The following is a 57,009-nucleotide window of genomic DNA, read 5'->3' as shown; positions in this document are numbered from 1 at the left end:
AATCATTGGTGTATTGAATATGTCAGGACCGTATGAAAAAGTGCACTCTCATACGCTAGGAATGGTTGTATCGGCCGTAAAAGCGATTGAATATCAACTAAAATTACATGAGAATGCGGAAAAAAACGTGATGATGCAACGGTTTTTGGAAGCGACAACGAACAATATGAAAGAAGGCATTTTAATCATCGATCGCGATGGGAAGATCGTAAAGGCGAACAACCAGTTAAAAAAGCTGTTCCGTATACCACAACTGCAACTAGAAGAGAAAAAGCTCGACGATCTTTTCAATGATTCCACTATCTGTTCGAACCACCCGCTTCATTTGCAAAATCAAGAGCTGCATCTAAGCGTCAAGCCTTCAAACGCGGTGCACCATGTGTTAGTTGACAAGATTCCAATTTACGAGAAAAAAGAACGAATCGGATCGATGATCATTGTAAAAGAAATTGAAAAGGTACGCCAGTTTGTCAACCACCTATCGGGAAACCAAGCGAAAATCACGTTTGCGGATATGATCGGGCAACACCCGTGTTTCATTGAGAAAATGAACGAAGCGAGGCTCGCCGCAGCGACAGATTCCAACGTGTTAATATTAGGGGAAAGCGGAACAGGAAAAGAGATGGTGGCTCAGGCGATTCATAATGAGAGCAAGCGGAGAAACAAACCGTTTATTGCCATTAACTGTGGAGGCATACCGCGTGATCTCCTTGGCAGTGAGTTGTTCGGATATGTGGACGGGGCATTCACAGGAGCGAAAAAAGGGGGAAGCGCCGGAAAGTTTGAGCTTGCCAATGGGGGAACGCTTTTTTTGGATGAGATTGGCGAAATGTCCTTGGAAATGCAAGTGTTGCTTTTGCGCGTTATTCAAGAAAAGGAAGTGATGAGAATTGGCGGGCACAAAGTGATCCCTGTTGATGTAAGAATCATCGCAGCGACCAACAAAGACCTTCGCCAGGAAGTGCAAAAAGGCAGCTTTCGCGAAGACTTGTTTTTCCGGTTGAATGTTATGCCGATTGTTCTCCCGCCGCTTCGGAAAAGAAAAGAAGATATTCCGCTTCTCGTCCGTCATTTTATTGAAAAACTGGCTCACAAACGAAATAAACCGTTTCCTGAGATACGGTCCGATTTCTTAGAGGCGCTTATGCAATACGATTGGCCAGGAAATATTCGCGAGTTGCAAAATATGATCGAGCGGGTGCTGAATCAGTGCACAAAACCGGTATTGACAGCGGCTGATTTGCCGGAAGAAATCTTTCAGCCGTCCTGCTCGTCTCAAGTTGAGGAGAACATAGCCATCTCCCGGAATGAGATGAAAAGGCAATCCATCATCGAGGCGTTAAAGCAGTGCAACGGCAACATTTCCAAAGCTGCCCGTTATTTAGGCATATCGAGAAGCACATTTTACCGGCAAATGGATAAATGGAATATTAGGTATTGACTGTCCCATTTTGTATCAAAGTGTAGCGACAAAGTGAAACAAAATGAAACACTTTGTCGCTGTTTTTGTTTAGGTTGGATCAAAAAGACGGCTTTGGATAAACAATTTGGCGGACGAAGAAAAGGAAACAAGCGTTGGAACGATTTTTGCTTTATAGAAATGATGAAAGCGGTACCAATCAAGTGAAGGAGGAGAGGAAGTTGGCCATTTCCAAGGATCATCTTCTTTGGATGTACGAAACGATGTACAAAATTCGCTGCTATGAAGACAAAATGGCGGAGGCGTATGCCGAAGGGAAATCTCCTGTGTTTAATATCGGCGCGGGGCCGGTGCCAGGGGAAATGCATTTGGCCACTGGACAAGAACCGGCTGCAGCTGGGATGTGTGTTCACTTGAAAAAGGAAGATACGGTGACTGCCCCTCACCGTCCGCATCACCATGCGATTGCCAAAGGGGTGGATTTGAACCGGATGACAGCAGAGATTTTCGGAAAAGCCACTGGACTAGGAAAAGGAAAGGGCGGCCATATGCATTTGTTTGATCCTGACGTCAAATTTTCCTGCGGAGGGATCGTTGGGGCTGGGATTCCTCATGCCCTTGGCGCGGCGCTGGCGGCCAAGAAAAGGGGGACGGATTGGGTGGCGGTTGCGTTTATCGGCGAAGGAGCCGCCAATCAAGGGGCATTTCATGAATCGTTAAATATGGCGGCATTATGGAAACTGCCATTAATTGTTGTCATTGAAAACAATCAATATGGAATTTCTGTGCCGAAAACGGCGTCTACAGCGGTTCCCTCGAATGATGTACGGGCAGCCGCCTATGGCATTAAAGGATACTATGTCAAAGACAACGACCCGATTGATATGTACAACGTATCGAAAGAAGCGGTTGAACGTGCACGAACTGGACAAGGGCCGTCGATTATTGAGATTGAAACATACCGTTATTTAGGACATTTCCAAGGCGATCCGGAAGTATACCGGGATAAAAATGAAGTGACGTTGCTTCGCCAAAAAGACCCCATTATTCGCCTTCGCAACTATTTGTTGAATGAATGTGGGGTAACAGAGGAGACGATTGCACAGTTGGAAAACAAAGCGACATTTGAGGTCGATCAGGCGTACGCGTTTGCGAGAGAAAGCGATTATCCCAAGCCGGAAGAGGCATTGGAAGATGTGTTTGTCTAATTTCATAGGAGAAAGGAGTTTTGCCATATGCAACAAACAAAACAGCGGCTGTTAACGGGAAATAAGGCGCTGGCTGAAGCGATTCGCCTTGAGATGGAGAGAGATCCGAACGTCTTTGTGATGGGAGAAGATGTCGGAGTATACGGTGGGATTTTTGGAGCGACAGAGGGATTGTTCCAAAAGTTTGGACCGGAACGGGTCATCGATACGCCGATTTCTGAGACCGCGTTCATCGGTGCTGCCATCGGCGCCGCTGCGGAAGGAATGCGGCCGATCGTGGAGCTGATGTTTGTCGACTTTTTTGGGGTTTGTATGGATCAAATTTACAACCATATGGCGAAAATTCCGTACATGTCCGGCGGCAGGGTGAAACTGCCAATGGTATTGATGACGGCGGTGGGAGGCGGTTACAGTGATGCCGCCCAGCACTCGCAAACGTTGTACGCCACCTTTGCCCATCTTCCCGGGATGAAAGTCGTCGCTCCGTCGACGCCATATGATTTAAAAGGGATGATGATTTCCGCTATTCGCGATGATAACCCTGTTGTCTTTATGTTCCATAAAACCTTGCAAGGGCTCGGTTGGATGGATCAGCTTGATGCTTCGATCGGGCATGTACCGGAAGAGGCGTATACTGTGCCGCTTGGGAAAGCAAATATTGTTCGCGAGGGAACGGATATCACCATTGTCGGTATTCAAATGACGGTGCATCAGGCGCTCGAAGCGGCCAAAAGACTTGAGCAACAAGGCATTCAAGCGGAAGTGATCGATTTGCGCTCTCTTGTCCCGTTGGACAAAGAGACGATCATTCAATCGGTTAAAAAGACACACCGCTTGCTTGTTGTTGATGAAGACTATCTGTCGTACGGGATGACGGCGGAAATTGCCGCGATTGCCGCTGAACATTGTTTGTATGATTTGGAGGCGCCGGTGAAACGGATTGCTGTTCCGGATGTGCCAATTCCTTATAGCCGTCCGCTTGAACAATTTGTATTGCCAAATGCCGATAAAATTTTCCGTGAGGCGATCCAACTCGTCAATGAATAAGGAAAAGTTCGTTCCAAGGGAGGCAGCTTATGGTTGTCGAAGTGACATTGCCCAAACTATCCGATTCCCACGATGAAAGTTTCATTACGTTTTGGCACGTTTCCGAAGGAGATGCGGTGGAAAAAGGAGCCACGCTAGTGGAAGTGCAAACAGAAAAGGCCGTTTCAGAAATTCATGCTCCCGAGTCGGGAACAGTAAAAGAGATCAAAAAGAAACGAGGGGATACGGCCAAGGTCGGCGAAGTACTGGCCGTCATTGCCGTCGAAACGTTTGCTCCGGACGGCGGAGATCCGCAGACAGAGATCAAGATCACCCCACGCGTAAAAAAAACTGGCCAAGGAGCTTGGCGTCGATTGGAGTACGGTCACACCGACGGGGGCGAACGGCAAAATCACGGAAGAGGATATTCGTCGTGCGGCGAGCGCGGGAAAACAAAGGACTCCTCAAAAAACATTCGTGGCTGCCCCGTCAGTGCGAAAGTTTGCCCGCGAGCAGAACGTGTCTTTAGAGGAAATCACTCCAAGCGGAAAGAACGGAAGAATATTGAAAAGCGATATTGAAGCAGCATTGTCGGTTCGGCAGCAAAAAGCAACAGATGAGGCTGCTGCCAGTGTTGAGATTGTCAAGAAGCAGGAAAGCCGGGAAAAAGTGCGCCGAGTGCCGCTGACAGGCATCCGCAAGGCTATCGCCCAAGCGATGGTGCGGTCAATGCGGACCATTCCGCAAGTCACCCATTTTGGCGAGGCCGATGCGACCCGTCTTGTTCAACATCGCCGACGGATCCAACCGCTAGCCGAGCAACAAGGGGTGAAACTGACCTATTTAGCCTATGTGGTAAAAGCGCTGGCGGCGGTGTTGAAAAAGTATCCAATGCTCAACGCCTCGCTTGATGAGGAACGAGAAGAAATCGTCATTCACGAATTCATTCACATTGGGTTTGCGGTTGACACTGACCGTGGATTGCTCGTCCCGGTGATTCGTGATGCGGATCAAAAATCGTTGTTCCAAATTGCGAAAGAAATTGAAGAATTGACGGCGAAGGCGAGAGCGGGAACGATTCAAGCGGTGGAGATGAGCGGAGGGACATGCACGGTTTCGAACATCGGCTCGGCCAATGGTTCGTGGTTCACGCCGATTATTCATTATCCACAGTCTTGTCTTTTAGGAATCGGGAAAGTTGAGAAAAAACCGGTGGTCGTCGATGATTCGATTGAGATTGCTTCTGTGATGCCGCTGTCCCTTACTTACGATCACCGTCTTATTGATGGGGTGATGGCTCAACACGCCTTAAATGAATGTCAAACGTACTTGTCTGAACCGGATTGGCTGCTTGTTATGTGACAAAAAACCCCGCCCCATTTCGGGGGGGGGTGAGAGAAGAGGGGCACCTTGTAAAGAAGTAGAGGAACATCGTAGCTTTATCGTACTCGTTTTTTTACAATCACGCCATATTTTTGTGAGAAAAGGTAACGTGATTTTGTTAAAAAGGTTTGGCGCCAGCGGCTGCCGCGGTCAATCGCTGATGAACTTGCCGCCATTTACATGAAGCATTTGCCCGGTCATGTACGACGATTCGTCGCTCGCCAAAAAGACGTAGCACGGGGCGACTTCGCTCGGCTGGCCGGGCCGTTTCATCGGGGTGTTGGCGCCGAACGCGGCGACTTGCTCGCTTTGAAAGGTGGATGGGATGAGCGGCGTCCAAATCGGGCCCGGGGCGACGCCGTTGACACGGATGCCTTGGCCGACGAGCGCTTTGGCGAGCGAGCGGGTGAGGGCGACGATCGCGCCTTTTGTCGCCGAGTAGTCGATGAGTTGCTCGTTTCCTTCGTAGGCGGTGATCGAAGCGGTGTTGATAATGGCGCTTCCGTTTTTTAAGTGCGGGAGCGCCGCTTTCGTTAGGAAAAAGTAGCCGAATACGTTCGTGCGAAACGTTTTTTCCAGCTGCGCTGCGGTAATGTTGAGAAAGTTCGGCTGCGGATGCTGCTCGGCGGCGTTGTTGACGACGATATCGAGCTTGCCGAACGCTTCGATTGTCTGTTTCACCGCCTCTTTGCAAAACGCTTCGTCCCCAATGTCTCCCGCAATCGCCAGACACCGTTTTCCTTCCTGTTCGACAAGCCGTTTTGTTTCCTTTGCGTCCTCATGTTCGTTCAAATACAAAATGGCGACATCGGCCCCTTCTTTGGCGAAATGGACGGCGACCGCCCGGCCGATGCCGCTGTCGCCGCCGCTGATGATGGCGACTCTGTTTTCGAGCTTGCCGCTCCCTTTATAGGTGTCTTTGATGGTGACCGGCTGCGGGTTCATCTCCGTTTGCAGGCCCGGCTGGCGCGTCTGGTGTTGCGGCGGCAGCGTCGTTTGTTGCTTCGTGACCATATTTGCTCCTCCTTGGGCATGTATTGTCATCATTAGTATGGGACGGAGGAGGGGAAATATGTGTCAAGTGGACATCTATGATGAAAAATATGGTGAGCCAAGAGGAGGACTTAGTTTCCTTATTAATCCATTATCAATACAGTAAAAATCAACAAAAAGAGGATGTGCACATGAGTTAAAGGGATTTGAACTCACGATGGCGAATAAAGAGGCAGAAGATTTTACCGTCTATTTAGCTCAAGATCGCAAATTTCGTGGGAATGACGGGCTTCAGCACCTTGTCAGTGAACTGAAACATTATGTTTTCCCTAAGTATGAAGGAGGGGATGATGAATGATCAAAAAGGAAGATCAGTTGATTTCGTTATTTGGGAGTATGCCTCCCAAAGGAGACCATTCTCCGATGGATTGGAAGAGTATTCGTAGACAAGCGAAAGAAGAATGGCTGAAAAAGTTGGAGAATCGTGAACAAATAAAAACAAAAAAGTGACTGTATATCGTTCGGGTGGAGCATTCAACGAAAAACGACAAACGAGCCGGCCTATTCGCCAGCTCGTTTCCTGCTTATAACACATTGAAATACCTCGCTTCCGGATGGGCGAAGACGATCGCCGAAACCGATGCTTCGGGCTCCATCATGTAGCCGTCGGTGAGGCGGATGCCGACATCTTCCGGATGAAGCAGGCGAAACAGCTTCTCTTGGTCTTCCAAGTTCGGACAGGCCGGGTAGCCGAACGAATAGCGCTGGCCTTGGTATTTGGCGGCGAAGCGCTCTTCCATCGTGAAATCCGGGTCGTCCGGGAAGCCCCAACGGTCGCGCATAATTTGGTGGATTCGTTCGGCGAATCCTTCGGCAATCTCGAGCGCCAACGCTTGGATGGCATGGCTTTTCAAAAATTCGCCTTCTTCCTTCCAGCGCTGGGCGAGTTCGCGGACGCCATGCCCGGCGGTGACGGCGAACAAGCCGACGTAATCCATTTCGCCGCTTTCTTTCGATTTCAAATAATCGGCGAGGCAAAGATACGGCGCCCGCGGTTGGCGCGGGAAGTCGAACGTCTCGAGCACTGTTTTGCCGTCAGTCGGATCGTAAATGTAAACCCGGTTGCCGTCGCTTTGCGCCGGGAAGAAGCGGTAGACGCCGGCGGGCTGAATCCAGCGGTGCTCTTTCGCTTCGGCGAGCAGTTCGTCGACGACCGCTTTTAACGCCAACGCTTTTTCGTCTTTCTCTTCAAGCAGCCGTTTCACTTTTCCTTTCAAGCCGAGGTGGTGGCCGAGCACCATTTGCCAGTTGACGTACGGCAAAATGTGGTCAAGCGGCACATTTCGCAGCACGTGGCGCTCGAGATCGGCCGGGATGTAGACCGGCACATCGGTCGAGACGGTCGATTTGACCGCTGTGACCACAGTCGTTTGCCGCGTTGGCTCGCTTTCGGCCGTTTCTTTTTTCTTGTAGTCAATCTCGCCCTGCTGGATTTGGTTGGCAAGGGCGAGCCCGTCCATGGCGTCTTTCGCGTACAGAACCACGCCGTCATATTCAGGCGCGATTTTGTTTTCAGTAAATTTGCGCGTCAAGGCGGCGCCGCCGACTAAAATCGGGGTCGAGATGCCGGCTTGGCGCAAGTCTTGGGCGGTGACGACCATCTGTTGGGCCGATTTCACAAGCAAGCCCGACAACCCGATGATGTCCGGCTGATGTTCGCGCACCGCTTCAATAAGTTGCTGCGGAGCGACTTTAATGCCAAGGTCGATTACCTCGTAGCCGTTGTTGCTTAAAATGATGTCGACCAAGTTTTTGCCGATGTCATGCACATCGCCTTTGACGGTGGCGAGAATGACTTTTCCTTTTGTGCTTCCTTCTTTCTTTTCCATATACGGCTCTAAAAAGGCGACCGCTGCTTTCATCACTTCCGCGCTTTGCAATACTTCAGCGACGATGAGCTGGTTGTTGTTGAACAGCCGCCCGACTTCATCCATGCCGGCCATGAGCGGGCCGTTGATGATGGACAGCGGATCGGAGTAGGTCTCAAGCGCCTTTTCCAAATCGGGAATGAGCCCGTCCTTCGACCCTTCAATGACGTAGCGGGCGAGCCGCTCTTCCAAGCTCAAGTTCGTCTGCGCCGGTTTGGCGGCGGTGATTTTGCTTCGGTAAAATTCGATAAAGGCGTTTAATGTTTCGTCGTTTGTGTCAAAAAGAAGCGCCTCAGCCATTCGCACTTCCTCTTCCGGAATCGAGGCGAACCGCTCCAATTTCTCGGTGTTGACGATGGCGTAATCGAGCCCGGCTTGCGTGCAATGGTACAAAAAGACGGAGTTGAGCACCTCGCGTCCGGCCGGCGGCAAGCCGAACGAGACGTTGCTGATTCCAAGCATCGTCAAGCAATGAGGCAGCCGCTCTTTAATGAGGCGGATGCCCTCAATGGTTTCTTTCGCCGCGCCGATGTATTGCTCATCGCCGGTGCCGACCGGGAAGACGAGCGGGTCGAAAATGATGTCGCGCTCGGGGACGCCGTAGCGGTTCACCAGCAAGTCATACGAACGCAAGGCGATCTCAAGTTTCCGCTCCGCGGTGACGGCCATCCCTTGTTCATCGATCGTGCCGACGACGACGGCGGCGCCGTATTTGTGCAAGAGAGGAACGACTTTCGCAAACCGCTCCTCGCCGTCTTCCAAGTTGATCGAGTTAATGATCGCTTTTCCTTGCGAATAGGTGAGGGCGCGTTCAATGACGCGCTCGTCGGTCGAGTCGATGACGAGCGGCACTTTCACTTTTTTCACGACTTCGCGGACGAACTGTTCCATGTCATAGAGTTCGTCGCGGTCCGGGTCGGCCAAGCAAATGTCGATGACATGGGCGCCGTTTTTCACTTGGGCGCGGGCGATTTCCGTCGCTTCTTCGTACTTGCCTTCGGCGATGAGGCGCTTGAATTTGCGCGAACCGATGACGTTTGTCCGCTCGCCGACAAAGAGCGGGCGCATCGTTTCATCATAAATGAGCGCATCGATGCCCGAGACGGCGTGCACATCAAACGAAGACGGGATTGCCCGCGGTGGAAGATCACGCACCGCTTCGGCAATGGCGCGAATATGGTCGGGCGTCGTGCCGCAGCACCCGCCGACGATGTTGATCCATCCCTTTTCGGCAAAGCGGCGGATTTTCTCCGCCAGCATATTCGGCGTTTCATGATAGTGACCTTCCTCATCCGGCAGCCCGGCGTTCGGGTAGCAGCTGACCGCCGTGTCAGCGAGCGAGGCGAGCGTGCGCAAATGGTCGGTCATAAACTCCGGGCCGGTTGCGCAGTTTAAGCCGACGGCGATCGGCTTCATATGGCGCACAGAGATGAAAAACGCATCGATCGCCTGCCCGGCAAGCGTCGTGCCCATCGGTTCGATCGTGCCGGAAATCATGAGCGGCACGCGGCGGCCGACCGCTTCAAACGCCTTAGAAATGCCGAGAAAACCGGCTTTGACATTCAACGTATCTTGGCACGTCTCGAGCAGGAGAAGGTCGACGCCTCCTAAGAGCAGTCCGCGCGCTTGTTCTTCGTAGGCGGCGACGAGTTCATCAAACGTTGCACCGCCTGTAACCGACAACGTTTTCGTCGTCGGGCCCATCGAACCGGCGACAAAGCGCGGCCAGTCCGGGGTGGAGAACGACTCAGCCGCTTGTTTGGCGAGCTTGGCCGCTTCGATGTTCAGTTCAAGCGCCAAATGACCGAGGCCATATTCGTCAAGCACGATGCGTGTCGCCCCGAACGTGTTCGTTTCAATGATATCAGCGCCGGCGTCCAAGTACGCTTCATGAATGCGGTGGATGACATGCGGGGCGGTCAATGTCAAATATTCGTTGCACCCTTCATACGCCTCGCCGCCAAAGTCGGCGGCCGATAAGTCGGCGCTTTGGATCATCGTGCCCATCGCGCCGTCGATGACAAGAATTTTTTTCTTCAGCTGCTGTTCTAAGGTGACCTTAGCCATGAACAACCTTCCTTTCTTTCGCGGCCGCTTCTTTTTCGTGAATGTAGCGGACAAGCTCGACCGTCATGTCATAGCGCAAAAACGGCGTGATCAAATAAATGCCGTTAAACAAATCGAACGCAGCGTCAATGAGCGATTTGGCGATGGCGATCCCTTCGCGCGCTGCTTGCACCGGGTCGTCGCCGCAGGCGGCCATGCGGGCGCGAATCTCATCGGAAAGGGTGATCCCCGGCACTTCATGATGCAAAAACTCGGCGTTGCGCGCGCTCACAAGCGGCATAATGCCGATGTAAATCGGCGTGTCAAGATGCTTTGTCGCTTCGTACACTTCAACGATTTTCTCTTCCGAGTAAATCGGCTGGGTCAAGAAATAATGGGCGCCGCATTGGATTTTTTTCTCCATCCGCTCGACCGCTTTATCCAAATGGCGGACGTTCGGGTTGAACGCTGCGCCGATCGAGAAGTTCGTTTTTTGCCCAAGCGGTTTGCCCGAGTACGACAGCCCTTCGTTAAACTGGCGGATCAAGCGGATCAAATCGAACGATGATAAATCATACACCGACGTCGCCCCTGGGAAGTCGCCGATTTTCGACGGGTCGCCGGTAATGGCGAGCACGTCGGTGATGCCGAGCGTATGCAAGCCCATCAAATGCGACTGCAAGCCGATCAAATTGCGATCGCGGCATGTAATATGCACAAGCGGGCGGATGCCGAGCCGCTCCTTGATGATCGTGGCGACAGCGGCGTTGCTGATGCGCGGCGTGGCGAGCGAGTTGTCGGCCAACGTCAGCGCATCGATGCCGGCGTCATGGAGCGCTTTCGCCCCGGCAAGAAACTTGTCAATCCCCAATTTTTTCGGCGGATCCAGCTCCACAATGACCGAGCGGCGCGTGCGGGCAAGCTCGGGAAGGGGAGATGGGGCGGGCCGCTCCGCTTGCACTGATACAGACACCGCGCGCCGTTTCACCGTTTTTTCCGTCACCGGCGTTCGGTCGGAGAGCGCTTTTGCCATCGCTTCGATATGTTTCGGCGTCGTGCCGCAGCACCCGCCGATCAAGCGCACCCCTTGGTCGCGGAACGCTTTGGCCGTTTCCTCGAAATATTCAGCGTTCGTCTCATAGACAAGCCGCCCATCGCGGTAATCCGGAAGGCTGGCGTTCGGATACGCCGACAAAAAGGCGCGTTCCGGCAATGGCACTTCCTCGAGCGACCGAAGCATATGATACGGACCGAGACGACAGTTCAGTCCGACGACATCGGCCCCGAGCGCCTCTAGGCGGGCAAGGGCGTCCGCGAGCGGCGTGCCATCTTGCAAGACGCCGACTTCATGGAGCGAGACGTGAGCGATAAGCGGCAAGTCGGTCTCTTTGCGGGCGATGGCAAGCACCGTCTCCAACTCTTCCAAATCGTAATACGTCTCCAGCAGCACGCCGTCGACCCCTTCAGCCAGCAGGACAAACAGCTGCTCGCGAAACGTCCGCTTCACTTCTTCGAGCGTGACGACGCTTTTGTTTAACGTGCGCAGCCCTCCGATCGTCCCGAGCACGTATGCCCGTCCGTTTGCCGCTTGCCTGGCGAGCCGCACCGCCGCGCGGTTGATGGCCGGCACCTCATCTTCAAGGCCGTAGCGGGCGAGTTTGACGTAGTTGGCGCCGTATGTATTCGTCTGAATGACGTCGGCGCCTGCGGCGATATACGCCTCGTGAATATGAACGATTTCATCTGGATTGGATAGATTCAATTCTTCAAAACAACGGTCAATGCCGTGCGAATATAGAAGCGTCCCCATCGCTCCGTCAGCGATGAGAATGCGTTCTTTCAACTCATCCAGCAATCCCACGTTCGATTCCCCCGTTTCTCCGTAGTAAAAGAAAAAAGCCTTCTAAGAAGAAGACTTTTCATTCGCTTCTTCTTATCTTCCAGGCTTCCGCCTGTCTGGATTTAGCACCTTGGCCGCGGGCCAGGTTGCTGAGGGTTCACCGGGCCAGTCCCTCCCCCTCTCTTGATAAGAATATCCGTATGCAATTGTGCGGTAGCGTTTTGATGATTACTATATAATTTAATGTATTTTTCGAAATTATTCAATACGGTGAAGCAAGGAAATTTCAAAAAAGAATTTCTCGGATCAAGGGAGAAGCGCTTTCCCACATCGGGGGCAAAATTGGAAATTGTGCTGCACATGCCCGCCGCAATGAGGGCAATGCTTGTTTGGCTGTTTATGGCTTCCAAATCGGACGTTCAGCGGGTCGGGCTCTTCCTCGCTGTCGACAATGTCCAATAAGGACATGCGTTGTTTTCCCGTCGCATTTTTGTAATGGTAAAACGCTTGAAATACGCCGATGGCGATGACGACAAGGCCGAAAAACGGAAAAAAGTGGGCGGCGGGAAACGGCGAGTCCGCGGTGATGGAGAATGCCATCACCATCCAAAAGATGCCGAACAACACAGCGGCGATGCTGCCGAAGAGTCCTTGCATCGACGGGCCGCGGCCGGGTTTAATGCTTTTCAATTTCATTCCTCCCTAACAGAATTCATAGATATATTATAATAGAAAAAATTGGTTTTTGCCATGTTCAATAGAAACGTTTGAGCAGATAGAGGCCAAAATATTAGACTTTTCATTGGATTCATTTTCCGCTCCCTTGATTATGTCTGACAGACAAGCTTCTGTAAGAGAGGAAAACGGGCGGTATGTTGCCTTATCAATTGCATCGTCGACCATTTTTCGCTTCTTAAGCATTGGCATGGGTGGGAAGACCGTTCAACGATCGTTTTGTCATTGCACTTTCATTGTCTCTATGTTCTAATTAGGAATGATGGAGATGAAGAAGACGGGGGGCTGGAAGTGAACGGGGAAGAGATCATCCGCTTCGAGCGAGTGACAAAGGAATACGACGGCATGGTGGTATTGGATGATGTGAGTTTTGCGATGGAGCGCGGGAAGTTTTATACGCTGCTTGGCCCGTCAGGGTGCGGGAAGACGACGATTTTGCGGCTGATTGCGGGGTTTATCGAACCGACGCAAGGAACGATTTATTTCCATGGAAAGCCGATTCATCACGTCCCGCCGAACAAGCGGCAAGTCAATACCGTTTTTCAAGATTACGCCTTGTTCCCGCATTTGGACGTATTTGAAAATGTCGCCTTTGGCTTGCGCATTAAAAAAATGAAAGAAGCGGACATCCGCCAAAAAGTGAGCGAAGCGCTCCGGTTTGTCAACTTGGAAGGCTATGAGCGCCGCCGCATTCAAGAGATGTCCGGCGGTCAGCGCCAGCGCGTCGCGATTGCGCGGGCGATTGTGAATGAGCCAGAAGTTTTGCTCTTGGATGAGCCGCTATCGGCCTTGGATTTGAAGCTGCGCACGGAAATGCAGTACGAATTGCGTGAGCTCCAACGCCGATTGGGCATTACGTTTATTTTTGTCACGCATGATCAAGAAGAAGCGCTGGCGATGTCCGATTACATTTTTGTTCTGAATAAAGGTAAAATTCAGCAATTTGGGACACCAAAAGAGATTTACGATGAACCAATCAACCGGTTTGTCGCCGATTTTATCGGTGAATCGAACATTTTATCGGGGCGCATGATCGAAGATTTTCTGGTCGAGTTCACGGGCAAGCGGTTTGAGTGTGTCGACCGCGGTTTTGCGCCTAACGAACCGGTCGACGTCGTCATCCGCCCGGAAGATTTGGAACTCGTGGCGCCGGGAGACGGCCAGATTGTCATTCGTGTTGATTCGCTCTTATTCCGAGGCGTCCATTACGAAATTTGCGGCTACGATGAAAACGGCAACGAATGGCTTGTCCATTCGACGAAAAAGGCGGAAGTCGGGGAAACGGTCGGCCTTCGTTTTGAACCGGAAGCGATTCACGTCATGCGAGTCGAAAGGGAGGATGAGGGCGCATGACGGAACGGGCGTGGCGGAACTGGTATTTAGTCCCTTATGGCATTTGGTTGGTGTTGTTTGTCATCGCTCCGATCGTCTTTTTATTATATGAATCGTTTTTGGATATAGACGGACATTGGACGGTGGCGAATTATGAAAAAGTGTTGACGCCCATTTATTTGAAAATGATGGCGTATTCGTTTTGGTACGCGTTTTTGATTACCCTTGTGTCGCTGTTGATTGGCTATCCAACCGCCTATTGGCTGACAAAGACGAGGCACAAGCAGTTATGGCTGTTGTTGCTTATTTTGCCGATGTGGGTGAATTTGCTGCTGAAGGTGTATGCGTTTTTAGGGCTGTTCGGCACGTACGGGTTGGCCAACGCTCTGTTGCAGACGCTCGGCGTCGGGCCGCGGCAGCTGTTGTTTACCGATTTCAGCTTTGTGTTTGTATCGGTGTACATTTTTATTCCGTTTATGGTGCTGCCGATTTTTAATGCTCTTGAAGAATTGCCGCCGTCACTCATTGATGCCGCCCGCGATTTGGGCGCTTCGGCTTGGACGACGTTCCGCCGCGTCGTCTTCCCGCTCACGCTTGGCGGGGTGAAGGCCGGCTGCCAAGCGGTGTTCATCCCGGCGCTGTCATTGTTTATGATTACGCGCCTTGTCGCAGGCAACCGCGTCATTACGCTTGGCACCGCTATTGAGCAGCACTTCCTTGTCACGCAAGATTGGGGGATGGGGGCGACGATCGCGGTTGTTTTAATGGCGGCGATGGCCGTCATTGTCGTCCTGACAGGAACCGGAAGGAAAGAGGGAAGCCGATGAAACGGACGCATTGGTGGGGGCGCGTGTATCTTTTGATTGTGTTTGCCGTGATGTATACGCCGATTGTGTATTTGATGTATTATTCGTTCAACAGCGGCGGAGCGATGCACGATTTTCAATCGTTCACCTTGGAATGGTACCGCGATGTATTGTCGGACGATCGATTGTTGATGATCGTGCTGAATACGCTTGTCATCGCCTTATTGTCCGCGGCGATCGCGACGATTTTAGGCGTCATTGGGGCATTGGCCATTTACTATGTCAAGCGGCAGCGGACGAAAAACGCCCTTCTTGCCCTCAACAACGTGCTGATCGTCAGCCCGGATGTCATCATCGGCGCTTCGTTTTTGCTGCTGTTTACGGTGGCCGGCATCAAGCTTGGGTTTACGTCCGTGCTGTTGTCTCATATTGCTTTTAGCGTGCCGATTGTCGTGTTGATGGTGCTGCCGAAACTCGAGGAAATGAGCCCGACGCTGATTGATGCGGCTAGAGATTTAGGAGCAGGGCCTTGGCAAGTGCTGTCAAGCGTCGTGCTGCCGTTTTTGGCGCCAAGCATATGGGCGGGCTTTTTCATGGCGCTTACGTATTCGCTCGATGACTTTGCCGTGACGTTTTTTGTCACGGGAAATGGTTTCTCGACTCTATCGGTGGAAATTTATTCGCGGGCGCGCCAGGGCATTTCCTTATCGATCAATGCGCTGTCGACGCTGCTATTTTTATTTACGATGCTGCTTGTCATCGGTTATTATGTGCTCAGCCAAAAAGGCGGCCGAATGTACGGGATAGGGGGGCGAAAGTAGGTGAAACGGCTTGTCCAAGGGTTTGCGGCCGTGTTCATCGCGGCGTTCGTCCTCATGTTCATCACCCACCGGTTGAACGAAGCGGAAGGGTACGGCGGAGGCAAAACGGTGACCGTTTACAACTGGGGCGATTACATCGACCCTGCGCTCATTCGAGAGTTTGAAAAAGAGACAGGGTGGAAAGTGATTTACCAAACGTTCGATTCCAACGAGGCGATGATGGCGAAAATCGCCCAAGGCGGGGCGACGTTTGATGTCGCCGTTCCATCGGACTACGCCATCAGCAAAATGATCGAGGAAAACCTGCTGTTGCCGCTCGATCACGACAAGCTGCCGAATTTACAATATATCGAACCGCGGTTCCTCAACTTGCCGTTTGACCCGCACAACCGGTATTCAGTGCCGTATTTTTGGGGAACGGTCGGCATCGTCTACAACCGCGAGATGCTTGGCGGCAAGACAATCACAAGCTGGAACGACTTATGGGATCCGGACTTGCGCAATCAAATTTTGCTTGTCGATGGGGCGCGGGAAGTGATGGGGATGGCGTTAAACAGCCTCGGCTATTCGCTTAACGATACGAACAAAGCCCATTTGCAAGAAGCAAAGCGGAAACTCGATCGACTCATGCCGAATGTGAAGGCGATTGTCGGCGATGAAATCAAGCTGCTTCTCGCTAATGAAGAGGCGGCCATTGGCGTCGTTTGGTCGGGTGATGCGGCGGAAATTATTTCCGAAAACGACAAGCTCGACTATGTCGTGCCGAAAGAAGGATCCAACCTATGGTTTGACAACATGGTCATTCCGAAAACAGCGAAAAACATCGAAGGAGCGCACGCGTTTATCAATTTTATGCTCGACCCGAAACACGCGGCGCAAAACGCCGAGTATGTCGGCTATTCGACGCCGAATAAAAAGGCGCTTGCCTATTTGCCAAAAGACATCGCGGGCGATCGGCGCTTTTACCCCGATTTGGATTCAGCAGGGCATCTCGAAGTGTACGAAAACTTAGGAAAGCGAATGCTCGCCTACTACAACGAGCTGTTTTTGGAGTTTAAGATGCAGCAAAAATAAACAAACGAAGCAGCGTTCTATCGGCGAAGCGAGCGTACGCCTTCATTCACGAGGGTTGGCGCTCGCTTTCTCATTTCTCCTTCTCCTGCAGAAAATCAGGAGGATTTCTCATCCGGGATGTCGAATGAGTGCTTAAAACATAAGGTTGTTGAGCAATAAAATGCAGATGGCCAATAAGGGGGCACGAGGATGAACATTCATAAGTTCGTGATGCCCGAAGTGATTTTTGGTAACGGTTCCATTCATCAAGTAGGGGAAAGTTGTCTAAGGCTTGGTGCGACAAATGTGTTGATTGTCAGCGATCCAGGTGTTACGGAAGCTGGTTGGCTCGATGTTGTCATTAAGAGTTGCAGGCAAGTAGGATTAAAATACACGACATTTTGTGATGTAACAATAAATCCAAAGGACGAAGAAGTAAAAAAAGGCTGTGAAGCATATCTTGAGAATGAATGCGATGCTATCATTGGAATCGGTGGAGGCAGTTCTATTGATGCCGCAAAGGCTGTCGCCATTCTTGCTACAAACGGGGGACAAATTCATGAATATGAGGGAGTGGATAAAATTCAATTGCCCCTTCCTCCTCAAGTGATGGTTCCAACAACAGCAGGGTCAGGATCAGAAGTATCCCAATTTTCTGTTATTGTTAATACAAAAGAGAAAAAAAAGATGACGATCATTTCCCGATCTCTTATTCCTGATATTGCAATTATTGATCCAGAAACATTGTCGACAAAAAGCGCTCATTTAACTGCCTCAACAGGATTAGATGTTTTAACGCATGGCATTGAGGCGTATGTAAGTCTAGCAGCTACACCGCTTACAGACGTTCAAGCTCAAAACGCTATTTCTTTAGTAGGAAAATATTTGCGCCCTTCTGTCGCCTCTAAAATCAACCAAGAGGCAAAAACCAATATGGCAATGGCGAGTTTGCAGGCAGGATTGGCTTTTTCTAACGCGATTTTAGGCGCTGTTCATGCAATGTCCCATGCTGTCGGGGGAAGGTATCCTCTTCTTCATGGGGATATAAACTCTATATTGCTTCCGCATGTGATGGAGTTCAATCTGTTGGCGAATCCGAAAAAATTTGCTGATATTGCTTGTTTTCTCGGAATGGATACTCGTGGCATGTCTTATATGGAAGCGGGAAGAAAAACAATTGAATATGTAAAACAATTGGCAGAGGATATTGGGGTGCCACAGCGATTATCTGATATAGGAGTGAAACAAGAAGAAATACGGAAAATGAGTTTGGTTGCCTTTCATGACGCATGTATGATCACCAACCCTCGTGATATCACTGTAGAAGAAATTGAAGGAATATTCAGAAAGGCGTGGTAAACAAAATGAATGACCGGCAACAGCTCATTAGCCTTTTAACAGGAGTTCAATCTTCGAAAAAAAGTTATTACACAGAATTAAAAAAGATGGTGATAGAGTTAAAAAAGAAAAATATGCAGTTGGAGATTATTAATGATATTACCAAAAGTTTTAATATTGATATGTCAATGGATGAAATGTTAAAAAATAGTATAGATAAATTGAAAACAATTTTTCCAGTGGAACGAATCAGCTTATCGTTATGTGAAAATCATAAATTAGTGTTAACAAATGTATATCCCGCTCACTCTTTGTATTTTCCTATTGGTTTTGTTTTGCCAAAAGAGCGATCGCTCTATTGGCAAGTCATACAATCGCTCGAAAAAATTTTTTATCAAATAGAAGAAGACGAAGATTTGTATGTCGAAGTAGCTGTATATAACGCCTTGGGAATTCGCAGCGTGTTATTGATCCCCCTTATTAGCAAAGGGAAGGTGATCGGGGTACTGAGTATAGGAAGCAAGGAAAAAGTGGTGTATGATGAAGATGATCTGTCCTTTTTTCAGCAATTTTGCGACCAACTGGCAGTTTGCATTGAAAATGCCCGTCTTTATAATGAAGTACTTACCAGTAAAAAAGAATGGGAAGAAACGTTCCGTGCTGTTTCAGAAATGATATTCCTCATCGACCTAGAAGGGAATGTTTTGCGATATAACGATGCAGCTAACGAATTTTTTCAAGGTGACTTGTATAAAAAGGATATATGTAAATTGTTATCAATCAATCCGAAGGAAAGCCCGATCGTGGAAATTTTAGAAACAAAAAAACCTGTTCATCGGCGTATTCACATCCAACAGCGGGTATGTGAATTGCGTTCTTATCCCGTCTTAAATGAAAAACAAAATATGTACGCTGTTATTATGTATCTCAATGACATTACTGAAAAATTGCAGATTGAAGCCCAACTTGTTCAATCAGGAAAGTTAGCTGCAATTGGGGAAATGGCTGCTGGAATTGCGCACGAATTGAATAACCCTCTCACCGCCATTCTTGGCAATGCCCAACTGTTGTTGAGGTCTTTTTCAAAAGATGATCGTATATATAAACTGCTATTTGATATTTATTCATGCGGGAAGCGTTGTAAAACTATTATTCAAAATTTATTAACATTTTCAAGGCAAGATGAATATAGATTCGAGGACTGTTCTATAAATGATGCCGTTGAACAAGTATTAGGGTTAATTGGTGATCAAATTTGTAAACAAAATATTATTATTCAAAAAAGATTAGACGTTTCCATTGAATTGATTGAGGGAAACGTACAACAGATAAGCCAAATAGTTTTAAATTTATTAATAAATGCTAAAGATGCGCTTGAAGAGATAGATATTCCAGAGAAAATCATTGTTATAGAAACAAAGTCGATCGTTGAAGCTGGAGAGCATTGGGTTGTTCTATCGGTTCGTGACAACGGAAAAGGAATAGAAGAACAATATTTACAGGAGATTTTTAATCCATTTTTTACAACGAAGAGGCCAGGGAAGGGAACCGGACTTGGGCTGTCTGTCAGTTTAGGGATTGCTGAGGCGCACGGTGGAACGATTGAGGTGGTCAGCGAACTTGGTAAAGGAAGTGAGTTTATATTAAAACTTCCAAAAAAGAAATAAGGGGGGAGATGAGTGGGGAATATTTTAGTTATTGATGATGAAAGGGAAGTTGGGACGTTTTTCCAACATTTATTAGAAGGAAGAGGGAACAAGGTTAAGCTTGGATTTAGTGGGGAAGATTTTTTTCAGTTGATTCAACAATACAAGTTTGATCTTGCTTTCATCGATGTGAAACTTCCAGATGCAAATGGTTTAAATTTATTAAAACAGTTAAAACGCTCATGTCCTTCTTGTAAAGCTGTTGTAATGACAGGCTATAGCACAGTAAAGACAGCGGTTGAAGCGATTAAACATGGAGCAAACGACTATATTGAAAAGCCGTTTGACGATATTGAACAGTTAGAGCGATTAATCGATGAATTATTAAGTGATGGTCCTCTTTCATCCCAAGATGATATGTATAAGCTGGCTGAGACGCTCGGTTTCATTGTTGGAACAAATAAAGAGATGAATGATTTGCTTAAATTGGCTTATAAAATTGCGAAAAAAAATGTGAACGTGTTGATTGAAGGAGAGACGGGGACTGGAAAAGAAGTGCTCGCTCATTTTATCCACAACGCGAGCATGCGCTATGACCAGCCTTTTATTGGGGTGAATTGTGGCGCTGTTTCGGAAACACTGTTAGAAAGCGAATTGTTTGGACATGAAAAAGGAGCGTTCACAGGAGCGGTAAAGGAGAAAAAGGGGATTTTTGAAATTGCTAACCGTGGCACGTTATTTTTAGATGAAATTGGAGAAGCGTCTCTCGCGACGCAAGTAAAACTGTTAAGAGTGCTAGAAACAGGGGAGTATATTCGCGTCGGGGGTGAAACGATCCGCAAAACGAATACACGCATTATTGCTGCTTCGCATGTCAATCTGGCAAAAGCGGTCGAGGAGAAGACGTTTAGAGAGGATTTATTATATAGATTAGATGTTGTGAAACTTACCATTCCTCCGCTTCGAGAGCGGCTCGAAGATCTTCCAATTTTGATTGATTATTTTTTAAAAAAACTAAATACACCTCTATCGTTTTCAGAGGACTGTATTTCCCGTATGAAACAGTATCATTGGCCGGGGAATGTGAGAGAATTGTATAATGTTGTTAAAAGGGCGGTAACTCTAGCGGAAGGAGAAACAGAGGTGATCACCGTTGATTATTTGCCGGAGAAGCTTAAGGTTCCGTTGCATTTAGGGCAAGTATCGAATAACAAGCGAAGTACAAAAGATGAAGTAGAAGACTTAGAAGCTTATTTGCAAAAATGGATGAATGGTGTGCTAGCACTATGGAAAAACAGTGATCGATTAGATCTTGAACAAGTAATATCTTCAGTGAAAGAACTAGAAACTAAAATCGGCCGATCTTTTGTAATGAAAATGTTAAAAGAAACGTTAGGAAATCGTAAAGAAGCAGCAGATCGATTAAATATCAGCGTACGAACATTGAGATATTTATTAAAAGAAAAAGGAGCTGATCCAAAAGCGTAAACGACTTTCGGATCAGCTTTTTGTTGCTTGATTGATCAGAAAAATCCTAATGGTTTTGGATTGTAGCTAACGAGTAAATTTTTCGTTTGTTGATAGTGCGCTAACATCATATGATGGGTTTCACGGCCGATCCCAGATTGTTTGTATCCTCCAAAAGCAGCATGGGCCGGATAAGCATGGTAGCAATTTGTCCAAACTCTTCCTGCCTGAATGCCTCTTCCGAAACGGTAAGCCAAGTTGATGTTTCTCGTCCATACCCCGGCACCAAGGCCGTACAACGTATCATTAGCGATCTCCAAAGCTTCCTGTTCATCTTTAAATGTTGTCACTGAGACTACTGGACCGAAAATTTCTTCTTGGAAAATACGCATTTTATTATGTCCTTTAAATACGGTTGGCTTGATATAATACCCGTTTTCGAATCCAGGGATTATGTTTTTTTCGCCGCCAATTAGGCATTCGGCGCCCTCTTGTTTTCCAATATCAATGTATGCAAGAATTTTTTCCATTTGTTCTGCTGAAGCTTGTGCTCCCATCATTGTGCTTGTATCAAGTGGATTTCCTGTTCGAATCTTTTTCACGCGTTCAAGAGCGCGCTCCATAAATTCGTCATAAATGGACTCATGGATGAGAGCACGAGAAGGGCACGTACAAACCTCGCCCTGGTTTAAAGCGAACATGACAAATCCTTCAATCGCTTTATCTAAAAAGTCATCGTCTTTTTCCATTACATCGGGAAAGAAGATGTTTGGGGATTTGCCGCCCAATTCCAGTGTAACAGGAATAATATTTTGTGAAGCGTACTGCATAATCAGCCGCCCTGTCGTTGTTTCACCGGTAAATGCGATTTTGGCGATACGTGGACTAGAAGCTAATGGTTTGCCAGCTTCTAATCCGAACCCGTTGACAACATTGAGCACTCCAGGCGGCAACAGATCACCAATCAACTCCATAAGCACCATAATCGATGTTGGAGTTTGTTCAGCTGGTTTTAGCACAATGCAGTTTCCGGCAGCAAGCGCAGGAGCAATTTTCCATGCTGCCATCAATAATGGAAAATTCCATGGGATAATTTGCCCGACAACGCCGAGTGGTTCATAAAAATGGTACGCGATCGTATCGTCGTCAATTTGGCTGATTGTTCCTTCTTGAGCGCGTATGGCTCCAGCGAAATAACGAAAATGATCGATGGCTAAAGGAAGGTCAGCGTTTAATGTTTCACGGATTGGTTTGCCGTTATCCCATGTTTCGGCAACCGCTAACATTTCTAAGTTTTCTTCCATTCGATCAGCGATTTTATTTAAAATCAACGCTCTGTCAGCCGGTGATGTTTTTCCCCAAGCTTCTTTTGCCGCGTGTGCTGCATCTAACGCCAATTCAATATCCTCAGCCTGCGAGCGTGCTACTTCACAAAATACTTCTCCTGTTATGGGTGTAATATTTTGGAAATATCGACCCGAAATAGGCGGTATCCATTCTCCGTTAATATAGTTATCGTATCTTGTTTTGAACTGAACTTTTGCATCTTTTTCGCCTGGTTTGCTGTAAATCATTTGCATCCTCCTTGTGTCATAAAGTTTCAGAAAGATGTTTAAATTAAGCTATTTTCCATTCAGATATACTCTTATGGCCATTGCGTCTTATAAAGTAGCTGCTCTTAGGGGAGGGGGAATCGTCCCCTAAGAGCTTGATATAATAGGCACCGTAATGTTTTCTAGAAAGCAGATGATAGGCGTTGTGGTGGAACAGGTCGATTTCTCAAAATGGGAAACCTTATGATATCAATCCACTCCTAAACCAAAAACAGACAATGCCGAAAAAATCGCTATTTTCCATCGTTCCTCTAGGAAATTTAGGGTTGTTCTTCTGCTGCTTTGTGTTACATTGTTAAAACAACGCGGCCATTGATTTGACCTTTTTCCATCCGTTCAAATACTTCGTTAATTTTTTCTAATGGTACCGCTTCCACAATAGGGCGAACTTTTCCGCGTGCGGCGAAATCTAGAGCTTCTTGCATATCTTTTCGTGTACCGACGATCGAACCTTTTATCGTAACGCCATTTAATACAGTGTCAAAAATAGGAATCGGCAGTTCATCGTGAGGCAGTCCAACTATGACAAGGCAGCCGCCGCGTCGCACGGATTGATAAGCTTGTTCGAACGCTTTTTTCGTTACAGCAACGCTAATAGCCGCTTGTACTCCGCCTACTTTTTCACGAATGGCTGCTACAGGGTCTTCTTGCAATCCATTGATCGTAATATCAGCACCCAACTTTGCCGCAAGTTCTGCCTTTTCATCACTGATATCAACAGCAACAACATTTAATCCCATTGCCTTGGCATATTGAAGAGCAATATGGCCCAATCCCCCGATTCCATAAATAGCGACCCATTCGCCAGGCTTGGCATTTGAAACTTTTAATGCTTTATACGTTGTGACCCCAGCACAAAGAATAGGAGCAACTTGTACGGGATCGAGGTTTTTAGGAATTCGTGCGACATAATTGGCCGGGGCTTTGCAATATTCTGCATAACTGCCATCGACAGAGTATCCACCGTTTAATTGATGTGGACAAAGTGTTTCTTGACCGCTTAAACAATATTCACATTCACCGCATGCTGAGTATAACCATGGAATGCCAACACGGTCGCCAATTTGGATTGATTTCACTCCCTCACCGATCTCAACAACAATTCCTACCCCTTCATGACCAGGAATAAGTGGAAGTTTCGGTTTTACCGGCCAATCCCCATGAGCCGCATGCAAATCGGTATGGCAGACGCCACAAGCTTCAATTTTCACAAGCACTTCGCCATATCCTAGTTTTGGTTTCTCCACTTCTTCAATTTGAAGTTTTTGCTTGAATTTGTGAACAACGGCGGCTTTCATTTCTCACCATCTCCTTATAAAGTTTTTTGGTTTCGCCTACTATGAAACGCAAAAATCGTGCCAAGTAATAATGGTGAAGAAGAGGGGGTGGTGATAAAGTGAAAGAACATTTAAAACAAGCAAGTTCTCAATTTGAAAAGTCGACTTCCTCAGAATTTGCGAATAAACGGTTGGAAGAAATAAACATGCTTCAACAGCTCCTAAAGAAATTTGATAGGGGAAGCGTGCCAAGATTTCGTCCATTTTCTCCAAATGTTCGGCAATTTTGTTCGAAAATTCGAACTTATCAAATGAGTGTCCCAAAAGAGATAGGACACCTTTTCTTATTGCCGAATAACGCATGAACTCTCTGCTCGAAGATGATTGTGATGAATGTTTGAATATTTGGAAAAAGGAAGAGGGGGAATGGAAAGAGAAGTATAAAATATTACCTCACCTTGATGAAAGGGGTCGGAAACATGCATAAACACTTGCCCATGGAAGAAGATGTGATGGATTTGCTCATCGGTGGTTTTTCCGGAGTGATGTTGGTCGCCATCATAACGGTTGTTTTTCTTTGGCGGAAGGACCGGCTGCATCGTTCCGCATGGCATTGGATGTTTGCTCATTTTCTGCTGTTCTCTATTGCTGCCTACTTTGCATTGAGAGCAATCAAGTTTGACCTTACCCATGTGCAGGCATCCGAAGAAATCTCCCTCCTTCTTGGCAAGGCGGGGCTGGCGTGGGGAGCAGGGATGGTTTGTTTGTTGGTCGGTATTGTGAAACTTTCAAGGCGCTGACTGTGATCCCGATAAGCGATATGATTGGGAAGGAACAACAAGCAACAAAAAGAAGCCATCCACCTTTATCGGTTGACGGTTCCAATAGGTGGATGACGTTTGCATGATGATTCGAATAAGGAGTTGCCTATGTTGTTTTTCGATTTCTTGGTATGGTCAGTGTTTTCCAGTTGTTTGCGTTCAGCTGTTTCGCGATATAGACGATTTGCCCGATATGATACGAATAATGGTACATTTGCCGCTCAATGGCTTCGATGACGGAATGGGGTTCGCCGCGGATCGTGACCGTCCGCAACAAATCCGTTTCTTGCAGTTCGTTCAGCGTCTGAAAGAAAGCAGACCACCCCTTTTCCCAGCAAGCCATGACTTCTTTGCGCGTATGGAAGTCGTTGATAAACTCATCATCGCGGTTTCGGTCCGGTTTTTCCCCATCCGACGACAAAAAGTCTGTCCAGCGCGACACCATATTTCCGCTCATATGTTTGACAATGATGGCGATGCTGTTTGCCTCCTCATGAAAGCAATGGAACAGCTGTTCCTCCGAACATTGGTCCATAGCCCGTTCGGCGGTCTTTTTCATGTCAAGAAAGCGTGCGCGCACCACTCGCAAATATTCTTGGCCGATGTTCATTCACATCCCCCCGTCAAAGAAAGGTCATCTCTTTATATTCGCCATCGATGTCGTGATTTCTTGCCATGTGATGGCAAAAATCAAAAAAGGCAACGCTTTGGGCGGACATGACTCCGAGTCATGTTTTCGAAGCGGGCGAGTGAATAATCAGATAATAGCGGCACTCTTCTTTGCCCGTGTTGATAAATTGATGTTCGCAGGCGGCGTTGTAAATAAAGAGAGTCCCCTTCGCGCAAGACGTCCGTGTTATGAAAACTCCTTTGCTTTCCCTGAGTGCGGAGGATTCATTCGGCATGGTCGCGAAAACATCCTCTCGATTTTCGCCGAAAGGGTGCGAAATGTGAGGGATAACGTCCGCTCTTTTATACGTAGCTTCCGATTTTTCCGTTTTTTCTCGCCCAATGCCATTGTTGCTTCAAGACCAATGAGCCCATGGCCAGCCATAATAGCGAGATGCCGAGAGCAGGAAAGAATACGGGCCATCCTTCATTCACTCCTTGCACGGCCCAAGAAAGGGGAGAAAAGTAGTTGAGAATATGAAAAGCTGTCGGCAATAAATTCGAAGATAGAAAAAATCCTGAGAAGATCAATAAATAATAAAGCAGCACCTCGGTAACGGCCCCAACTTGCTTTAAGCGAAGGGACAGTCCTAAAATGAACACACCGATTCCCGTCATCCCGATTAGGCTTACGCCGCCAAATACGACGATCTCCGTTATCATGGATAATATTCCCGAGAGAATTTCGGAAAATCCAATCATCAAAGCCGCACAAACGAAAAAGAGCGCCACCCACATGGACGATAACGCGACTTCAGCGATCACCACGCCGATCAAAATTTTCCATGGAGCAGTCTTGGTGGAAAGCACTTGCTCGGCGGTGCCGAGATACGCTTCTTCGATCACCGTGTTGCCGAGCTTCGAGATCAAATGAGCGCTTAAGTACCAAAGGCTGAAACCGAACAGTTTGACCGTCGCTTCTTTTCCGGTCTGTATCGGGCTTGCGTACAGCGTGCCGAGAAAAAAGACAAATTTAATGATAAGCCCAACGGTAAAATCGAACCAATACCGACGATACTCTGCTCTTTTTTTCAAAAAGGACGCCAATACTACATTCAAAATTTGCGGGGACAACCGACTCACCTCCTTAGGCGGATAGATTGGAACGAATAGCGGCCAAAAAATGAGTTTCAAGGTCGTCTGGAGTTGAAAAATGTTCTTTTGTGCCGCTCCAAACGATTTTTCCGTCTTGGATAAAGACAAACCTATTTCCAACGGCGTGGGCAAAAGGAATGTCGTGGGTGGTGATGAGAACGGCTTTCCACCATTGGTTTTCTTCCGTTAACATTGTTCGGATATGATGCTGCGACTCAACATCAAGGCCAAGAGTTGGCTCATCAAGGAACAAAAACGGCGCTCCTTTCATTAAGGCGATCGCAAATGCCAGTTTTTGTTTCATCCCACGTGAAAGGGTTTGGGTAAGACGCTCAGCGTATGGGGTTAGATTCAACACGGCCATCATTCGTTCGGCTCTTCGTTTTGCTTCAGCACGACTCCATTTGTTCAGCAAGCCGAAGTATAAGAGATTTTCCAAAACAGTTAAATAGGAATAGGAGTTGTCAGCTTCTTCAAATACGACCGCAATCGACTCGCGCGCTTCATCTGGATGGCGGACAACATCCACTCCATTTACATAGATGCTACCGCTGTCTGGTGCAGTAAGCCCGATGATGCACCTTATTAAAGTAGTCTTTCCGGCTCCATTCGGCCCTAAAAGAATAAGTCGATCCCCTTCAACCAGTTCGAGGGAAACATTATGTAATACTTGGCGGTTTGGCGGATAGATTTTGTTTACGTCTTGCACGGCAATCATTTTTTTCTACCCTTTCCATTTAATAAGCTAGGGTGGTCTTGAAAAATCTTGAGGACCACCCCAAAGGTGTTTTTTGCAAAGAAAAAGTGCAGAGTTTTGCAAGGAAAAGTGCAGAGAATTACAACTTGATATGGAGCCTATGGGGGCGTGATGAAAAAGCCAAGAAGCCAGCAATATCAAGGGCTGGCTATGCCTAAAAAGGCTATCACGCCCCCCACTCCATGTCAAGTTGGCCTAAGCCAAATTCTCTGCAGATCTGTGTATTTTTATTTTGCACTAAACACCCAAAGGATTATTACCAACTCGAAGGGACTTGAGACGGAGCATGTTTTACATATTCTCTTTCTTTATTAAAACTTAAGTATATTATACAAAAAATGTAGATATTTAAAATTATCGTGACATTAGAAACCGATAAAAAATACATGCCAAGACAGGGATTCCGTGAGCTTGTGTAAAAAGAGGGTCGTTTTCCGTGAAGTCGTCGTCAACACCATGCTTTTTTGAGCAGTTTTACTCCAAGCTCAATATCCTCGAGCGACAAGCCACTAAAACCGATCTTGATCATGGGTTGGTCTGGCCGTTGGTTCACAAAATAGCGCGAAGTGGGATACACTTTTACCCCACACGATAGGGCGCGTTGAAGTAGCTGTTCTTCTGAACAATCGGAATGAACTTTGATTAACACGTATAAACCGGACTGTTCGCCAATAATGGAGATCATATCCCCAAATGCTTTTCGCAGTAATGATGTTAAATGCTCCATTTTTCGTTTGTACACGAGGCGCATGCGTTTAATATGGCGGCCCCATTCCCCCTCCTCCATAAATTTGGCCATCGCCAATTGGCTGAGGATGGACGCAGTGCTTTCGAAAAGGCGAAACTGCTGCTGATAACGGTACAAAAGCGACGGCGGCAACACCATGTAGCTTAAGCGAATCCCAGGCAGAAACGATTTTGAGAAATTGCCCAGATAAATGACTTTTGCAGAATCAATGGAGGCAAGAGCAGGAAACGGTTTTTGCGTGTAACGGAATTCGCTGTCGTAATCGTCCTCGATAATATAGCCATCGACGTTGTTCACCCATTGAATGAGCCTGTGCCGTTGCTGGATCGGCATGCTTACTCCCATGGGGCTTTGATGTGAAGGGGTGACATAGATGAGCCGCGATCGCCTGTTCTCGAGCGGTGAAAGATCGATGCCGGTTTCGGAAACAGGCACCGTTTCCAGCTGAAAGCGGTGAAACAAAAACGCTTCTCTGGCGCCGTCATAACCAGGGTCTTCGACGATCACGCTGTTGAACTCATCTTTTAGAATATGGCCAAGGGAGAGAAGTATTTGCTGCGTGCTGCTTCCGATGATGATGGCGTTTGGCTCTGTGATCACCCCGCGGGATTCGAGAAGGTAGATGGCGATTTGCTTGCGCAAGCATAATTCCCCAAACGGATCCCCATAGCGGAAACATCCTTTGGCCGTCAATACTTGATTGGAAATTCTTCTCCATGCTTTAACGGGAAAATGATCGGCATCGACGGTATCGGCGCGAAAATCGACAACAACGGACGTTGCTGCTTCCCTTGCCGATTGGCGTGCAGAAATGCGGGCTTTTGGAATGAAAAGAGGTTCCACTTCATTGGCAAAATACCCTTTTCGTTTTTCCGCGCGAATATATCCTTCCGCTACCAGCTGTTCGTAAGCCATTAAAGTTGTGTTCCGGCTGACATTCAATGATTCGGCGAGTTGGCGAATGGAAGGTAGCGGCTCATTGGCTTGAATGTCGCCTTGTTCAATCAATGATTTCAATTTTTCGTAGATTTGCTTGTATTTAGGCGAGCCGTCCTTCAAGTCAAAAATGATCGTCTTCATGTTCATCCTCCTGACATGTTTATTTTTTTGTTATTGTCACTTTTTTTATGTCAGTTTTGATTATATTATACATTGTGAAGAATGGAATGCTGTAATTGAAAAGATGGGGGAGAGGACTGATGTATATTCCGAAGCATTTTGCCATCAACGATATGTCTGTCGTCTATGAGGTGATCGAGGAGAACAGTTTTGCCACCTTGGTGTCGATGCATCAAGGGGAGCTGTTTGCTACCCATTTGCCGCTGTTGCTCGATCGGGAGAAAACGTGTTTGTACGGCCATTTTGCCCGTTCTAATCCGCAATGGAACGACATTCAACGTCAGACGGTCTTGGCGATTTTCCACGGTCCGCATTGTTATATTTCTCCTTCCTGGTATGAAACGAACCAGGCGGTGCCAACATGGAATTATGTGGCTGTCCATGTGTACGGGAACGTGGAGTTGATCGACGATGAAGAAGAAATCATGCAGTCGCTGCACGATATGGTAGAAAAATACGAAGCGCCGGGCAGCCGTTACCAGCTGTCAGAGGTCGATGCCGGGATGCTGTCCGGCATGAACAAAGGAATTCAAGCCTTCAAAATCATCATCAAGCGAATCGAGGGAAAAGCCAAGTTAAGCCAAAATCATCCTGCATACCGACAAGAACGGATCATCAAGCAACTCGAGCAAATGCCATTTGAAAACGAAAAGCGAATCGCTTCCCTGATGAAAAAGCAACAGCAGTGAAATAGAAAATGAAGGAGTGAGATGTGAGGATGGGGCTTTCGACGATCGGTGTGTTTATAGTGGCAGCCGCGGCACTGCTCATCGTCCCCGGACCGGCGGTATTGTACATTGTGGCTAGAAGCATCGGTCAAGGAACGAAAGCAGGAGTTGTAGCGGTGTTTGGCGTGGCATTGGGTGGCGCTGTCCATGTTGTCCTTGGAGCCGTGGGCGTTTCCGCGATTTTGATGACATCGGCGGCTGCCTTTACGATGATCAAATATTTAGGAGCCGTTTATCTTATCTATTTGGGAGGCAAAACGTTATTTTTTGCTTCCACCAAGGATGAGGAAATCCCGAACACGAAGGCCAAGGAGAAAACATTGGCGCAAGTGTTTTACGAATCTCTATTTGTCGAAGTGACCAATCCAAAAACAGCGCTCTTTTTTCTTGCCTTTTTTCCGCAATTTATTTCGCCTTCTGCTGGATTGGTGGCTGGTCAATTTTTGCTTTTAGGGGCGATATTTGTTGTTCTCGCCTTGCTAAATGACAGCTTGTACGCCATGTTGGCCGCGGGCATCCGCAAACGGCTGGCTGCCAAGAAAGGAAGCATGAAGGTGATGAACCGGGTGGCGGGCTGTTGTTATATCTTGTTAGGACTATTCTCCGCATTGGCGAGCCCTTCGAAACCGTAAGAGAATGGAGGAGTGAATGATGACACGTTTTGTTGTTGAAGACGATGTTTGGGCCATATTTCCCCATGCCAAAATCGGTGTGGTCGTTGCCCAAGGGATTGACAACAGCATCAAGAATGCCAGCGTTTACGAACAAATGCTGCAGGAGGCGGAGAAAGAGGCGCGGAAATTCCTAGAGTTTGAAGAGTTGAGCCGCAACCCCGTCATCGGTGTTTGGCGAGAGGCGTTTCGACGATTCAGAACGAAAAAAGGGGCGCGTTGTTCGGTTGAAGCGCTGTTGAAAAGAGTGAAAAACGGTCAGCACATCCGAACGATCAATCCGCTTGTGGATATTTATAATTCTGTTTCATTGCGTTACGGGCTTCCATGCGGAGGAGAGGATATCGACAAGTTTGTCGGCGACATCCGGCTGGCGCTGGCGGATGGTCATGAACCGTTCATCCCGTTGGGAGGAGAGGAAAACGACCCGCCATATGAAGGAGAAATCGTGTATAAAGATGACGTGGGCGCCATATGCCGCTGCTGGAATTGGCGGGAAGCCCAACGAACAATGCTCACCGAACAGACGAAGCATGCCTTTCTTTGCATCGAATCGATTGATGATACGAGGCATGAGGCGCTTCATCAAGCATTAGAGGAACTGGCTTATTCGGTACGACACTATCTTGGTGGCACGGTGAAGATGCACATATTGGATGCCCGCCATTCGGAAATATCGATAACAGATTAAGAATCACTTCTTCAGTCTTGCTTTGGGTGCTGCAGTGATCGGCCGCCCCAGCGGGGAAGGAGAGGCGATGCGCCTTGTCGAACCGATTGTCGGGGCGGCGTTGGTGATCATTGTTGCCGGTGTTCTGATCGGAAGGGTGGTTGGCGTCTGATGATGGTTACCTGTGTGAACTACTCACCACTTAGCTAAAGCTTGAAGTGGGAGCTTCTCAGTTCCACGACGAAAGCCGCCTTTCGTCTCCCTGAGCGTGACTTCGGGTCGTTCCAACCCTAGATGTCCGACAATTCGGAGTTCTTTTGTACCTTGGATATTTTACGCATGGAAGGATCCGCTTGGTTTTCGCATTTTATTTTCTCCATGCAACCTCCTATATCCAGTTATGAAAGAACGGCATAGGTTTATTTTACCACAGGGTCGGACAATTGAACAGGCAAAAGCCTGTCCTTGTCCGAAGTCGATTCATCTCCCACTTTCATCAAGCTTCGCAAGATTTAGAAGTGGGAGACTTCTCGACTGAAGAATGTTAAAACGTCCCGCTTTTTGACATGGACGGCTTCGTGGGCGATGACCCCTGCCAACGCATCGCGCGGAAGTTTCAACGTTTCCGATGTCAAGGCGATCAGCGATCGACCGATGTAAGGGCCTGCCGCAAAGCCGTTGTAGTCGCTTGACTCTGTTGTATAAACTGCAAGACGGGGGAGGCCGGCCCGTGCGCAAATGGTCCGAATGATGTGCTGGATAGGTGGATTCGTGACCGGTTTCATATCGAGAGCGATTTTCAAAACTCGATCAGAAATGAATAGGTTGATTGCCCAAAAAAAGAGAATGGCGGCGATAATGGTGATGGAATCGACTTTCCAATACGCCAGCAAGGCAAGAAGGGCGGCGTAAGCTCCGACCCCTTTGACAACAGCAGAAAAATACGCTTTTCCAAGCATCCGCTTCCAATTGCTTGGATGATAAAACGGCTGGATGCGAATCTCTTTCTGCGAAGACAACGGTTTTGGAAAGATGTTCATTGATGCCAGCGATCCAGGATTGAGATACACTCGTTCCCCGTCAAACGACAGCTTCCACGTTTTTCCCATGTTGACCGTATAGTCGGCATGAGGGGAGAACAAGTGAAACAGATGGAATAGCTGCAAAATATCCGGGGCTGTATACACTTGGATGTCAACGCACTGATCCAATGGATATCGTTTCGCCTCAACGGAAGAGATGAGATAGAGCGCATGGTCGTTTTGGTCATAAAACAGGCGGAGCGAACGAAAAAGCGCCATCCGTTTGAAAAGCCGTGTCGCCATCGATAAAAAGCCGTATAGGAGAAACAGCTCTACAACGGGAGATGGAGAGCCGATCCAAAAGTAAGGAATGGCGATGCCGATGAATAAGGAGGAGAAGCCGATGTCAAGCAACGCTCGCTTTTTTTCGCGTGGAACAAGAATTTCTTTTGCTCCTTTCGATTGCAGTTCGGTAATGATGTCATATGTTGGCACGCGGTTTTGTTTCGGCAGCGGGATGACTTCGTAACTGAGCCAAAACGCGCCGAGCATCGCAACAGACTGCAGCAATCCGCCTTGAACAAAACCGCACCATGCCCAAACAGCTCCAATCAATGCAGCGAATAGGCGGGCGTATAAGGCTGCGTTCCATTTTTCTAACTTTTTGGCTACCCATTGAAAGGAAAAACCGAGAAGAAACGAAACGATCATCCCCCAATCAGACACGCTTGCTTCCTCCCCCATAACGAAAGGTTTCTATTTATGAAAAAACAGGCAGCAGCGCGCTTCTGCCTGTTTCAGCGGTAGTTTACAAACTGCACGTCAATCGGCAAATCGGCTTCGCGAATGGCGGCGATCACCTTTTGCAAGTCGTCTTTGCTTTTGCCGCTGACGCGGATTTGGTCGTCTTGCACTTGGCTTTTCACTTTCAAGCCGGTGTTTTTGATGATCGTGTTGATCTTTTTCGCATTCTCTTTGTCGATCCCTTGGACGAGCTTGGCGCGCTGGCGCACCGTGCCGCCTGCGGCCGGCTCGATTTTGCCGTATTGGATGTTTTTCGTCGCCACCCCGCGCTTAATGAGCTTGCCGATGAGCACATCTTTCAGCTGCTCAAGCTTAAACTCGTCGTCGGAGATGAGAACGAGCTCGTCTTTCTCGAGCGAAATGTCGCTTTTGCTTCCTTTGAAGTCATAGCGCGTCTTGATTTCTTTCATGGCGATGTTGATGGCGTTCGCCACTTCCGCCAAATCGACTTTCGATACGATATCGAACGAACTTTCTTTCGACATATGCGACCTCCCGGGCGTGTGATGTACTTTCATTATAGAAAATGGTGGGGAGGAAGGCAACCATAAGCAAAGGACTAGAAGGTCCATGTCGCCTTTTGGTTGGGAATAGGGAATGGTGTGGAAATGAAGGAAGACAAAACAAAAAAGCGGCGATTGAGCCGCCTTTCGTTTTATGCCCATCATAAATGATCCGTCTTCTTCGAATACGCGAACTTCCCGGCTTCGCGGTTTTTCTCGCGCATCATGTTTTTCTCATGGCGCTTCGCTTGGTTGTCGCGCGCTTTTTTGTCGTTGTCGCTTGTGTTTGGCATCGGTAGCCCTCCTTTTGCTTCGGTCGTTCGCCATTAGTATGGGCAAATGGAAAGGAACGATATTGAAATGCGGTGAGGTAGTTTATGGAAATTACCGCTATTTGAATGATACCCGTTACAAAGGCGACTGGACGCCATGGATTCAGTTTTTCTTGCAATGCGTCCATTTACAAGCAAAACAAAATGTTCGATTGATTCAAAAAGTAAACGATTTGTATGAAGAGGATTTGGAAAAGGCGAGCGCGCTTGTGAACAGCCAGAATATTCGAACCGTTGTCAATGTCATGTTCCAGCATCCGATTTTTACCGCTAAGCAGATGGCGGAGTTGACCGGTTTGCCGGAAGCGACGGTTCGGCGCTATTTGAATCGGTTTGAGGAGCAGAAGCTCATTTTTTCGGATGGGCGGATGCGGTCCAAAACATACTACTACTACAATCTTCTCGATCAACTCCGATGATGAACAAAGGCGCCTAGGCTGTCAGAGGCGCCTTTGTCACGGCGAACCGTGTTATATTTCCATATACTTGTTCAAAAAGAACAACGCAATCGTCCCCGGCCCGGCGTGGGCGCCGATGGCGCTGCCGATGTCGGAGAGGAAAAAGCGCGTGCAGCCGTGTGTTTCTTCGATCATCCGCTTCAGCTCAAGCGCCGTTTCTTCGTCATCCGCGTGGCTGATGCCGATCGTTTGCTTTTGCAGATCGTCGCCGCGTTCACCCATCAACTCGACCATTCGTTTCAACACTTTTTTCCGCCCGCGCAGTTTTTCAAGCGGGACAAGCGCTCCGTCTTCGACATGGAGAAGCGGCTTGATGTTGAGCAGCCCGCCGAACGCCGCGGCGGCTTTGCTGATGCGGCCGCCGCGCGCGAGGTAGTCCAAGTTGTCGACGGTGAAAATGTGCTCCATATGGCGGCAGTACGATTCGATCGTTTCACAAAGCAAGTTGTACGGTGTGTTTCGCTCCGCCAGCTCGACCGCTTTCATGACGGCGAGCCCTTGGCCAAGAGAGGCGCATTTCGAGTCGATGATCGTCAGGCGAAATTCCGGATATTCATCAAGCAGCTCGCTGCGCACGGCCATCGCCGTTTGGTATGTACCGGATAATTTCGATGAAAAGGCGATGTACAAACATGGCCGATTTTCTTTGGCGTATGGCAAAAACAGTTCCTTCATCGCCAGCGGGCTCGGCTGTGCCGTTTTCACCGTATGCCCTTGGCGCATGGCGTCATATACTTGCTTCGGTTCGATCGTAATGCCGTCTTCGTAATCTTGACCGTTCCAATAAACGACAAGCGGCAAAAACGCGATGCGGTGCTCGCGAATGTACGACTGCGGTAAATCCGCTCCGCTGTCGGTGATGATTTGAATGGACATATCCGTTCCCTCCTTGGGCGGGATGAATGACGGTTCATAGGTTTAGTGTATCGGTTTTGGCGTGGAAACACAATATGGAAAGTAAAAGACGATGAATCAGAAAGAAGGCTGCGGATGGCCCGCAGCCTTTCATTGGGTGATTTGATCAAGCTCAGCTTGAAATTGACGCAACTGCGCTTTTTCCGCCGTGTTGGAATGCGCGTACGCGGATGACAAGGCGTTTTTGGCGATGGCAATGGCGCGGTCCACGCTCATGTCAATCTTGCCGCTGGCGGCTTGTTTCGCCTGCGCGACTGCTTTGCGCGCTTCCTGAAATAGACGATTGCCCATCGTTACGCGCCTCCAAGCGACGTTTCGACCGCTTTTTCCGCCTTGCGCGCTTCCGCCTCGGCGTACGTCAAGTGATAAGGGATTCGCTTGTCATGCCGTTCAACCGCATCGACGCTTTGCTGGACGAAACGCTTCGATTTGTTTCGTTTGCCCATGACCGATTCCCCCTTTAAAAAATGAAGACGCACGTTGCGTCACGTATAGTGTAACCGCATGGGGGGAACAGTAGTAAGGAAATTCGTTACAAACAACCGCTCATTCACTCGTTTCGCTCGATGGAGAATCTCATGGGCCGATGGCATCGGAAGGGCGGCAAGACGGCATTCGCGGCGGAGCTTTTTGAATAGGAGGAAAGCTACAGGCCTAGAACGTCTTGCAAGTACAAACCGATACCGTCTTCTTCATTGCTCGCTGTCATGTCATCGGCTACGGTTTTTAGCGGCTCAATGGCATTGCCCATGGCGACGCCAAGACCAGCCCAATCGATCATTTCGAGATCGTTGTCTTCATCGCCAAAAGCGATAACGCGCTCCCGCGGGATGCCGAAGTAGTCCGCCACTTGTTTCAATCCAGCCGCTTTATGGACGCCATGGCGGATGATTTCAATGACATGCCACGGTTCGCTCCAGCGCCGGTGATGCACGACGTTGGCGTAGACGTGCGACAAATGCGATTGGATTTGCTCGATATGGTCGCCATCCGTATACACGAGCACGCTCGTCGGGTCTTTGCCAAGCGAAAGGCGCAAGTCGCCGATTTCCACGGTCGGGTTGCCGAGGCGGACGATGTCGAGCAAGACGTCGTCATGTTCGTGGAAATAGACGTCGTCCATCACTTCCGCCAAAATGTTTTTGATTCGATACGTTTCCCCAAGTTCGACAATGTCTTTCACGATCGCCAACGGTAACGGAAAATGGCGCATCTCCCACGACGGCTGGCGTGGATGGTGGACAAACGCGCCGTTGAAATTGATGATCGGCGTCGTAAGCCCGAGTTCCTCGTAATACATGCGGCTCGCCCGGTACGGCCGGCCTGTGGCGATGACGACGAGATGGCCAGCGTCGATGGCGCGGCCGATGATGTCTTTCGTGAACGGAGAAATCGTTTTGTCCTCTTTCAGCAGCGTTCCGTCTAAATCCAGCGCGATCAAATATCGTTTCATGCTCGACTCCTTTGCTTTGTAATTCTTTCCGCTTTCTAGTGTAACTCTTTTCCAAAATCGCTGTCTATATGATACACTATACAGCGATGGAAAAAGACAGAAGGGGTTTGGACTGCCATGGTCATCGTTGAAAAAGAACGGCTGGCTGATGTGCCGGTGCTTCATGTTGTCAAGCCGGAAAAGCGGGACGAACGGCTGCCGCTTATTTTCTTTATCCACGGCTTTACAAGCGCGAAAGAGCATAATTTGCATTTCGGCTACTTGCTTGCCGAGGCAGGCTATCGCGCTGTGCTTCCCGACGCGCTGTTTCACGGCGAGCGGGACGAAGGCTTGAGCGAACGGAAATTGCAGCTGTCGTTTTGGGACATTGTCGTGCGCACGATCACCGAAATCGAGGAGATGAAAAACGACCTTGTCAGCCGCGGGCTGGCGGATTCCGAACGGATCGGGCTTGCTGGGACATCGATGGGCGGCATCGTTACATTCGGCGCGCTCGCCGTCTATCCGTGGGTGAGGGCGGCGGTGGCGCTCATGGGCTGCCCGAACTACAGCGCCTTTTTTGACGCGATGATGGAAGAAGCGAAGCGGCGCCAAATCGACATCCCGATGCCGCCGACGCTGCTTGCGCTCGAAAAAGAAAAGCTCGCCCGCTACGATTTATCCAAGCAGCCGGAAACACTCGCCGGGCGGCCGCTGTTCATCTGGCACGGGAAAGCCGACCAAGTCGTCCCGTATAGTTATACATATGAATTTTACAAGCAAATTAAGCCATTTTATAAAGGAAACGAAGACCGGCTGCAGTTCATCGCCGACCCGCACGCCGGCCATAAAGTGACGCGTGAAGCGTTTTTGGAGACGGTGCGCTGGTTTCGCGAGCATGTGTAAGCGACGGCGATGACAGTGGACACATGGACAGGGCAAATGGAAGTCAGCTTTCCAAAACGAAATCCGCCTTTCGAAAGATGGCGGATTTTTCGTTTGCGCACATTTCTCATTCAAATGAATATTTGAATATAGGAAGGAAATATGCTATTCTATATTCAAACAAACATTTGAATGTTGGCGAGGAGCGGGAAGAAATGCATCGCGATGATGTTTGCGACATTTACTGTTATGACGAAGAGAAAGTCGAGCGGGTTCAGCGGCGGCTTCGCGATGAAAACATTGCCGCGATTGTCCCTTTTTTTAAGGCGCTTGCCGATGAAAACCGGGCGAAAATCGTGTATGCGCTTTGCGGTGAAGAGGAGCTGTGCGTCTGTGACCTCGCAAACGTGATCGGTGCGACGGTGGCGACGGCATCCCATCATTTGCGCATCTTGTACAAACAAGGAATTGTGAAATATCGAAAAGAGGGGAAACTTGCCTTTTACTCGCTGGATGATGATCATATCCGCGAGCTGCTGCTTGTCGCGCTCGCCCATCAGAAAGAGGGGGACGGCCGTGGGGAATGAACAAACATTGAATCGGCTCGAGGCAAAAACATACCGCGTGCAAGGACTGACGTGCACAAACTGCGCGGCCCAATTTGAGCGGAACGTGAAGTCCCTGCCCGGCGTGAAAGAGGCGAAAGTGAACTTTGGCGCCGCCAAGCTCACCGTTTGGGGCGAAGCAACGATTGATGAACTTGAGCAAGCGGGGGCGTTTGAACAATTGACCATTCGTGAAGAACGTGAACGCCCGGCCAGGCAGGAGCCGTTTTGGAAGAAGAAAGAGAATCGGAACGTCTGCATTGCCGCCGCGTTGCTGGCCATTGGCTGGGCAACGTCGACAACGGACAGCGGCTGGTTGGCGGTGGCTGCCTATGTCGCCGCGATCGTGATCGGCGGCTACTCGCTGTTTCGGACCGGGCTTCGCAATCTGCTCCGCTGGCAGTTTGACATGAAAACGTTAATGACGATCGCCATTCTTGGCGCGGCGGCCATTGGCGAATGGCAAGAAGGGGCGGTTGTTGTCATTTTGTTCGCCATCAGTGAAGCGCTCGAGCGCTATTCGATGGACCGGGCGCGCCGATCGATTGAGTCGCTGATGGAAATGGCGCCGGCGGAGGCGACCATTCGGCGCGGTGCGGAGGAAATGACGGTTCGGGTTGAGGACGTTCGCATCGGGGATGTGATGATCGTCAAACCAGGGGAGAAAATCGCCTTGGACGGCGTTGTCGTGAATGGTGCGTCAACGGTCAATGAGGCGGCGATTACCGGCGAAAGTTTGCCGGCAGAAAAAGCACCCGGCGCTGCGGTGTTTGCCGGGACGCTTAACGGGGAAGGGTTCCTCGAAGTCGAGGTGACGAAGAGGGCGGATGAGACGACATTGGCGAAAATGATTGACCTCGTCGAAGAGGCGCAAGCGGAGCGGGCTCCGTCGCAGGCCTTCATCGACCGGTTCGCTCGCTATTATACGCCGTTTATGATCGTGATCGCGCTTCTGATCGCCATTGTGCCGCCGCTTGTGATGGGCGGTGACTGGCTTGATTGGGTGTACCGCGGTCTTGCCATTCTTGTCATCGGCTGCCCGTGCGCGCTCGTCATCTCGACGCCGGTGGCGATTGTGACGGCCATCGGAAACGCGGCCCGGCGCGGCGTGCTCATCAAAAGCGGCGTGCATCTCGAACAAATCGGCCGGCTGCGAGCCATTGCTTTCGATAAAACCGGGACGTTGACGAAAGGGAAACCGGCCGTGACCGATGTCATCGTATATGAAGGAACACGCGAGCAGCTGTTGGCCATCGCCGCCGCCATCGAAAAACGGTCGCAGCACCCTTTGGCTTCTGCCATCGTCCGCAAAGCGGAAGAGGAGGGAGCGCCGTTTCTTGACGCGCCGGTTGATGCGTTTCAGTCGTTGACCGGAAAGGGAGTCAAGGCCGCCGTCGGAAACGAAACGTATTATATCGGCAGCCCGGCCTTGTTCACCAGCTTGATCGGTGAGCTGCCGGATGAAGCGGAAGAGCGAATCACCGCCTTCCGCAAAGAAGGAAAAACCGTGATGGCCGTCGGCACGGCCGATCGGGTGTTGGGTCTTATTGCCGCGGCCGATCCACTGCGGCCGTCCGCACCGGGCGTTGTCGCTGCATTGCAGCGCCTTGGCGTGGCGGAAGTGGCAATGGTGACGGGCGACCACGAGCAAACGGCACAGGCCATCGGCCGTCAAGCGGGTGTATCGGACATTCGCGCCGGGCTGCTTCCGGAACAGAAGCTTTCGGCGATCCGCGAGCTGAAACAGCGCTGCGGCATCACCGCCATGGTCGGCGACGGGGTGAACGACGCCCCTGCCTTGGCCGCGGCTGATGTCGGTGTGGCGATGGGCGGGGCGGGGACGGATGCCGCCTTGGAAACAGCCGATGTTGTGCTCATGGCCGACGATTTGCGCCAGCTGCCGTACACCGTCCACCTTGGGCGCCGAACACTTGCCGTCATCCGGCAAAACATCGCCGTCGCCTTAGGACTCAAAGCGTTGGCGCTCGCCGCCGCCGTCCCGGGCTGGCTCACCCTTTGGCTCGTAGTGTTCGCCGACATGGGCGCGACGCTGCTCGTGACTTTAAACAGCATGCGCCTGCTGCGGGTGAAGGAATGAGCGGAGGCTCCGGGCAGCGAGGAAAGGACCGCTTCGGCGCCTCTCCCAACTTCGAAGGAGTGTATTGGTCTTCCCTCATGAAAGGCGTGGAAAATATGGTTGCTTTCTGACGATGAGAAACGGTATCATGAAGAGGAAAACATCAACCGCTGATTAGGTCGAACGTTTGAGGATGCTGGATGTTAGATAGAAACATCGTTTTGGTCTGTTCGTGAAAATCATGGGGAAGAGGGGGCGTCATGAAGGGATCTCGACAAGAAGAGAGGCATGAAACGCAACGGACAGAGGAGATTCAACGGGTGGACGACCGGGTGTTTTCGCCGACCGAAGAGTTGGATCGGATCGCTGCGGGAGGGGCGATGAAGCGGGAAGCCCTCGATTGGCGAGGATTTCCCCGGTGGATTCAATATGTCGGATACATTGCCTTCGCCTTTTTTGTCATCGTTCCTTTGCTGGCATGGTTGTGGAACGTGTTGCTTGAATAGCGGATCGAACGCCAGCCGGAGGCGGGTCTCATGGAGGAGAAAAACAAACGACACGGAAATGCCCGTCGTTCCGTGTCGTTTTGTTTGCGCTCTGTTGTTAATCCTCCATCCCTAAAGAGTGCCAATAAGTTTGGCTAACGGCAGTTTAATAGTTAAACAGGGGGGATATGATGCAATATACCATTACACCAATCGCATTTGTTAAAAATAACCGCAAAGATGTTGAAGATGATCATTGGGGGAATGTTATTTCAATAATTGAATTATCAGAGAAGATCGATGATTCAGCTTTACAAGGTATCAGTGAGTTTTCGCATTTAGATATTATTTTCTATTTTGACCGAGTTACAGATGACAAAATTCAATATGGGGCAAGGCATCCAAGAAATAATAAAGAATATCCAAAGGTCGGGATTTTCGCTCAAAGAGGTAAAAATCGACCGAATAAATTAGGTTTAACAACCGTTGAATTGTTAGAACATAAAGGGCGAACATTGAAGGTAAGAGGATTAGATGCAATAGATGGCACTCCTATTATTGATATTAAACCGGTTATGAAGGAGTTCTTACCCAAAGGCGAAGTAAGGCAACCTGCTTGGTCGGTATCATTGATGGAACGATACTGGGATTAATGTTATGAAGATCATGATTCAAAAAGCAACAGCGCAAAGGGGAGTTTTTATCTTCGGAATGCAGAATCCAAAATCCGCCCATGGTTTTGTAGACCGATATGGACGAAAAAAAAGTGGAAATAAAAACCGCCCGCCCAACGCGGGCGAACGGCTAAAAGGGGATGGAACAGTGGACCGTTTCAGGAAAAATGCCCAAGTTGCCGGAGCGCTTCTTCGCTCATCCGTTCCGGCGTCCATGGCGGATTCCAAGTCACTTGGACGCGCACGTCGCGGACGCCGTCGATTTGCTCGAGCGCCCGTTTGACGCTGCCGCCAGGCTTACGGCAAATGCGACAATGCCGGCCGCTGTCACCGCAAATTTTCCGCTTGCAGACCTGCGAGCGAGAAAGCCCACTCCTTTAGGGGAGGGATGAAAGCGAGCCGTTTTCTTATATTGAATGATTATGAAAAAAATGGTATCCTGTCATCGTCGCAAGGAGGTGAATTCATGCCGACGATCACACTAAGGCTGGAATTGCACAAACCAACGAAAGTCAAACAAGACATGTACGAACGGATGACAGAAGTGAATACAGCGTTTGCGAATTGGCTGTTGAATCATCCCGAGCTGAATCAAGCGACGAGCAAACTATTTAAAGAGTTTTCGTCGCAGCAGTTTCCTTCTGCCGTCGCGAATCAGACGATTCGAGAAGTGAAGTCCCAAAAGAAAAACCAGAAAACAAAGAAGTTTCGAACATTATGGTGTTGCTTTAACAATCAAAACGTAAAGGTTGAAAAGAAAGGAGAGTTCTACACCGTTTCATTCCCCACACTGGAGAAGCGAATTGGCGTGCCGGTGGTCACGCGTCCCTATCAAGAAGCATGGCTGAATCGGCTGCTCGATGGAACCGTCAAACAAGGGGCAGCCAAGCTCTACAAAAAGAGAAAGAAATGGTACTTGGCTGTTGCGATCACAGTTGAAGTCCAACAACGGGAAGAAACGAAGGCAATGGGCGTTGACCTAGGACTTCGCTATATCGCCGTTGCCAGCGTGGGAACGAAATCGCTGTTTTTTAAGGGCAGCCAATGCGCTTTCATTCGCCGACGATATGCGGCTTTGCGGCGAACGTTGGGCCAAGCGAAGAAGCTCCATATGATTCGCAAAATCGGTGATAAAGAGTCCCGCTGGATGAAGGATCGAAACCACAAAATCAGCCGTCAAATTGTTCGTTTTGCCCTCGCCAACGGTGTTGGCGTGATTCGGATGGAAGATTTGACAGGGATTCGGAAACGGGCAACATCGGCCAAAGAAGCAGGACGAAGCCTTCATTCTTGGGCGTTCCATCAATTGCAAACGATGATTGCCTATAAAGCGGAAATGGCGGGCATTCGGGTGGAGTGGGTGAAGCCGACCTATACAAGCCAAACATGCCGATGCGGGCATCGAGAGAAAGCGAACCGAAACGGCATCCACTTCCAATGCAAAAAATGCGGATATACGATTCATGCCGACTTGAATGGCGCCATCAACATCGCCAAAGCGATTTCGGGCTTCGCCGCCTAACCTAGCGCACTGGTCACAGGTGCGCCGCCCATTGGGGTACATCCTAACCCGATGGGACGGGGTGATGACACACCCCCGAACTTGGGCGTTGTCCAAACCAGAAATGGATGAGGACGCTAACGACCCAAGAATCCCACGCCCTTTAGGCGTGTGGAGTGTCAATCGCTGCGCAACATCGTCAAACCGGAAGTGTGGAACGACAAATGGCTGAAATTCTCATGCTGGATGCTGAACATCGGCCTGGCTGGCATGGTTCTCATCACGCTTCTCCCGGTCGGGATATTGCAAATCAAAGAAGCGTTCGAACACGGCTATTGGGCGTCGCGTTCGCCTTCGTTCCTCAAGCAAGACATTGTCCAAAACTTGCTGCTTGTCCGCTTCGTTCCGGATACGATCTTTTTAATCAGCGTCGTCGCGCTGCTTGCCTTTGCCATCAAAGCGATGTTCCATTTGCGCAAACCGACGCATGGAGAGGGAGAAGAGCTGCCGGTGGCGAATTTGGCGGAGGAAGAATAACAAAAACGCACAGCGGGATTCCGCTGTGCATTTCATTTGTGAACGTTTTCAATTACTTGTGGCATTTGTCTGGCTTGGCGTGTTCGTTTTCCTTTTGTTTGTCATGGCATGGAAAGCAGTACAACGTCTCTGTTTCTCGGCTGACGACGCCGTTTAAAAACCCATGCAGACAATGGATCGGCTTGCCGCATTGCGCGCAAAAGCCAACAAGCTCTTCCAACCGCCATTTCTCCTTTCATGGGGATTGAACATGTTCACCTTCGGGCTGTGACGCTCGTCACTACCCCCCAAGGTTCAAGCGGTTATGATAAAGTATATAATTCATTATACTACAAAGGAGGCCAATGTTATGAACCAATTTGCCGCAAAAATCCACGCCCCGGACTATCCGCCGCGCGATCGCCATCCGGCAATTTTTCGGCTGTTTGACAGTTTGAAGCCGGGGGAAGTGATGGAGCTGACGAATGACCATGACCCGCGTCCATTGCAATACCAATTCATGATGGAGCGTCCGGATCAGTTTACAGACCTGCGAGCGAGAAAGCCCACTCCTTTAGGGGGGGATGAAAGCGAGCCGTTTTCTTATATTGAATGATTATGAAAAAACGGTATCATGTAATCGTCGCAAGGAGGTGAATCCATGCCCACGATCACACTAAGGCTGGAACTGCACAAACCAACGAAAGTCAAACAAGAAATGTATGAACGGATGACAGAAGTGAATACAGCGTTTGCGAATTGGCTGTTGAATCATCCCGAGCTGAATCAAGCGACGAGCAAACTATTTAAAGAGTTTTCGTCGCAGCGGTTTCCTTCTGCCGTCGTGAATCAGACGATTCGAGAAGTGAAGTCCCAAAAGAAAAACCAGAAAACAAAGAAGTTTCGAACATTATGGTGTTGCTTCAACAATCAAAACGCAAAGGTGGAAAAGAAAGGAGAGTTCTACACCGTTTCATTCCCCACACTGGAGAAGCGAATTGGCGTACCGGTGGTCACGCGCCCCTATCAAGAAGCATGGCTGAATCGATTGTTGGACGGAACCGCCAAACAAGGGGCAGCCAAGCTCTACAAAAAGAGAAAGAAATGGTACTTGGCTGTTGCGATCACAGTTGAAGTCCAACAACGGGAAGAAACGAAGGCAATGGGCGTTGAACTAGGACTTCGCTATATTGCCGTTGCCAGCGTTGGAACGAAATCGCTGTTTTTTAAGGGCAGCCAATGCGCTTTCATTCGCCGACGATATGCGGCTTTGCGTCGAAAGTTGGGCAAAGCCAAGAAGCTTCATATGATTCGCAAAATCGGCCGTAAAGAGTCCCGCTGGATGAAGGATATGAACCATAAAATCAGCCGTCAAATCGTCCGTTTTGCCCTCGCCAACGGTGTTGGCGTGATTCGGATGGAAGATTTGACAGGGATTCGGAAACGGGCAACATCGGCCAAAGAAGCAGGACGAAGCCTTCATTCTTGGGCGTTCCATCAATTGCAAACGATGATTGCCTATAAAGCGGAAATGGTGGGCATTCGGGTGGAGTGGGTGAAGCCGACCTATACAAGCCAAAAATGCCGATGCGGGCATCGAGAGAAAGCGAACCGAAACGGCATCCGCTTCCGATGCCAAAAGTGCGGATACACTCTCCACGCTGACTTGAATGGCGCCATTAACATCGCCAAAGCGATTTCGGGCTTGAGCGCCTAATCTAGCGCACTGGTCACAGGTGCGCCGCCCATTGGGGTACATCCTAACCCGATGGGACGGGGTGATGACACACCCCCGAACTTGGGCGTTGTCCGAACCAGAAATGGATGAGGGCGCAAACGACCCAAGAATCCCACGCCCTTTAGGCGTGTGGAGTGTCAAATGGGAATACCTTGAGGAAGGGCCGGACGTATGGCAGGTGGCGATTAGAAAAAAATAACTAGGCGTCCATCGGGATTTCCGTCGGCAGGCGGAAATCTTTTTTTTCGTCGGCTCGTATGGTACGGTAAGAACAGACGAGGTTCGGAAAGGGGAATCACGATGAAACGAACCATTGCCGGAGTGGTGCTGGCCGGCGGCCAGTCGCGCCGGTTCGGGCGGCCGAAGGCGTTTGCGCTGCACCAAGGCGCCCCGTTTTTCACTTGGTCCGTCGCGGCGCTCGATCCGATCGCCGATGAACTGTACATCGTCAGCCACCCGTCGCTTATCGATGAATTCCGCCGGCAAACGGACATCCCGGTGCTGCTGGATGTGGAACGCTACCGCGGCTGTGGGCCGCTTGCCGGCATTTACACCGTCATGGAACAGAGCCGAGCCGACTGGGTGTTCGTCCTGCCGTGCGACATGCCGTACATGCGGCGGGAAGTGGCGGAGCGGCTTCGTTCCTATATCGATCCGACGTTTGACGCCATCGTCCCGCTCCATGGCGGCCGTCCCGAACCGTTGGTTGCTTTATACCACCGGCGACTTAGCCACCTGATCGCCGAGCTGCTTGACGCCGGCGAACGGCGGATGGCGGCGCTCCTTGACCGCGCACGCGTTCGCTATGTTGATGCCAAGCAGCTTGCCGGGGATGAAGACGTATGGCGCAATGTCAATACTGAGGAAGAGTATCGGTACGGGCGGGAATTTTGGCCAAAGCAGACGTAGCATACATCTTTTGCTAATCGGAAGAGCCGTCCTTGACCACGAAATGGTTCTTTTTCCCGGCTCTTCACCACAAAATGTACTTGATACAGAAAGACGCTCATGATACGCAAGTTAAAAATGATTTCGCCTGTACAATAACGTTTCTATGTCAATGAAAGGTCAAGTGCACCTTTTGGTGATGACCTTGAATTTTATGAAACGACAACAGTGCGAAAAAAAGAACCGCATGGCCTCGGCTCTTTTGCGTCATTGGACTGGGGGTTGATTTTGGTCCATTTCCTTCGCCAAGTCCGCTACTTCGGCGACGGTCAGCCCCGTTCGTTTCGCGACTTCGTGAATAGGCAGAACGTCAAGCAAGTTTTTTGCGATTTCGATGGCTTTTTGTTTTTCGGCTTGTTTGACCGCTTTCTCTTTTTCCTGTTCTAGATCTTCTACGAGCAAACGAAAGACTTTATTCATTTTCATCCACTCCTTTACTTTTTGGACGTATGGCGGGTCAATAAACTTGTCCAAACGTGGTTACTCAAGCAATCCGAGCCTAAACGCTTTTCCGACTGCTCCCGCCCGCGATTTGACGTGAAGTTTTCGCAAAATGGAAGACACGTGGTGTTCCACGGTTCGTTTACTGATGTTCAGTTGTTCGCCGATTTCGCGATTTGTTTTGTCTCTAGCAATGAGATCGAGAACGTCCAACTCCATGTCGGTCAGAGGCGAGCCATCATGGAAAGTAAGATCAGTCGGGAATGATTTCACCCCGCGATAGCTTTCCCGAATGGCGTGAATCAGTGTTTCGGCAGAATCGCATTTGGATACAAAAGCATAGGCGCCTGCCTCATGGACGGCATGTACATATTCTGCGCTGGCATCCCCCGATAACATGACCACTTTGCTTGCAGGGAATCGTGATGAGATGTTCTTTGTCCAAATGAGGTTGTTCTGCCTTTGGCTCGGAGCATCGATGACAATGATATCAGGCTGGAAGTGAGCGATCTCCTTCTCTAGTTCGGCTGGAGAGAAGACGGCTCCCACTACTTCCAAGTCGGGCTCGCGTTCCAAAAGCTGACGGATGCCATCCATGACAAGGCCATGATCCCCTATGATCAAAATGTTGATTTTCACCATTGTCTCTCCCCCTCCCCCCGTAAAACGCAGCGAGTAGCGACGCATTTGGTTGGAACACACGTTGCGGTGAAACATGGAGTTTTACAGGGGATGAGTGATGTGCTGTTTTGATCCATGAGGCCATTTCTCTCAACTTCATTCGTTAAAATTTTACAATAAAGATCAATCTCTGTAAACGAAATTTCAAAAAATAGGTATTTTCCGCAATGAAATTTGTGGAAAATACGGATGTTTTTTTAATTTTATTTTGGTACAGTAAGGGTAAAGCCGGCCGGTTATCTTTGAAATAATGAGGAGGACTATGTTAAAAATGAAAAAGAAATTTGCTGTGCTTACTTTAGCTGCAGGACTTCTTGCCGCAGGAGGCGTGGCTCAGGCTGGAACAACGTATGATGATTATGACGTTATTGTCCCAGGGTTCAATGATAATGCGTTTACTCCTCAACAAACCAAATCGACTACCGGCGCATCAGCTGATTTGAAAGTATCTATACTTGGAAAAGCACTGGATGCAAGAGTGCATTCTTATAGCGGGGGAACTGGACCTTGGGTTCGTATTGCCACGGTTGGGGGTCCATTCAAACTGCCTAATTCGATCAAATCAGGCAAGGATGCGAGAGTTGAGTTTAGTTCGGATATTACTCAATTGGTAGACGTAAGGGTAAAAGGGGAGTGGAGAAGCAATTGATTCATCATGAGAATGGGCCAAACCGTTTGGATGGTCCATTCTCTTTAAATATGAAAACGAGTCTGGGAAAGGGTGTAAAAAATGTTGGGCCATCAAGTGAAAGTTGAATTCATCAGAGTCTTTACCTGGCGTCAATGTATGGTTTGGGCTGCATTAGTGTTGGTCCTGCCTGCCATCCAATTTATGTTGATAAAGGATCATTACCTTTACTATAGACAATTGGATCTTTTTCTGCGTTTGAATTCGAATTTTGTGCCGCTGCTTTTTCCGATCATCATGGTTCTCGTGTATGCGATTTCTTTTCCAAGTGAACAGAAAAATCATTTTATTCCATATGTACGTATCCGCATCCCTTTGACGACTTACTTCTTTAGCAAATTGATCGTCAATGCGATCCTGTCTTTTTTGCTCGCCTTTTTGATCGTATTCGTCCCTTTTGTATTTTCTATGTATATTGAACCTTATTTAGGAATTGTTCGTTTATATCCAACAGATGGCAATCCTATCCCTTATACAACGTTTGAGCAGCTGCTTGCCCTTGGCACGTTGCCATATGGAATTCTTTACTCACTATGGGTAGGGCTGAATGGAATGATGTATGCGACAATGGGATTGTTGCTCGTCATGATTTTAGAGAAGCCTTTTGTAGGGTTTTCCATTCCGTTTGTCTATTACTTGTTGGGAAATTTTATTACGCAAGTTTTTGGATATGATCAATTTTCCCCTACTTATACGATTTTTCCTTTTAGTATACAACAACAACCTTTATGGACAGTATTCGTGCCATTTATCGTCTTATGTTTCGTTGTGATTCTATTGATATTCTATCTAAAGGAAAGGTTGCATAAGCATCATGACTAGGACAGTAAAGAATAAATGGAAGGATTTTGTAAATGAATTGCTGACATTCAAGTGGATTCTCTTTGGAGCAGTTATTTACATATATGGATTAAGAGCGAAAGAGCATATGTATGTTGCTTCGTTTCAAACAAAACTATTGTTGAATAAATGGGATTTGTTACATAGCTTCTTCGGTAATATTTACCTTATTTTGTATTTCATTTTACCCGTTTTTCTATATCGTTCTATTTCGATTATTATATCTGATTTTGATTATACGGTTTTGATACGATTTGGTTCTTATCGAAGTTGGGTGTATGCAACATTAGTTCGATTTATTCAAAGCCTCAGCATATCCATGATCGTTTGGGGAGCAGTGAGCGGAGTTTTGTCAATCGGTGCTCCTTCTTTCGCTGGCTGGAGTCCGTTTAGTAAGCTGGATGGTTCTTTAAGTGAAACGCAAATATTGCAAAAATTTATAGACAGCCCCTTTTTAGCATTGTTGTTGCATTTTGCGTTGCTAATTCTAAGTGTTAGCTGCATTCACCTTATTTTGGCCATCATTTATGTAAAATGGAAAAAAAGGGGTATTATCGTATTTACTGCGATTCTTATATGGGTATATGGAGGAGTGTCATTTAAACTTCTTCCTCACCATTCCTTATTCAATTTATGCAATTACTTGATTTTGCATTCGGGAGCTGTACAGTTCGGAAATATATGGGGATCTTTTACAATGGTCACAGGATTGATGATCCTGCTTATATGGATGGTCAATCGACTAGATTTGAACATGAAAGGATATAGCTGGAGGTATGTCGTTTTCATTGCCTTGATTGTCATGGCATTATGGTCCGGTATGCGAGAAAAAGCAGGAGAAACTATTTGGGACCAATTTCTTTTCATGTTTATAGGTGGTTCCAATCAAGCGTTCTATTTCAAGTCGTTTTTATGTTATTGGGTTCTGTATTTTGGATTCATCTATTGGGTCCAATTGTACTTGCAGAAGGAATTGTCGGAAATGGGGTATTACAAGCTTTTGCGTTATCAGTCTATCACCCGATGGTTTTGGAGATGGTATCATAAGATCATGTTATATATTGGATTATATTTATTCGCCTTAGCATTGCTTGCTTTATTCATTTCTTCTTTGAAGCGTTTCTCTTTTGACTTCTATGTTTCGATTGATCGCTCGGTCACGTTGCTTGAAGTGTTTTATCATTTTTTTGTCAATGGCTATCTTCAAATTTCATTTTATGTACTATTTGTGTTTCTTATTTCTTGGTTGAGTAAAGAAACGTTTTATAGTTTAGTGGGGCTCGCCATACTTTCATTCTTTATGTTACCGGGTCTTAATAATTGGGGGATAGTTCCATCCGGATTGAATAGCATGGCGTATTTATTCGCAGATTACTCGGTTTATCGCATAAGCATAGTTCTATCTTTATGGAATGTTTTAGAGATTGTTTTCTTGCTGTATGTCTTTCATAAACAAGATCTTGATTTCTAAAAAGGAGTGAGGAAGTTGTCGCATATCCTACTGAGTCAAGTCAGTAAATCTTTTAAAGGAGCAACAATTTTTGAAAACGTGAATTTTGCAGTGGAAAAGGGGAAAATTTATGGAATTATTGGTCCTAACGGTTCAGGAAAGTCCGTATTATTTAAACTAATATGCGGATTTATGTTCCCTGATCACGGCAGCGTGATCGTGGACGGGGAAGAGCTGGGTGCCAATAAACGATTTCCCAGTAATTTTGGAATTATCATTGATCGGCCTGGGTATATAGCGGGAAAGACAGGGTTTGATAATCTAAAAGCATTGGCTCTCATTAGAAACAAAATCAATGATGACAAAATAAAGCAAACGATGAGGATGGTTGGTTTAAATCCGGAATCGACGCAAAAGGTAAAACATTACTCACTTGGAATGAAACAAAAGCTCGCCATTGCTCAAGCCATTATGGAAGATCAACAAACACTGATTTTAGATGAACCATTCAATGCTCTAGATGCTGACAGCGTTGAAACTATCCGCCATTTGCTTCGGAAATTTAGGGAAGAAGGGAGGACGATTTTGCTTACCAGCCATAATCAAGAGGATATTGATGTTCTTTGCGATGAAGTGTACAGAATCAACCGTTTTAAACTTGAAAAAGTGAAGGGATAGGCTCTTAATTTTCCATGGTCCGATGACGCCTATTATTATAGAATTTGCAAATAGTGAATCGGTTTGACGGGAAGCTTTTCTTTCACCCCTTCCCGAGCGGGATGGGGTCTTTCTCTTCCGGGGGATGATGGATTAGGGAAGGAATGAGGCTCATGCATAAAAAAATCGTGGTCGCTGTTTCCGCTGTGCAGTTTCTTCTCTTAGCTTTCGTAGCGATTGTTGTTTCGGATGTCCATGACCGCTTTTTTCCGGAACAGCTGGATGTGAAAGCGAAAGTGACATTGGATTTTAGCCAGTCTGATTTGCGTCAGGAAGATGTGTTTCAACAGTTGGGGGCGATGAGCGATCGATGGGAATTAGGATTGATGAAAATCGCGCCAGATTTACGGGGGGATCAGTCGGGACAGATCTTTGTTCAAGTGGGGGAGAAAGGGGATTTTCCAAAGAGAATTCAGCGTTTTGGCCATGAGCCAGATGCGGAGATCCGCGATCGCCGCGCGTTGGCCCATTCGTTTGCCAATGGCGATTATTTGGTGACAGGGAAAACCGATCATATAGACGAGTTGAAACATTGGCTGGCGTCGCATCGGGTCGATCAGAAGTGGAACGAAGAGACTCTGTTGACCATTCTCCAATTTTTGATCGTGCAAAGCGATTTTGGTGTGGCGCTGTTGGCTGTTTCGGCGCTGATGGTGTCATTAGCTTTATACTGGCTGGCGGTCAAAGCGAAAGGGCGCGCGTTGCGTGTGTTGGCGGGAGTTCCGACGTCGCGCATCCAATGCGAGGATTTCAGCCACTTTTTGCTGGCTATGGTTTTGGCCGCCGCTATATTGGACGTCTTGGCCGCTCTTTATGTCGGCTTTGTCTATGGATGGGGATTCGTGCCTTACTATAGTAAAGTGTTGCTTTTGGCTGAGGCGATGGTGATCTCTTTGACAATGGCTTGCGCGTTGATTTTTTCTGTTGCCTCATGGCCGAATCCAGAGATGTTGGCGATGCGCGAACCTGCTGTCAAGCGTTTGGCCAGAAGTTCGGCTGTATTGAAACTCGCTGTATTTGCTTTCGTCCTTTCCGCTGTCTCACCGGCGGTTTCAGCTTATACGAATGCTAGAAAAACAGCACAGGAACAAATCATGTGGAAGTCGTTGGCTGATCAAGCGGTGTTGGTGTTCCCGTCCCGTCCAGGAAGAGCGGGGGGAGCGGAAATCGAGCAGTTGTTTCAGATGTTGCAACCATCGGTGGGGGACATGGTTCGACAAGCGGAGGCCGACGATCGCGTAGTGTTATCGAAAGCGTGGACGGAAGACGATTTCGCCATCGATGGCATGACCATTGCGCCGTACCGTTACATGGTTATCGTGAATGAGCGATGGTTGGATATCGTTCGCAAAAAGAACAAAGGGCTATCTTTGGTTCCTCTTGCGCTGGAACAGATTCCAAAGGACGTGAGACAATTTGTCGAACTCTCCATCCCGTTATATGTAAGAAACCAGCAACAGGCTCAAGCCATATGGCATGAGGTCAAGATGTGTCGTTTGACCGGATCGTCCCCTTTTCCATTTGTCCGCTTTGGCGGACAGCTTGAGTTTGCCCGGCCGAAGGAGGTGTTATTGTTGGTTGCCCCTCATGTCCATTCATTATTCAATGACAACTTTTTGATCTCTGTCGCTTCTTCGTCGGAGTTGAGTTTTGTCGGACTAGAGGAAACACAGAAACTCGTATCTGAACGCGGCCTTCAGAACCGGATCCGCGTCAACTATATGGCGGAGGAAGGAATTTTGCGCGCGCAGCTTTATGCCTATTTCGTGTGGCTTAGAATTGGATCGATTGTTGGTCTTTTAGCGGCCTTGGCTATTGCCTCCGCCATTAGTGCGTTTATTATGGCTGTGTTAAAAGCAAAACGCGATTTTCCTCTTCGGCTTGCTGGGGCATCTTGGTGGGCGGTGTCGCGCGGGCGAATCGTGAAAGAGTGGGTGTTAGGGGGGATCGTGGTCATGCTGATTATGCTGTTGCAAGGAATAAACGGCTGGTTGCCGGTTTGTCTAACGGGGGCGCTTGTGCTGCTTGCTTTGCCGCTCGTACATATTGGTGCGGCAGCTTGGGTGTTTGCGAAAAACTCCCTGCGTCAGTTGTAGAAAGAAGGAGGAAGGCTTGACTGCCATGAGAATTGAGGCCGATCAAGTGACGATGATTATCAATGAGCGAACGATTATGGAGAACGAAAGTGTCGTATGCTCCCCTGGAGCCTTGACGGCGCTTGTTGGTCCAAGCGGAGCGGGCAAAACGACGCTTCTCCATGTGCTTGGATTGCTTTTGCGGCCGACAAGCGGTCGTGTATTGATTGATGGTGTCGATACAACGAGTTGGGGAGCGAAGCAGCGGCGGCTGTTTTGGAAACACCATGCGGCATTCATTCTCCAAGATTACGGAATTATTGAGGAAGAATCAGTTGCGTTTAATATCACGATGACTTCGAGTTTGTTTCGTTCGAAAGTTGTCGGCGATGAGGAGCGGGTGCGCAAAGTGTTATCGGAAACAGGGTTGGATGGAAGAGAACGAGAACTGGCCGCCCGTCTAAGTGGAGGCGAAAAGCGACGCTTGGCGATCGCACGCGCTCTCTATAAAGATGCACAAGTCATTTTGGCGGATGAGCCGACGGCTTCTCTTGATGAGGCCAATGGCGATCGCGTCATTGAGCTGCTTCAATTATTGGCGAAGCAAGGGAGAACGGTTATTGTCGCGACCCACGATGAGAAAATGATGCGAGCCGCCCATGCTGAGCATGCGCTAAAGGGAATGCGGCATGGCAGATGAGAAGAAAGGGGGCGAATCAAGATGACGAAAAAACGATGGTGGGGCATTGGCGTTGCCATTGTGTTGGTCGGCGGACTTTTAGTAGCGGGAGGGGGGATTGGTTTGTCGCTTATCCCGTTCCCAGGCAAACAGGACGTTGCTCGTCCTGAATGCGGAAAACTGCCGAGCCGATCGGAAGTCAGAGAGGCGTTGAGTCAGCATCGGGATCTCGCAGCTCGCTTGGAGCGCGTAGGAAAGGGAGTAAGCGTGAAGGTGGAGGCGCCGTGCGGAGATCAAGCGGATGAAGCGCTCATCCGCATTGTTTATCATACAAAGGAGGAACGGGATGCAGTTTCCTCCATTTTGGCTGACCACAGTTTCGGGGTTCCAGTTGAGCTAATCGAAAGATAAGATGGAATTAGCGTTGAGGTCTAAATGTGATCCATATCACATAACGCGCCTGAATGTTGCGGTACAATGGAGGCCAAGGAGGGAATTGGATGCGCGATTTCAATGAAAACCCGTTTATCGTCATTTGGGAGTTGACAAGGGCGTGCCAACTCAAGTGCCTTCATTGCCGCGCCGAAGCGCAATACCATCGCGATCCGCGCGAGTTGACGTTTGAGGAAGGGAAAAAACTGATCGATGAGATTTACGAGATGGATCAGCCGATGCTCGTCTTTACGGGCGGCGATCCGCTCATGCGCCCGGATGTGTACGATTTGGCGAAGTACGCGATTGACAAAGGATTGCGCGTGTCGATGACGCCGAGCGCGACGCCGAATGTGACGAAAGAGGCGATCCGCAAGGCAAAAGAGATCGGCCTGTCGCGTTGGGCGTTCAGCCTTGATGGCCCGAACGCCGAGATTCACGACCATTTCCGCGGCACGAGCGGCTCGTTTGCTCTCACGATCCGTGCGATTCAATACTTGCATGAACTCGACATTCCCGTGCAAATCAACACCGTCATTTCGCGGTACAACGTTCATGTGCTTGATGAAATGGTGGCGTTGGTGGAGAAGCTGAAATGCGTCCTTTGGAGCGTCTTTTTCCTTGTGCCGACAGGCAGGGGGAAGGAGGAGGACATGATTTCCCCCATCGAGCATGAGCGGGTGTTTCGCTGGTTGTATGAAACGAGCAAGCGCGTTCCGTTTGATATCAAAACGACGGCGGGCCAGCATTACCGCCGCGTCGTGCTGCAGGCGAAAATGCGCGAAGGAAAAACGGCAAAAGGAGGCATCCGCTACGAAGACGTTTTGAACAAAGGGTTGATCGGGCAAGTTGACGGGCTCGGCCGCGCGCCGAAAGGAGTAAACGACGGCAACGGCTTCGTCTTTATCTCCCATATCGGCGACGTCTATCCGAGCGGGCTGCTGCCGGTCAAAGCAGGGAACGTCCGGGAAACGCCGCTTGCTGACATTTACCGGTACTCGCCGATTTTCCAAGACTTGCGCAATCCGGACAAATATAAAGGAAAATGCGGCGTCTGCGAGTTCCGATATGTGTGCGGCGGCTCACGCTCGCGGGCGTACGCGGTGACGGGGGACTATTTGGAAAGCGAGCCGTATTGCATTTACATTCCGAAAGCGTGGCGGACAAAAGAGCGAAGTCAGTGCTAGGCACGGAAGGCTGCTTTTGTACAACGGCGGTTGCGTGACAGACGGGCTTTTCTTCAGGCAGTGTCTAGAAGGCTGGTGATTTAACAGAAAATGCCGTTGAATCACGCCGCTTCTCAAATTGAGAAAGCTTATACATGTTGCACTTCTCACAACTCAAGAATCATCGGTTTAGGGGAAAATGGTTGTTTTTCACCACCCTTCAGACGTTGGCGGCTTGTTTGAACAATGGGGGAATAAGGGATGCGGCGCGACAACAGTTTTTTCGTTCGCGAAAGCTTTTTTGCGGCGATCATCGATTTGGGGAAATGGCCGTTTTTCTTACACGCAAGGGGAAGGAGCGGACGCCTTCCCCGTTTTTATTGTTGAAAGATCATTCGTGGTCCAAATCGACAATAAATGTCTCCGGCCCGGTCGGCGCCGCGCTTCCTCCCTTTGGTTCGAGGCTCGCTTTAATTTGCTTGAACTGTTTGACATCCTCGCCGGTGATCAAAATGCGCGCCGCTCCGTGGCGGATCGTCAACAGTTCCCCTTTGACCTCGTTGTTGGTGTAAATGATCCACAATTGATAATCGCGAGTCGCAAACGGCGGCAACCCTTCAATTTCCATCAGCATTTCCTTCGTATCGTCATTGAGCCAAATCGTGCCGTCCATCTGTTGAAAGAGCGCCGATGGTTCAATCGGAATTTGTTTCGTTTTGGGATTATGGATGATTCGCTCGATCGGAATGTCGGTATTTTGTTCGACAATCTGGTATCGATATGGCTCATCCGATCCGTCATGGGAAACGGCCGGCCTGTCGTTCGAAGCGGAAAGGCGCAAAGCGAAAAGGAAGACGGCCAAAGCCGCACCGATCAGCCCGCCTGCCATGCGGAGACCGCGCCGCATCCGCTTTGTTTGTTTTTGCGCTTCTGCTTGGGCCCAAATTCGCTCTTTATGAGAAAGGGGGGGTGCTTCATATTGGGCTTCCTCCTTAAGCCCGACGCTTTTCCACGCTTCAAGCAAGCGTTGGCATTCAAGGCACTGCTTTAGATGGTTGGACACGTCTTCTTTTTCTTGCTCTGGCAGCATGCCTAACAGCCAGTCCACGATTTTTGCTTCCGAAATATGGCTATGCTTCATGCTGTTCTTCACCTCTGCCAGCCTCCATCCAGTGGAACAGCTCTTTTTGTTTCCGCAAATTGCGCAAGCCGTAGCGGATGAGCGACTTGACGGAGCCTAACGGTTTGTTCATCGCGGCGGCGATTTCCCGCTGTGTTTCCCCATGAAAGTAAAAGTGAATGATGGCTTGCCGCTGCTCCTCGGGGAGATGGGTTAAAGCGTCTATGATGACTTGTTGTTCCAGTTGGCGGAGAAAATCAAATTCCGCCCCCTTTTCTTTTAAAGCCGCTTCTTCAAGGCGGTTCACTAACAGATCCCGTTTCTTGCGCAGGCGGTCGAGCGACCGGCTTTTCGTTTTCACGGCAAGAAAGGCTTGAACGCTTCCCCGCTTCGGATCAAATTGGTGCGGTTTTTGCAAGATTTCGAGAAACACATCGTGGCTGACATCTTCCGCCTCCACCTCGTCGCCGACGATCCGAAGAGCGATATGATAGACCATCGGAGCGTATTTTTCGTAAAAACGGTCAAAGGCGGCGCGCGAGCCTTCGGCGATCTTCTCGAGCAGTTCCATGTCTTCCCGTCGATCTTCCATCTTTCCCACCTCCCGACACATGC

General features: G+C 48.8%; 56 protein-coding genes, 4 pseudogenes and 1 riboswitch (1 of these 61 only partly in view). Of the genes and pseudogenes, 37 read left to right on the top strand and 23 right to left on the bottom strand.

Annotation, left to right across the window (positions count from 1 at the left end):
• The 4 genes and pseudogenes from BRO54_RS02705 to BRO54_RS20970 all read left to right on the top strand — a co-directional run.
• A protein-coding gene (locus tag BRO54_RS02705) for a sigma-54-dependent Fis family transcriptional regulator (protein ID WP_074043071.1) crosses the window boundary here: on the top strand, positions 1 to 1,441 show its 3' portion. The gene continues 491 nt to the left of window position 1, outside the view; the window shows 1,441 of its 1,932 coding nt (coding positions 492-1,932); its start codon lies off the left edge, out of view; the stop codon is at positions 1,439 to 1,441.
• A gap of 200 nt (positions 1,442 to 1,641) precedes the next feature.
• Positions 1,642 to 2,628: a thiamine pyrophosphate-dependent dehydrogenase E1 component subunit alpha gene (locus BRO54_RS02700; protein WP_074043046.1), complete on the top strand. Its 987-nt coding sequence runs from the start codon at positions 1,642 to 1,644 to the stop codon at positions 2,626 to 2,628.
• A gap of 27 nt (positions 2,629 to 2,655) precedes the next feature.
• Positions 2,656 to 3,675 carry an alpha-ketoacid dehydrogenase subunit beta gene (locus BRO54_RS02695; protein ID WP_011230214.1) on the top strand — a complete coding sequence of 340 codons (1,020 nt, stop codon included), beginning with the start codon at positions 2,656 to 2,658 and terminating at the stop codon, positions 3,673 to 3,675.
• Positions 3,676 to 3,704: 29 nt separating this feature from the next.
• A pseudogene (locus BRO54_RS20970) lies at positions 3,705 to 5,016 on the top strand (dihydrolipoamide acetyltransferase family protein).
• A gap of 171 nt (positions 5,017 to 5,187) precedes the next feature.
• Here BRO54_RS20970 and BRO54_RS02685 read toward each other — a convergent pair.
• Complete coding sequence (locus BRO54_RS02685) at positions 5,188 to 6,051, bottom strand: SDR family oxidoreductase (protein WP_074043045.1); 864 nt, start codon at positions 6,049 to 6,051, stop codon at positions 5,188 to 5,190.
• 196 nt (positions 6,052 to 6,247) lie between these two features.
• Between BRO54_RS02685 and BRO54_RS19770 the strand changes: the two genes are divergently transcribed.
• A complete protein-coding gene (locus tag BRO54_RS19770) occupies positions 6,248 to 6,388 on the top strand; it encodes a hypothetical protein (RefSeq protein WP_161496640.1) in 141 nt (46 codons plus the stop codon).
• Entirely contained in the window at positions 6,385 to 6,540 is a 156-nt protein-coding gene (locus BRO54_RS19980; RefSeq protein ID WP_167367366.1) for a hypothetical protein, read from the top strand. The genes BRO54_RS19770 and BRO54_RS19980 overlap by 4 nt, the downstream gene beginning before the upstream one ends.
• A 74-nt stretch (positions 6,541 to 6,614) precedes the next feature.
• Here BRO54_RS19980 and metH read toward each other — a convergent pair whose 3' ends face one another.
• The 3 genes from metH to BRO54_RS02670 all read right to left on the bottom strand — a co-directional run bounded on the left by metH (position 6,615) and on the right by BRO54_RS02670 (position 12,534).
• Positions 6,615 to 10,025: a methionine synthase gene (gene metH, locus BRO54_RS02680; RefSeq protein WP_074043044.1), complete on the bottom strand. Its 3,411-nt coding sequence runs from the start codon at positions 10,023 to 10,025 to the stop codon at positions 6,615 to 6,617.
• A complete protein-coding gene (locus BRO54_RS02675; protein WP_074043043.1) occupies positions 10,018 to 11,865 on the bottom strand; it encodes a bifunctional homocysteine S-methyltransferase/methylenetetrahydrofolate reductase in 1,848 nt (615 codons plus the stop codon). Before BRO54_RS02675 ends, metH begins: the two co-directional genes overlap by 8 nt.
• Positions 11,866 to 11,934: 69 nt before the next feature.
• Positions 11,935 to 12,037: riboswitch (SAM riboswitch) on the bottom strand.
• A gap of 113 nt (positions 12,038 to 12,150) precedes the next feature.
• Positions 12,151 to 12,534, bottom strand: a complete 384-nt coding sequence (locus tag BRO54_RS02670; protein WP_074043070.1) for a zinc ribbon domain-containing protein — start codon at positions 12,532 to 12,534, stop codon at positions 12,151 to 12,153.
• A gap of 336 nt (positions 12,535 to 12,870) precedes the next feature.
• Between BRO54_RS02670 and BRO54_RS02665 the strand changes: the two genes are divergently transcribed.
• The 7 genes from BRO54_RS02665 (at position 12,871) to BRO54_RS02635 (ending at position 21,063) form a co-directional block, all read left to right on the top strand.
• A complete protein-coding gene (locus tag BRO54_RS02665; RefSeq protein WP_074043042.1) occupies positions 12,871 to 13,932 on the top strand; it encodes an ABC transporter ATP-binding protein in 1,062 nt (353 codons plus the stop codon).
• Positions 13,929 to 14,738 (top strand): ABC transporter permease, encoded by an 810-nt coding sequence (locus BRO54_RS02660; RefSeq protein ID WP_074043041.1) that lies wholly within the window; start codon positions 13,929 to 13,931, stop codon positions 14,736 to 14,738. The genes BRO54_RS02665 and BRO54_RS02660 overlap by 4 nt, the downstream gene beginning before the upstream one ends.
• Positions 14,735 to 15,538, top strand: coding sequence for an ABC transporter permease (locus tag BRO54_RS02655; RefSeq protein ID WP_014195060.1), 804 nt, complete (start codon positions 14,735 to 14,737; stop codon positions 15,536 to 15,538). Before BRO54_RS02660 ends, BRO54_RS02655 begins: the two co-directional genes overlap by 4 nt.
• Positions 15,539 to 16,612, top strand: coding sequence for an ABC transporter substrate-binding protein (locus BRO54_RS02650; protein ID WP_074043040.1), 1,074 nt, complete (start codon positions 15,539 to 15,541; stop codon positions 16,610 to 16,612). It begins immediately after the preceding gene.
• Positions 16,613 to 16,801: 189 nt separating this feature from the next.
• Positions 16,802 to 17,950 carry an iron-containing alcohol dehydrogenase gene (locus BRO54_RS02645; protein ID WP_011230230.1) on the top strand — a complete coding sequence of 383 codons (1,149 nt, stop codon included), beginning with the start codon at positions 16,802 to 16,804 and terminating at the stop codon, positions 17,948 to 17,950.
• A 5-nt stretch (positions 17,951 to 17,955) separates the two neighbouring features.
• Entirely contained in the window at positions 17,956 to 19,596 is a 1,641-nt protein-coding gene (locus BRO54_RS02640) for a GAF domain-containing sensor histidine kinase (protein WP_011230231.1), read from the top strand.
• Between the two features lie 12 nt (positions 19,597 to 19,608).
• Entirely contained in the window at positions 19,609 to 21,063 is a 1,455-nt protein-coding gene (locus BRO54_RS02635; protein WP_074043039.1) for a sigma-54-dependent transcriptional regulator, read from the top strand.
• A 35-nt stretch (positions 21,064 to 21,098) separates the two neighbouring features.
• Here BRO54_RS02635 and adh read toward each other — a convergent pair whose 3' ends face one another.
• The gene (gene adh / locus BRO54_RS02630; protein WP_014195063.1) at positions 21,099 to 22,616 is read right to left on the bottom strand and encodes an aldehyde dehydrogenase; all 1,518 of its coding nucleotides are present in this window, start codon (positions 22,614 to 22,616) and stop codon (positions 21,099 to 21,101) included.
• Between the two features lie 326 nt (positions 22,617 to 22,942).
• Complete coding sequence (gene adhP, locus BRO54_RS02625) at positions 22,943 to 23,953, bottom strand: alcohol dehydrogenase AdhP (protein WP_011230234.1); 1,011 nt, start codon at positions 23,951 to 23,953, stop codon at positions 22,943 to 22,945.
• A gap of 98 nt (positions 23,954 to 24,051) precedes the next feature.
• Between adhP and BRO54_RS19260 the strand changes: the two genes are divergently transcribed.
• Together BRO54_RS19260 and BRO54_RS02615 are read left to right on the top strand one after the other, a co-directional pair.
• Positions 24,052 to 24,297, top strand: a complete 246-nt coding sequence (locus tag BRO54_RS19260; protein WP_137088699.1) for a phospholipase D-like domain-containing protein — start codon at positions 24,052 to 24,054, stop codon at positions 24,295 to 24,297.
• 114 nt (positions 24,298 to 24,411) lie between these two features.
• The gene (locus BRO54_RS02615) at positions 24,412 to 24,732 is read left to right on the top strand and encodes a hypothetical protein (protein ID WP_014195066.1); all 321 of its coding nucleotides are present in this window, start codon (positions 24,412 to 24,414) and stop codon (positions 24,730 to 24,732) included.
• A gap of 127 nt (positions 24,733 to 24,859) precedes the next feature.
• On the opposite strand, the gene BRO54_RS02610 is transcribed toward BRO54_RS02615, so the two are convergent.
• The 4 genes from BRO54_RS02610 to pdxR all read right to left on the bottom strand — a co-directional run bounded on the left by BRO54_RS02610 (position 24,860) and on the right by pdxR (position 29,102).
• Positions 24,860 to 25,363, bottom strand: coding sequence for a DUF1572 domain-containing protein (locus BRO54_RS02610; RefSeq protein ID WP_042381677.1), 504 nt, complete (start codon positions 25,361 to 25,363; stop codon positions 24,860 to 24,862).
• A 362-nt stretch (positions 25,364 to 25,725) separates the two neighbouring features.
• Positions 25,726 to 26,505 (bottom strand): ABC transporter permease, encoded by a 780-nt coding sequence (locus tag BRO54_RS02605; RefSeq protein ID WP_239691186.1) that lies wholly within the window; start codon positions 26,503 to 26,505, stop codon positions 25,726 to 25,728.
• 4 nt (positions 26,506 to 26,509) lie between these two features.
• The gene (locus BRO54_RS02600; protein ID WP_042381672.1) at positions 26,510 to 27,235 is read right to left on the bottom strand and encodes an ABC transporter ATP-binding protein; all 726 of its coding nucleotides are present in this window, start codon (positions 27,233 to 27,235) and stop codon (positions 26,510 to 26,512) included.
• A gap of 487 nt (positions 27,236 to 27,722) precedes the next feature.
• Positions 27,723 to 29,102, bottom strand: a complete 1,380-nt coding sequence (gene pdxR / locus BRO54_RS02595) for a MocR-like pyridoxine biosynthesis transcription factor PdxR (RefSeq protein WP_042381671.1) — start codon at positions 29,100 to 29,102, stop codon at positions 27,723 to 27,725.
• Positions 29,103 to 29,221: 119 nt separating this feature from the next.
• Between pdxR and BRO54_RS02590 the strand changes: the two genes are divergently transcribed.
• The 3 genes from BRO54_RS02590 to BRO54_RS02580 are packed head-to-tail and all read left to right on the top strand — an operon-like array spanning position 29,222 to position 31,231.
• Positions 29,222 to 29,830 carry an FMN-binding negative transcriptional regulator gene (locus tag BRO54_RS02590; RefSeq protein ID WP_042381670.1) on the top strand — a complete coding sequence of 203 codons (609 nt, stop codon included), beginning with the start codon at positions 29,222 to 29,224 and terminating at the stop codon, positions 29,828 to 29,830.
• Between the two features lie 29 nt (positions 29,831 to 29,859).
• Positions 29,860 to 30,501 carry a LysE family translocator gene (locus tag BRO54_RS02585; protein ID WP_042381669.1) on the top strand — a complete coding sequence of 214 codons (642 nt, stop codon included), beginning with the start codon at positions 29,860 to 29,862 and terminating at the stop codon, positions 30,499 to 30,501.
• Between the two features lie 19 nt (positions 30,502 to 30,520).
• Positions 30,521 to 31,231, top strand: a complete 711-nt coding sequence (locus tag BRO54_RS02580) for a B3/B4 domain-containing protein (protein WP_074043038.1) — start codon at positions 30,521 to 30,523, stop codon at positions 31,229 to 31,231.
• A 491-nt stretch (positions 31,232 to 31,722) separates the two neighbouring features.
• Here BRO54_RS02580 and BRO54_RS02575 read toward each other — a convergent pair whose 3' ends face one another.
• The 3 genes from BRO54_RS02575 to BRO54_RS02565 form a co-directional block, all read right to left on the bottom strand.
• A complete protein-coding gene (locus BRO54_RS02575) occupies positions 31,723 to 32,958 on the bottom strand; it encodes a M48 family metalloprotease (RefSeq protein ID WP_239691185.1) in 1,236 nt (411 codons plus the stop codon).
• A 71-nt stretch (positions 32,959 to 33,029) separates the two neighbouring features.
• Positions 33,030 to 33,521 (bottom strand): YajQ family cyclic di-GMP-binding protein, encoded by a 492-nt coding sequence (locus BRO54_RS02570; RefSeq protein ID WP_015374092.1) that lies wholly within the window; start codon positions 33,519 to 33,521, stop codon positions 33,030 to 33,032.
• 179 nt (positions 33,522 to 33,700) lie between these two features.
• Positions 33,701 to 33,832 (bottom strand): DUF3941 domain-containing protein, encoded by a 132-nt coding sequence (locus tag BRO54_RS02565; RefSeq protein WP_008879040.1) that lies wholly within the window; start codon positions 33,830 to 33,832, stop codon positions 33,701 to 33,703.
• Positions 33,833 to 33,846: 14 nt separating this feature from the next.
• Here BRO54_RS02565 and BRO54_RS02560 point away from each other — a divergent pair, with 14 nt between their 5' ends.
• Positions 33,847 to 34,290, top strand: coding sequence for a Fic family protein (locus tag BRO54_RS02560; protein ID WP_239691184.1), 444 nt, complete (start codon positions 33,847 to 33,849; stop codon positions 34,288 to 34,290).
• 51 nt (positions 34,291 to 34,341) lie between these two features.
• On the opposite strand, the gene BRO54_RS02555 is transcribed toward BRO54_RS02560, so the two are convergent.
• The 4 genes from BRO54_RS02555 to BRO54_RS02545 form a co-directional block, all read right to left on the bottom strand.
• Positions 34,342 to 35,205 carry a DegV family protein gene (locus tag BRO54_RS02555; protein WP_074043037.1) on the bottom strand — a complete coding sequence of 288 codons (864 nt, stop codon included), beginning with the start codon at positions 35,203 to 35,205 and terminating at the stop codon, positions 34,342 to 34,344.
• 129 nt (positions 35,206 to 35,334) lie between these two features.
• On the bottom strand, positions 35,335 to 35,535 hold the full coding sequence (locus BRO54_RS02550) for a DUF3813 domain-containing protein (RefSeq protein WP_074043036.1): 201 nt from the start codon (positions 35,533 to 35,535) through the stop codon (positions 35,335 to 35,337).
• A gap of 2 nt (positions 35,536 to 35,537) precedes the next feature.
• Positions 35,538 to 35,690 carry a hypothetical protein gene (locus BRO54_RS19975; RefSeq protein WP_015374103.1) on the bottom strand — a complete coding sequence of 51 codons (153 nt, stop codon included), beginning with the start codon at positions 35,688 to 35,690 and terminating at the stop codon, positions 35,538 to 35,540.
• A gap of 200 nt (positions 35,691 to 35,890) precedes the next feature.
• The gene (locus BRO54_RS02545) at positions 35,891 to 36,697 is read right to left on the bottom strand and encodes a Cof-type HAD-IIB family hydrolase (RefSeq protein WP_074043035.1); all 807 of its coding nucleotides are present in this window, start codon (positions 36,695 to 36,697) and stop codon (positions 35,891 to 35,893) included.
• Between the two features lie 117 nt (positions 36,698 to 36,814).
• On the opposite strand from BRO54_RS02545, the gene BRO54_RS02540 reads away from it, so the two are divergent.
• From BRO54_RS02540 to tsaA, 5 genes are all read left to right on the top strand, one after another.
• A complete protein-coding gene (locus tag BRO54_RS02540) occupies positions 36,815 to 37,582 on the top strand; it encodes an alpha/beta fold hydrolase (RefSeq protein WP_074043034.1) in 768 nt (255 codons plus the stop codon).
• Between the two features lie 194 nt (positions 37,583 to 37,776).
• A complete protein-coding gene (locus BRO54_RS02535) occupies positions 37,777 to 38,148 on the top strand; it encodes an ArsR/SmtB family transcription factor (protein ID WP_074043033.1) in 372 nt (123 codons plus the stop codon).
• A complete protein-coding gene (locus BRO54_RS02530) occupies positions 38,138 to 40,264 on the top strand; it encodes a heavy metal translocating P-type ATPase (RefSeq protein ID WP_074043032.1) in 2,127 nt (708 codons plus the stop codon). The genes BRO54_RS02535 and BRO54_RS02530 overlap by 11 nt, the downstream gene beginning before the upstream one ends.
• Before the next feature lie 239 nt (positions 40,265 to 40,503).
• Complete coding sequence (locus BRO54_RS02525; RefSeq protein ID WP_074043031.1) at positions 40,504 to 40,749, top strand: hypothetical protein; 246 nt, start codon at positions 40,504 to 40,506, stop codon at positions 40,747 to 40,749.
• A 170-nt stretch (positions 40,750 to 40,919) separates the two neighbouring features.
• Entirely contained in the window at positions 40,920 to 41,381 is a 462-nt protein-coding gene (gene tsaA / locus BRO54_RS02520; RefSeq protein ID WP_074043030.1) for a tRNA (N6-threonylcarbamoyladenosine(37)-N6)-methyltransferase TrmO, read from the top strand.
• A gap of 179 nt (positions 41,382 to 41,560) precedes the next feature.
• On the opposite strand, the pseudogene BRO54_RS20355 reads toward tsaA, so the two are convergent.
• Positions 41,561 to 41,692, bottom strand: a pseudogene (locus BRO54_RS20355) (metal-sulfur cluster assembly factor); the annotation flags it as partial.
• 176 nt (positions 41,693 to 41,868) lie between these two features.
• Here BRO54_RS20355 and BRO54_RS02510 point away from each other — a divergent pair.
• Together BRO54_RS02510 and BRO54_RS02505 are read left to right on the top strand one after the other, a co-directional pair.
• Positions 41,869 to 42,924: an RNA-guided endonuclease TnpB family protein gene (locus BRO54_RS02510; RefSeq protein ID WP_074043029.1), complete on the top strand. Its 1,056-nt coding sequence runs from the start codon at positions 41,869 to 41,871 to the stop codon at positions 42,922 to 42,924.
• A gap of 162 nt (positions 42,925 to 43,086) precedes the next feature.
• Positions 43,087 to 43,440: pseudogene (locus tag BRO54_RS02505) on the top strand (nitric-oxide reductase large subunit); the annotation flags it as partial.
• A 52-nt stretch (positions 43,441 to 43,492) separates the two neighbouring features.
• On the opposite strand, the gene BRO54_RS19970 reads toward BRO54_RS02505, so the two are convergent.
• A complete protein-coding gene (locus tag BRO54_RS19970) occupies positions 43,493 to 43,660 on the bottom strand; it encodes a hypothetical protein (RefSeq protein ID WP_167367365.1) in 168 nt (55 codons plus the stop codon).
• Positions 43,661 to 43,789: 129 nt separating this feature from the next.
• Between BRO54_RS19970 and BRO54_RS02500 the strand changes: the two genes are divergently transcribed.
• From BRO54_RS02500 to BRO54_RS02490, 3 genes are all read left to right on the top strand, one after another.
• Positions 43,790 to 44,035: a DUF2249 domain-containing protein gene (locus BRO54_RS02500; protein ID WP_239691183.1), complete on the top strand. Its 246-nt coding sequence runs from the start codon at positions 43,790 to 43,792 to the stop codon at positions 44,033 to 44,035.
• A 45-nt stretch (positions 44,036 to 44,080) separates the two neighbouring features.
• Entirely contained in the window at positions 44,081 to 45,136 is a 1,056-nt protein-coding gene (locus BRO54_RS02495) for an RNA-guided endonuclease TnpB family protein (protein WP_074043028.1), read from the top strand.
• 321 nt (positions 45,137 to 45,457) lie between these two features.
• Positions 45,458 to 46,066, top strand: coding sequence for a molybdenum cofactor guanylyltransferase (locus tag BRO54_RS02490; RefSeq protein WP_074043027.1), 609 nt, complete (start codon positions 45,458 to 45,460; stop codon positions 46,064 to 46,066).
• A 246-nt stretch (positions 46,067 to 46,312) separates the two neighbouring features.
• Here BRO54_RS02490 and BRO54_RS02485 read toward each other — a convergent pair.
• Both BRO54_RS02485 and BRO54_RS02480 read right to left on the bottom strand, forming a co-directional pair.
• Positions 46,313 to 46,576, bottom strand: a pseudogene (locus BRO54_RS02485) (transcriptional regulator); the annotation flags it as partial.
• 9 nt (positions 46,577 to 46,585) lie between these two features.
• Positions 46,586 to 47,188: a response regulator transcription factor gene (locus tag BRO54_RS02480; protein ID WP_074043026.1), complete on the bottom strand. Its 603-nt coding sequence runs from the start codon at positions 47,186 to 47,188 to the stop codon at positions 46,586 to 46,588.
• A gap of 301 nt (positions 47,189 to 47,489) precedes the next feature.
• Here BRO54_RS02480 and BRO54_RS02475 point away from each other — a divergent pair, with 301 nt between their 5' ends.
• From BRO54_RS02475 to BRO54_RS02440, 8 genes are all read left to right on the top strand, one after another.
• Positions 47,490 to 47,876 carry a hypothetical protein gene (locus tag BRO54_RS02475; RefSeq protein ID WP_239691182.1) on the top strand — a complete coding sequence of 129 codons (387 nt, stop codon included), beginning with the start codon at positions 47,490 to 47,492 and terminating at the stop codon, positions 47,874 to 47,876.
• Between the two features lie 81 nt (positions 47,877 to 47,957).
• The gene (locus tag BRO54_RS02470) at positions 47,958 to 48,737 is read left to right on the top strand and encodes an ABC transporter permease (protein WP_074043025.1); all 780 of its coding nucleotides are present in this window, start codon (positions 47,958 to 47,960) and stop codon (positions 48,735 to 48,737) included.
• Positions 48,730 to 50,226, top strand: a complete 1,497-nt coding sequence (locus BRO54_RS02465; protein WP_074043024.1) for a permease — start codon at positions 48,730 to 48,732, stop codon at positions 50,224 to 50,226. Before BRO54_RS02470 ends, BRO54_RS02465 begins: the two co-directional genes overlap by 8 nt.
• A 15-nt stretch (positions 50,227 to 50,241) precedes the next feature.
• A complete protein-coding gene (locus BRO54_RS02460; RefSeq protein WP_074043023.1) occupies positions 50,242 to 50,883 on the top strand; it encodes an ABC transporter ATP-binding protein in 642 nt (213 codons plus the stop codon).
• A 152-nt stretch (positions 50,884 to 51,035) separates the two neighbouring features.
• A complete protein-coding gene (locus BRO54_RS02455; RefSeq protein WP_074043022.1) occupies positions 51,036 to 53,018 on the top strand; it encodes a hypothetical protein in 1,983 nt (660 codons plus the stop codon).
• Positions 53,019 to 53,043: 25 nt separating this feature from the next.
• A complete protein-coding gene (locus tag BRO54_RS02450; protein WP_074043021.1) occupies positions 53,044 to 53,697 on the top strand; it encodes an ABC transporter ATP-binding protein in 654 nt (217 codons plus the stop codon).
• 21 nt (positions 53,698 to 53,718) lie between these two features.
• On the top strand, positions 53,719 to 54,087 hold the full coding sequence (locus BRO54_RS02445) for a hypothetical protein (protein WP_013146110.1): 369 nt from the start codon (positions 53,719 to 53,721) through the stop codon (positions 54,085 to 54,087).
• 89 nt (positions 54,088 to 54,176) lie between these two features.
• Complete coding sequence (locus BRO54_RS02440; RefSeq protein WP_074043020.1) at positions 54,177 to 55,295, top strand: TIGR04053 family radical SAM/SPASM domain-containing protein; 1,119 nt, start codon at positions 54,177 to 54,179, stop codon at positions 55,293 to 55,295.
• Positions 55,296 to 55,665: 370 nt separating this feature from the next.
• On the opposite strand, the gene BRO54_RS02435 is transcribed toward BRO54_RS02440, so the two are convergent.
• Entirely contained in the window at positions 55,666 to 56,415 is a 750-nt protein-coding gene (locus tag BRO54_RS02435; RefSeq protein ID WP_176202437.1) for an anti-sigma factor, read from the bottom strand.
• Positions 56,405 to 56,986, bottom strand: a complete 582-nt coding sequence (locus BRO54_RS02430; RefSeq protein ID WP_074043018.1) for a sigma-70 family RNA polymerase sigma factor — start codon at positions 56,984 to 56,986, stop codon at positions 56,405 to 56,407. Before BRO54_RS02430 ends, BRO54_RS02435 begins: the two co-directional genes overlap by 11 nt.
• Positions 56,987 to 57,009: the final 23 nt, after the last annotated feature.

The sequence above is a fragment of the Geobacillus proteiniphilus genome, assembly GCF_001908025.1.
GTDB classification, from domain to species: domain Bacteria; phylum Bacillota; class Bacilli; order Bacillales; family Anoxybacillaceae; genus Geobacillus; species Geobacillus proteiniphilus.
The sequence above is the reverse complement of the archived record's forward strand: the minus strand, read 5'-3'. Positions and strand labels throughout refer to the sequence as shown.

Coding starts and splice junctions, on each gene's coding strand:
- BRO54_RS02695 (WP_011230214.1), top strand. CDS start 2,656: ATGCAACAAACAAAACAGCGGCTGTTAACGGGAAATAAGGCGCTGGCT.
- BRO54_RS02685 (WP_074043045.1), bottom strand. CDS start 6,051: ATGGTCACGAAGCAACAAACGACGCTGCCGCCGCAACACCAGACGCGC.
- BRO54_RS19770 (WP_161496640.1), top strand. CDS start 6,248: ATGGCGAATAAAGAGGCAGAAGATTTTACCGTCTATTTAGCTCAAGAT.
- BRO54_RS19980 (WP_167367366.1), top strand. CDS start 6,385: ATGATCAAAAAGGAAGATCAGTTGATTTCGTTATTTGGGAGTATGCCT.
- metH (WP_074043044.1), bottom strand. CDS start 10,025: ATGGCTAAGGTCACCTTAGAACAGCAGCTGAAGAAAAAAATTCTTGTC.
- BRO54_RS02660 (WP_074043041.1), top strand. CDS start 13,929: ATGACGGAACGGGCGTGGCGGAACTGGTATTTAGTCCCTTATGGCATT.
- BRO54_RS02655 (WP_014195060.1), top strand. CDS start 14,735: ATGAAACGGACGCATTGGTGGGGGCGCGTGTATCTTTTGATTGTGTTT.
- BRO54_RS02645 (WP_011230230.1), top strand. CDS start 16,802: ATGAACATTCATAAGTTCGTGATGCCCGAAGTGATTTTTGGTAACGGT.
- BRO54_RS02640 (WP_011230231.1), top strand. CDS start 17,956: ATGAATGACCGGCAACAGCTCATTAGCCTTTTAACAGGAGTTCAATCT.
- adh (WP_014195063.1), bottom strand. CDS start 22,616: ATGATTTACAGCAAACCAGGCGAAAAAGATGCAAAAGTTCAGTTCAAA.
- adhP (WP_011230234.1), bottom strand. CDS start 23,953: ATGAAAGCCGCCGTTGTTCACAAATTCAAGCAAAAACTTCAAATTGAA.
- BRO54_RS02615 (WP_014195066.1), top strand. CDS start 24,412: ATGCATAAACACTTGCCCATGGAAGAAGATGTGATGGATTTGCTCATC.
- BRO54_RS02610 (WP_042381677.1), bottom strand. CDS start 25,363: ATGAACATCGGCCAAGAATATTTGCGAGTGGTGCGCGCACGCTTTCTT.
- BRO54_RS02600 (WP_042381672.1), bottom strand. CDS start 27,235: ATGATTGCCGTGCAAGACGTAAACAAAATCTATCCGCCAAACCGCCAA.
- pdxR (WP_042381671.1), bottom strand. CDS start 29,102: ATGAAGACGATCATTTTTGACTTGAAGGACGGCTCGCCTAAATACAAG.
- BRO54_RS02590 (WP_042381670.1), top strand. CDS start 29,222: ATGTATATTCCGAAGCATTTTGCCATCAACGATATGTCTGTCGTCTAT.
- BRO54_RS02585 (WP_042381669.1), top strand. CDS start 29,860: ATGGGGCTTTCGACGATCGGTGTGTTTATAGTGGCAGCCGCGGCACTG.
- BRO54_RS02580 (WP_074043038.1), top strand. CDS start 30,521: ATGACACGTTTTGTTGTTGAAGACGATGTTTGGGCCATATTTCCCCAT.
- BRO54_RS02570 (WP_015374092.1), bottom strand. CDS start 33,521: ATGTCGAAAGAAAGTTCGTTCGATATCGTATCGAAAGTCGATTTGGCG.
- BRO54_RS02565 (WP_008879040.1), bottom strand. CDS start 33,832: ATGCCAAACACAAGCGACAACGACAAAAAAGCGCGCGACAACCAAGCG.
- BRO54_RS02555 (WP_074043037.1), bottom strand. CDS start 35,205: ATGTCCATTCAAATCATCACCGACAGCGGAGCGGATTTACCGCAGTCG.
- BRO54_RS02550 (WP_074043036.1), bottom strand. CDS start 35,535: ATGGGCAATCGTCTATTTCAGGAAGCGCGCAAAGCAGTCGCGCAGGCG.
- BRO54_RS19975 (WP_015374103.1), bottom strand. CDS start 35,690: ATGGGCAAACGAAACAAATCGAAGCGTTTCGTCCAGCAAAGCGTCGAT.
- BRO54_RS02545 (WP_074043035.1), bottom strand. CDS start 36,697: ATGAAACGATATTTGATCGCGCTGGATTTAGACGGAACGCTGCTGAAA.
- BRO54_RS02540 (WP_074043034.1), top strand. CDS start 36,815: ATGGTCATCGTTGAAAAAGAACGGCTGGCTGATGTGCCGGTGCTTCAT.
- BRO54_RS02535 (WP_074043033.1), top strand. CDS start 37,777: ATGCATCGCGATGATGTTTGCGACATTTACTGTTATGACGAAGAGAAA.
- BRO54_RS02525 (WP_074043031.1), top strand. CDS start 40,504: ATGAAGGGATCTCGACAAGAAGAGAGGCATGAAACGCAACGGACAGAG.
- tsaA (WP_074043030.1), top strand. CDS start 40,920: ATGCAATATACCATTACACCAATCGCATTTGTTAAAAATAACCGCAAA.
- BRO54_RS02510 (WP_074043029.1), top strand. CDS start 41,869: ATGCCGACGATCACACTAAGGCTGGAATTGCACAAACCAACGAAAGTC.
- BRO54_RS02500 (WP_239691183.1), top strand. CDS start 43,790: ATGAACCAATTTGCCGCAAAAATCCACGCCCCGGACTATCCGCCGCGC.
- BRO54_RS02495 (WP_074043028.1), top strand. CDS start 44,081: ATGCCCACGATCACACTAAGGCTGGAACTGCACAAACCAACGAAAGTC.
- BRO54_RS02490 (WP_074043027.1), top strand. CDS start 45,458: ATGAAACGAACCATTGCCGGAGTGGTGCTGGCCGGCGGCCAGTCGCGC.
- BRO54_RS02480 (WP_074043026.1), bottom strand. CDS start 47,188: ATGGTGAAAATCAACATTTTGATCATAGGGGATCATGGCCTTGTCATG.
- BRO54_RS02475 (WP_239691182.1), top strand. CDS start 47,490: ATGTTAAAAATGAAAAAGAAATTTGCTGTGCTTACTTTAGCTGCAGGA.
- BRO54_RS02470 (WP_074043025.1), top strand. CDS start 47,958: ATGTTGGGCCATCAAGTGAAAGTTGAATTCATCAGAGTCTTTACCTGG.
- BRO54_RS02465 (WP_074043024.1), top strand. CDS start 48,730: ATGACTAGGACAGTAAAGAATAAATGGAAGGATTTTGTAAATGAATTG.
- BRO54_RS02455 (WP_074043022.1), top strand. CDS start 51,036: ATGCATAAAAAAATCGTGGTCGCTGTTTCCGCTGTGCAGTTTCTTCTC.
- BRO54_RS02450 (WP_074043021.1), top strand. CDS start 53,044: ATGAGAATTGAGGCCGATCAAGTGACGATGATTATCAATGAGCGAACG.
- BRO54_RS02445 (WP_013146110.1), top strand. CDS start 53,719: ATGACGAAAAAACGATGGTGGGGCATTGGCGTTGCCATTGTGTTGGTC.
- BRO54_RS02440 (WP_074043020.1), top strand. CDS start 54,177: ATGCGCGATTTCAATGAAAACCCGTTTATCGTCATTTGGGAGTTGACA.
- BRO54_RS02435 (WP_176202437.1), bottom strand. CDS start 56,415: ATGAAGCATAGCCATATTTCGGAAGCAAAAATCGTGGACTGGCTGTTA.
- BRO54_RS02430 (WP_074043018.1), bottom strand. CDS start 56,986: ATGGAAGATCGACGGGAAGACATGGAACTGCTCGAGAAGATCGCCGAA.